Origin of the sequence: Halomicronema sp. CCY15110, from assembly GCF_016888165.1 — a bacterium.
Classification (GTDB): domain Bacteria; phylum Cyanobacteriota; class Cyanobacteriia; order Phormidesmidales; family Phormidesmidaceae; genus Halomicronema.
On record NZ_JACSWC010000194.1, the window covers coordinates 1 to 46847 of the forward strand.

General features: G+C 55.8%; 44 protein-coding genes, 1 tRNA gene, 2 pseudogenes and 1 riboswitch. Of the genes and pseudogenes, 27 read left to right on the top strand and 20 right to left on the bottom strand.

The features are described from left to right. The first annotated feature begins 181 nt into the window (after window positions 1–181). The 6 genes and pseudogenes from JUK32_RS05735 (at window position 182) to JUK32_RS05755 (ending at window position 4751) form a co-directional block, all read left to right on the top strand. A complete protein-coding gene (locus tag JUK32_RS05735; RefSeq protein ID WP_204137890.1) occupies window positions 182–688 on the top strand; it encodes an MltR family transcriptional regulator in 507 nt (168 codons plus the stop codon). A gap of 583 nt (window positions 689–1271) precedes the next feature. Continuing rightward, entirely contained in the window at window positions 1272–2669 is a 1398-nt protein-coding gene (locus JUK32_RS05740) for a tetratricopeptide repeat protein (protein WP_204137891.1), read from the top strand. Between the two features lie 191 nt (window positions 2670–2860). Next, window positions 2861–3655 carry a TauD/TfdA family dioxygenase gene (locus JUK32_RS05745; protein ID WP_204137892.1) on the top strand — a complete coding sequence of 265 codons (795 nt, stop codon included), beginning with the start codon at window positions 2861–2863 and terminating at the stop codon, window positions 3653–3655. 180 nt (window positions 3656–3835) lie between these two features. Then, a complete protein-coding gene (locus JUK32_RS27945) occupies window positions 3836–3970 on the top strand; it encodes a hypothetical protein (RefSeq protein WP_255538113.1) in 135 nt (44 codons plus the stop codon). Window positions 3971–4080: 110 nt separating this feature from the next. Further along, window positions 4081–4341: a hypothetical protein gene (locus tag JUK32_RS05750; RefSeq protein WP_204137893.1), complete on the top strand. Its 261-nt coding sequence runs from the start codon at window positions 4081–4083 to the stop codon at window positions 4339–4341. Continuing rightward, a pseudogene (locus tag JUK32_RS05755) lies at window positions 4338–4751 on the top strand (type II toxin-antitoxin system VapC family toxin). The gene JUK32_RS05750 and the pseudogene JUK32_RS05755 overlap by 4 nt, the downstream one beginning before the upstream one ends. Window positions 4752–4968: 217 nt before the next feature. Here JUK32_RS05755 and JUK32_RS05760 read toward each other — a convergent pair. After that, window positions 4969–5226: a type II toxin-antitoxin system PemK/MazF family toxin gene (locus JUK32_RS05760; protein WP_204137895.1), complete on the bottom strand. Its 258-nt coding sequence runs from the start codon at window positions 5224–5226 to the stop codon at window positions 4969–4971. Beyond that, window positions 5217–5453 (bottom strand): hypothetical protein, encoded by a 237-nt coding sequence (locus JUK32_RS05765; RefSeq protein ID WP_204137896.1) that lies wholly within the window; start codon window positions 5451–5453, stop codon window positions 5217–5219. Before JUK32_RS05765 ends, JUK32_RS05760 begins: the two co-directional genes overlap by 10 nt. A gap of 146 nt (window positions 5454–5599) precedes the next feature. On the opposite strand from JUK32_RS05765, the gene JUK32_RS05770 reads away from it, so the two are divergent. The 3 genes from JUK32_RS05770 to JUK32_RS27420 all read left to right on the top strand — a co-directional run bounded on the left by JUK32_RS05770 (window position 5600) and on the right by JUK32_RS27420 (window position 8949). Next, window positions 5600–6406 carry a polysaccharide deacetylase family protein gene (locus JUK32_RS05770; RefSeq protein WP_204137897.1) on the top strand — a complete coding sequence of 269 codons (807 nt, stop codon included), beginning with the start codon at window positions 5600–5602 and terminating at the stop codon, window positions 6404–6406. 179 nt (window positions 6407–6585) lie between these two features. Then, window positions 6586–8487, top strand: a complete 1902-nt coding sequence (locus JUK32_RS05775; RefSeq protein WP_204137898.1) for a transketolase C-terminal domain-containing protein — start codon at window positions 6586–6588, stop codon at window positions 8485–8487. A gap of 171 nt (window positions 8488–8658) precedes the next feature. Beyond that, on the top strand, window positions 8659–8949 hold the full coding sequence (locus JUK32_RS27420) for a Nif11-like leader peptide family natural product precursor (protein ID WP_239112367.1): 291 nt from the start codon (window positions 8659–8661) through the stop codon (window positions 8947–8949). 292 nt (window positions 8950–9241) lie between these two features. On the opposite strand, the gene JUK32_RS05785 is transcribed toward JUK32_RS27420, so the two are convergent. The 3 genes and pseudogenes from JUK32_RS05785 to JUK32_RS05795 form a co-directional block, all read right to left on the bottom strand. Then, complete coding sequence (locus JUK32_RS05785; RefSeq protein WP_204137899.1) at window positions 9242–12133, bottom strand: zinc-dependent metalloprotease; 2892 nt, start codon at window positions 12131–12133, stop codon at window positions 9242–9244. Between the two features lie 430 nt (window positions 12134–12563). Then, window positions 12564–13009: pseudogene (locus JUK32_RS28665) on the bottom strand (FHA domain-containing protein). Between the two features lie 318 nt (window positions 13010–13327). Beyond that, window positions 13328–14614, bottom strand: a complete 1287-nt coding sequence (locus tag JUK32_RS05795) for an ATP-binding protein (RefSeq protein ID WP_204137900.1) — start codon at window positions 14612–14614, stop codon at window positions 13328–13330. A 210-nt stretch (window positions 14615–14824) separates the two neighbouring features. On the opposite strand from JUK32_RS05795, the gene hslO reads away from it, so the two are divergent. The 3 genes from hslO to JUK32_RS05810 all read left to right on the top strand — a co-directional run bounded on the left by hslO (window position 14825) and on the right by JUK32_RS05810 (window position 18019). Then, window positions 14825–15742 carry an Hsp33 family molecular chaperone HslO gene (hslO, locus tag JUK32_RS05800; RefSeq protein ID WP_204137901.1) on the top strand — a complete coding sequence of 306 codons (918 nt, stop codon included), beginning with the start codon at window positions 14825–14827 and terminating at the stop codon, window positions 15740–15742. Between the two features lie 227 nt (window positions 15743–15969). Further along, window positions 15970–17286: a four-carbon acid sugar kinase family protein gene (locus tag JUK32_RS05805; protein WP_204137902.1), complete on the top strand. Its 1317-nt coding sequence runs from the start codon at window positions 15970–15972 to the stop codon at window positions 17284–17286. 97 nt (window positions 17287–17383) lie between these two features. Then, window positions 17384–18019 carry an LOG family protein gene (locus tag JUK32_RS05810; protein WP_204137903.1) on the top strand — a complete coding sequence of 212 codons (636 nt, stop codon included), beginning with the start codon at window positions 17384–17386 and terminating at the stop codon, window positions 18017–18019. Window positions 18020–18129: 110 nt separating this feature from the next. Here JUK32_RS05810 and JUK32_RS05815 read toward each other — a convergent pair whose 3' ends face one another. Both JUK32_RS05815 and rarD read right to left on the bottom strand, forming a co-directional pair. Further along, window positions 18130–19668 carry a phosphomannomutase/phosphoglucomutase gene (locus JUK32_RS05815; RefSeq protein WP_204137904.1) on the bottom strand — a complete coding sequence of 513 codons (1539 nt, stop codon included), beginning with the start codon at window positions 19666–19668 and terminating at the stop codon, window positions 18130–18132. Window positions 19669–19804: 136 nt separating this feature from the next. After that, entirely contained in the window at window positions 19805–20707 is a 903-nt protein-coding gene (gene rarD, locus JUK32_RS05820) for an EamA family transporter RarD (RefSeq protein WP_204137905.1), read from the bottom strand. A 224-nt stretch (window positions 20708–20931) separates the two neighbouring features. After that, window positions 20932–21100: riboswitch (cobalamin riboswitch) on the top strand. Between the two features lie 35 nt (window positions 21101–21135). Between rarD and JUK32_RS05825 the strand changes: the two genes are divergently transcribed. Then, entirely contained in the window at window positions 21136–22176 is a 1041-nt protein-coding gene (locus JUK32_RS05825) for a sirohydrochlorin chelatase (RefSeq protein ID WP_204137906.1), read from the top strand. A gap of 61 nt (window positions 22177–22237) precedes the next feature. Beyond that, complete coding sequence (locus tag JUK32_RS05830) at window positions 22238–22483, top strand: DUF3148 domain-containing protein (RefSeq protein ID WP_204137907.1); 246 nt, start codon at window positions 22238–22240, stop codon at window positions 22481–22483. A 121-nt stretch (window positions 22484–22604) separates the two neighbouring features. On the opposite strand, the gene malQ is transcribed toward JUK32_RS05830, so the two are convergent. Continuing rightward, window positions 22605–24116, bottom strand: a complete 1512-nt coding sequence (gene malQ / locus JUK32_RS05835; protein WP_204137908.1) for a 4-alpha-glucanotransferase — start codon at window positions 24114–24116, stop codon at window positions 22605–22607. A gap of 186 nt (window positions 24117–24302) precedes the next feature. On the opposite strand from malQ, the gene JUK32_RS05840 reads away from it, so the two are divergent. Both JUK32_RS05840 and JUK32_RS05845 read left to right on the top strand, forming a co-directional pair. Next, complete coding sequence (locus JUK32_RS05840; protein ID WP_204137909.1) at window positions 24303–24731, top strand: NUDIX hydrolase; 429 nt, start codon at window positions 24303–24305, stop codon at window positions 24729–24731. A 185-nt stretch (window positions 24732–24916) separates the two neighbouring features. Continuing rightward, window positions 24917–25306 carry a RidA family protein gene (locus JUK32_RS05845; protein ID WP_204137910.1) on the top strand — a complete coding sequence of 130 codons (390 nt, stop codon included), beginning with the start codon at window positions 24917–24919 and terminating at the stop codon, window positions 25304–25306. Window positions 25307–25345: 39 nt separating this feature from the next. Here JUK32_RS05845 and JUK32_RS05850 read toward each other — a convergent pair whose 3' ends face one another. Beyond that, complete coding sequence (locus JUK32_RS05850; RefSeq protein WP_204137911.1) at window positions 25346–25753, bottom strand: Fur family transcriptional regulator; 408 nt, start codon at window positions 25751–25753, stop codon at window positions 25346–25348. 83 nt (window positions 25754–25836) lie between these two features. On the opposite strand from JUK32_RS05850, the gene purS reads away from it, so the two are divergent. The 6 genes from purS (at window position 25837) to JUK32_RS05880 (ending at window position 31509) form a co-directional block, all read left to right on the top strand. Further along, the gene (gene purS, locus JUK32_RS05855; RefSeq protein WP_204137912.1) at window positions 25837–26112 is read left to right on the top strand and encodes a phosphoribosylformylglycinamidine synthase subunit PurS; all 276 of its coding nucleotides are present in this window, start codon (window positions 25837–25839) and stop codon (window positions 26110–26112) included. Window positions 26113–26146: 34 nt separating this feature from the next. Next, window positions 26147–26845: a phosphoribosylformylglycinamidine synthase subunit PurQ gene (purQ, locus tag JUK32_RS05860; RefSeq protein ID WP_204137913.1), complete on the top strand. Its 699-nt coding sequence runs from the start codon at window positions 26147–26149 to the stop codon at window positions 26843–26845. Between the two features lie 84 nt (window positions 26846–26929). After that, a complete protein-coding gene (locus JUK32_RS05865; protein ID WP_204137914.1) occupies window positions 26930–27865 on the top strand; it encodes a hypothetical protein in 936 nt (311 codons plus the stop codon). 733 nt (window positions 27866–28598) lie between these two features. Next, window positions 28599–29462 (top strand): ferredoxin:protochlorophyllide reductase (ATP-dependent) iron-sulfur ATP-binding protein, encoded by an 864-nt coding sequence (gene bchL / locus JUK32_RS05870; protein WP_204137930.1) that lies wholly within the window; start codon window positions 28599–28601, stop codon window positions 29460–29462. Window positions 29463–29654: 192 nt separating this feature from the next. Beyond that, the gene (locus tag JUK32_RS05875; protein ID WP_204137915.1) at window positions 29655–30014 is read left to right on the top strand and encodes a DUF5331 domain-containing protein; all 360 of its coding nucleotides are present in this window, start codon (window positions 29655–29657) and stop codon (window positions 30012–30014) included. Between the two features lie 82 nt (window positions 30015–30096). Continuing rightward, window positions 30097–31509 (top strand): ferredoxin:protochlorophyllide reductase (ATP-dependent) subunit N, encoded by a 1413-nt coding sequence (locus JUK32_RS05880; RefSeq protein WP_204137916.1) that lies wholly within the window; start codon window positions 30097–30099, stop codon window positions 31507–31509. A 216-nt stretch (window positions 31510–31725) separates the two neighbouring features. Here the strand turns inward: JUK32_RS05880 and JUK32_RS05885 are convergent, their stop codons facing one another. The 5 genes from JUK32_RS05885 to wecB form a co-directional block, all read right to left on the bottom strand. Beyond that, window positions 31726–32160, bottom strand: coding sequence for a hypothetical protein (locus JUK32_RS05885; protein ID WP_204137917.1), 435 nt, complete (start codon window positions 32158–32160; stop codon window positions 31726–31728). Window positions 32161–32731: 571 nt separating this feature from the next. Beyond that, window positions 32732–33010: a hypothetical protein gene (locus JUK32_RS05890; protein ID WP_204137918.1), complete on the bottom strand. Its 279-nt coding sequence runs from the start codon at window positions 33008–33010 to the stop codon at window positions 32732–32734. A 25-nt stretch (window positions 33011–33035) separates the two neighbouring features. Then, window positions 33036–33117, bottom strand: a tRNA-Leu gene (locus tag JUK32_RS05895). Beyond that, entirely contained in the window at window positions 33096–33974 is an 879-nt protein-coding gene (locus tag JUK32_RS05900) for a M48 family metallopeptidase (RefSeq protein WP_204137919.1), read from the bottom strand. Before JUK32_RS05900 ends, JUK32_RS05895 begins: the two co-directional genes overlap by 22 nt. A gap of 78 nt (window positions 33975–34052) precedes the next feature. Beyond that, on the bottom strand, window positions 34053–35168 hold the full coding sequence (gene wecB / locus JUK32_RS05905) for a non-hydrolyzing UDP-N-acetylglucosamine 2-epimerase (protein WP_204137920.1): 1116 nt from the start codon (window positions 35166–35168) through the stop codon (window positions 34053–34055). A 219-nt stretch (window positions 35169–35387) separates the two neighbouring features. On the opposite strand from wecB, the gene JUK32_RS05910 reads away from it, so the two are divergent. Both JUK32_RS05910 and JUK32_RS05915 read left to right on the top strand, forming a co-directional pair. Continuing rightward, complete coding sequence (locus JUK32_RS05910) at window positions 35388–35867, top strand: CRR6 family NdhI maturation factor (protein ID WP_204137921.1); 480 nt, start codon at window positions 35388–35390, stop codon at window positions 35865–35867. A 155-nt stretch (window positions 35868–36022) separates the two neighbouring features. Then, window positions 36023–36865, top strand: a complete 843-nt coding sequence (locus JUK32_RS05915) for a prohibitin family protein (protein WP_204137922.1) — start codon at window positions 36023–36025, stop codon at window positions 36863–36865. On the opposite strand, the gene JUK32_RS05920 is transcribed toward JUK32_RS05915, so the two are convergent. From JUK32_RS05920 to JUK32_RS05935, 4 genes are all read right to left on the bottom strand, one after another. Further along, a complete protein-coding gene (locus JUK32_RS05920) occupies window positions 36852–38948 on the bottom strand; it encodes a hypothetical protein (protein WP_204137923.1) in 2097 nt (698 codons plus the stop codon). The genes JUK32_RS05915 and JUK32_RS05920 overlap by 14 nt on opposite strands. 121 nt (window positions 38949–39069) lie before the next feature. Continuing rightward, window positions 39070–39621, bottom strand: a complete 552-nt coding sequence (locus JUK32_RS05925) for a hypothetical protein (protein ID WP_239112368.1) — start codon at window positions 39619–39621, stop codon at window positions 39070–39072. Further along, window positions 39587–39997 carry a hypothetical protein gene (locus tag JUK32_RS05930; protein ID WP_204137924.1) on the bottom strand — a complete coding sequence of 137 codons (411 nt, stop codon included), beginning with the start codon at window positions 39995–39997 and terminating at the stop codon, window positions 39587–39589. Before JUK32_RS05930 ends, JUK32_RS05925 begins: the two co-directional genes overlap by 35 nt. 145 nt (window positions 39998–40142) lie before the next feature. Beyond that, window positions 40143–41057 (bottom strand): hypothetical protein, encoded by a 915-nt coding sequence (locus JUK32_RS05935; RefSeq protein WP_204137925.1) that lies wholly within the window; start codon window positions 41055–41057, stop codon window positions 40143–40145. Between the two features lie 489 nt (window positions 41058–41546). Between JUK32_RS05935 and JUK32_RS05940 the strand changes: the two genes are divergently transcribed. Beyond that, window positions 41547–42398 (top strand): MlaE family lipid ABC transporter permease subunit, encoded by an 852-nt coding sequence (locus JUK32_RS05940; protein ID WP_239112369.1) that lies wholly within the window; start codon window positions 41547–41549, stop codon window positions 42396–42398. Between the two features lie 257 nt (window positions 42399–42655). Here JUK32_RS05940 and JUK32_RS05945 read toward each other — a convergent pair whose 3' ends face one another. Continuing rightward, the gene (locus tag JUK32_RS05945; protein WP_204137926.1) at window positions 42656–44068 is read right to left on the bottom strand and encodes a recombinase family protein; all 1413 of its coding nucleotides are present in this window, start codon (window positions 44066–44068) and stop codon (window positions 42656–42658) included. A 76-nt stretch (window positions 44069–44144) separates the two neighbouring features. Here JUK32_RS05945 and JUK32_RS05950 point away from each other — a divergent pair, with 76 nt between their 5' ends. Beyond that, window positions 44145–45338, top strand: coding sequence for an NAD(P)/FAD-dependent oxidoreductase (locus JUK32_RS05950; RefSeq protein ID WP_204137927.1), 1194 nt, complete (start codon window positions 44145–44147; stop codon window positions 45336–45338). Window positions 45339–45346: 8 nt separating this feature from the next. Then, complete coding sequence (locus JUK32_RS05955) at window positions 45347–46033, top strand: HAD-IA family hydrolase (protein WP_204137928.1); 687 nt, start codon at window positions 45347–45349, stop codon at window positions 46031–46033. Window positions 46034–46165: 132 nt separating this feature from the next. Here the strand turns inward: JUK32_RS05955 and JUK32_RS05960 are convergent, their stop codons facing one another. Next, window positions 46166–46819, bottom strand: coding sequence for a Uma2 family endonuclease (locus JUK32_RS05960; RefSeq protein ID WP_204137933.1), 654 nt, complete (start codon window positions 46817–46819; stop codon window positions 46166–46168). Window positions 46820–46847 lie beyond the last annotated feature (28 nt).

Below are 46847 nucleotides of genomic sequence, written 5' to 3' on the forward strand. Positions count from 1 at the left end.
TAAGCCCTTTAAATGGAACTATTCGGGCAAGCCTTTGACCTCATAATGGCTATGGTTATTTATGCCGTCGAGTACTACCTAATAACCCATATCGGGGTGTTAGGCTGCAAGATTTCCACCTAATCCCCCCAGTAGGGGAGTTATGCAGAATGCGTCAGACCAATAAATAGTTAGTTGTGATATGAGCATAAAAGAACAGCAAGAACTCATAAACTTACTTAACTTTAGTAAATCTTTTGACTATGAACATGATAACGACAGAGAGATTGTGATTATTGGTTGTGCTTATATTGAAAGTCTTATTAAAGCAATATTGCGAGAATCGTTAGTTCAAGATGAGAAGGAATTGAATTTATTGCTTGACGAGGCTCAAGGAGCGTTGCCAGGGTTAGTTCAGAGAGCTAGAATATTGTACCTCATGGGAATTTTCCCAAAAATTATATTCAACGATATCAAATTGGTGGCTAGAGTTAGAAATCACTTTGCACATAATGTTTCAGCGACATTTGATGATGAGTCTGTGGTGAAAAATGTCAAAAAAATGCAGTGGCATATTGAGTCTATGTTCATGGAGCCTCCAGAAGAAGCATCAATTAGAGATATTTATCAGGTCGCTGTAAACCAATTGGTGTGTCATCTAAATGCGTTACCGAGTTTGGCACGTTACAAGAGGGGAAAAAGCAACTAACAAGCGACTCCAGGCGACTCACCAAAGCGGCGCGAGTTCGGTATATTTTTCCGGTTCCAGTGGGCTGCTTTGCCGGGCACCTGAGCTGAGGCGTTAGAGATTTGGATAGGCAAGACTTCAGGCCATCGCTATTGTTAATGCGGATTAGTTGTTGGCGATTGGGTTATTGTGATTGCTGGAAACACTAAGTTATATGCCAAGAGCTTACCGAGATCGCCCCACTCGTTCACCTTTGAGTCGCATTCACTCCACGCAGACGGACAAGTTACCGGCGGCTAATCAACTTTGATGATTCAATACCAAGGTTATGGAATTTGCGGTGAGTCGATGCAGCCCACGATCAATCCTCCATAACTGAAACCGATAGTGAAGCCGCGATCGCGTCCTCTCCGCAAAGGGCTGCGGTTTTTAGCCATTGTGGGAGTGATCGCCGCTAGCATTTGATCACCTCTCAGAAATTGACAGCGATCGCCTTCAAGCACTGCGGAGAAAAATACCTACTTTGATCGTCGATATGAGCTGAGCCTATTTTTTAGAACGGACTCCGCGCACATTTTCGACTAACAGGAGGGCTAAAATCGCGATGCCTGAATCAACTGAGTTCAACGCTAATGGCGTGCCCGCGATCGCTGATGCCCAGTTGCAGCTCGCGATCGCCTATGCCGATCAAGGAGATTTGGAATCGGCCAAACGACACGCCCAGCTCGCCGCCGCACAGGCGACGCCAGACTGGCCCAACCTCGAATCGCTCGGCGTCCTGCTGTTTCAGTTGAGTCGGTTTTCAGCCGCACGTCGTCTGCTCACCCAGGCGGAGCAAAATGGGCCGTTGGGCAGCGAAACGCTCAAAATGCTGGCAGCGCTGTACCGCCGCGTGGGTGAGACCGTCAAAGCGCGACACTGCATTGCGGCTTGGGTGCAGCTCGACGCGATCGCCGCCCCCAGCCATCCCCATCCCGACCGACCCAATATTCTGCGTCTGCGCTCGGTGGAAAAAAGCTACTTCGGCATCAAAACCAATCGGAAAACGGGCTTGCGGTACTGCTGGCTCAAGGGTGGCCACTTTTCTAGCAAAAATCTGATTGACCGGAGCCGCTGCAACCTCTATGTGGGAACCGTATCCAGCCACACTCCCATTGGGCCGGAGGCACTGCCGGACGTTGACCTGATCGTCAATGGCGTCAGCTGCGCTGATTTAGATCCGGTGGGGCAGAACCACGTCGAAGCCTGCCTGGCTAACTTCCCAAACGTGCCCGTGATCAACCCACCCAGCCAGGTGCGCCGCACTACCCGCGCCGAAAACGCCCGCCGCCTGGGCGTCCTCCCTCACGTCATCCTGCCGCAGGCCGAACTGTTCCAGCTCGAAGGGTCAGCAGCGGCGATCACCAATCAGATGGAAGCGACTGGACTGAGCTACCCGATGATCGTGCGCCATCGCGGTACGCAGACGGGCAAGACCGTGGAAAAGGTTGATCACCGCTCGGCCCTGGTCGAATGGCTAGCGGCCCAACCCCCAGGCACCGAATTCTATGCCACTGCCTTTATCGATTGCCGCTGGCCGGACGGCCATTACCACAAGTCCCGAGTATTCTTCATTGACGGCGAGTTGTTTCCCGTTGCCAGCTTAGCCAGCGACACCTGGCAGATTCATTCCGGCGATCGCTATCGCATCATGTCCTCCACGCCCTCCACTCAGGCAGACGAGCAGCGGTTCCTGAACGATCCCGCTGCGTACTTAGGCCCCAAAGCCTTCGATGCCCTTTACGCCATTTATGAAACCATTGGGCTGAATTTTTTCGGCATTGACTTCACCCTTGACGCCGAGGGCAACGTCATCGTGTTCGAGGCCAACGCTGCCATGCGTCACAACTTCGACCACGCAGACAACTTCCCCTACACCCGCCCCTATTTAGAAAACGTCTCGGCAGCGTTTGCGGCCATGCTCGAACGGCGGGTCACCGCGACAACGTCGCCTATCGCGTAGCGTCCATGCGCCTTCCCCAGATACCATCGCCAGCAACATCATGGCCACTCTCCCGAGGTGTTGACGTCACTATGGTCAGGAATGGGAATTGATTGACGTGTGGACAGCCGCCTCGGCTACCCAAGCCCCCTGCCCCACAAAACTTGGGCTTTATCCAACCCTGTTTGCTGAATCCATGCCACCCTAAGCCGATGCCCCGATTACACCTTGCTCAATTCACCGGGCCAACGGGCCAACTCTCCACCGAGACGACCCGCAAACTTGCGGCTGAACTGGTCACCGCGCTCAGGACTCCGCCGCATTGGCTGGTGTTGGTTACAGATCAGCAGCCCATTGATCTCGACGGGGTCATCAACCTGTTGGCGGCAGTGGGGCAGCCGCAGGCGATCGCCGAGGGTGAACTGCCGCGCATTTCGACCACCCAGATCCGGGTGGATACGCAACAGGCAGCTCGTCACGGCAAGGTAACCCGCTACAGCCGTACCCCCGATGCTCTGCCGCTGCACACCGACTGCAGCAACAAAGCCCTCCCACCCAACCTAGTAGCATTTGCGATGGAACGCCCCGATCCCCAAGGCGGCGGTGAAAGCGTGATGTTGTCGGCGGCGGATTTGGTGCACGACCTGCCCGCAGACTTGCTCAGTCGTTTGCGTCAGCCGATCTTTCCATTTACCGCCAAAAAGCGGTACCCAATTCTCCAGGGTGAGGGCGACGAGGTGCAGATTCGCTATTACCGACAACAGATCAACTCGGCGCTGAGCCAGCAGTGTACGTTGTCGGACGAGGCACAGGCCGCGATCGATGAGTTGGAACGCTACTTGGCACGATCGCAGCGATCGGTGCGCTTCGCCATGCAGGCAGGCGAGGTTGTGATCATGGATAATCGGCGCGTCTTGCACGGTCGCAGTGCCATGGCCGCCAACAGCCCCCGTCTGATGCATCGGTTCCGGCTATCCGTCCCAGCATTGTCTACGGGTGAAGCATAAGTTACGAACCGATTAGCCGCTTCGATAACACAGTGCTAGAAAAGTGCCTATCCAGCCGAGAGCGATCGCCCCACTCATTAACCGTTTAAGCCACATTCACTCCACACAGGCTCACAAGTTATCGGCGGCTAATCAACTTTGATGATTCAATACAAAGGTTATGGAATCTGCGGTGAGTCGATGCAGCCCACGATCAATCCTCCACAACTTAAACCGATCGCACAACCGCGATCGCGCCCCCTCCGCAAAGGGCTGCGGTTTTTGGCCATTGTGGGAGCGATCCTCATAATTCCTAATCATCTGCCGGGCGTATAGGCTAGCCTTACCATAGGCACTATGGCGTCAGCACAATTGTCATCCGCTAAGCTAAAAGCACCAGTCTGTTTGCATCTATCGAACTCGCGAGTTTATTAGAGGAGATGATCATGACGCTTCAAGAAACCGCGATCGCGAAGATTCAGCAACTTCCAGACGCGCTTGTTCAAGAAATCATCCACTTTATCGACTCCATCACTCACAACCATCAAGCAAAAGTAACGAGTGACTCACTAGAAAGCGATCGCTCCGAAGCTTGGACACGGTGGTTTCAGGTTACTGACAGCTTAGAAACCACACCAACAGCGTCAATCAGCGAATATCAGCAACACTTGTTGATCAAATATCGACAGCAAGGACTCGACCTGTGATTCTCTGCGACGCTGGGGTTTTGCTTTGTCTGGTTGACCGCACTCAACCTCAGCACAACGCTTATCGAACCACCGTTACCGGTTTGGCAAAACCTCTGACTACAACCTAGCCATGTCTGACAGAAGCCATGTACCTCGCTCTCCATCGCGGCGGCTGGGTAATGCAAAAACAATTGGGTCAACTGCTTCTAGATCAGCTACTTGTCACTTATGAAATTTCGCCAGATGAATATGCCCGCTTGTTGTCTCTGATGGAGAAGTACCGCGATCGGCCAATGGACTTGGCAGATGCAACCCTGGTTGTGGCGGCTGAAAAAACTGGATATCGACGAATTCTCACCCTCGATTCAGATTTTCTGTTTTATCGAATTAGCGATCGAGATAGTTTCGATGTCATTCAAGTTCAATAACAAGATGTATGAGCAAAAACGTTTGTAAGAACTCTGTTAATGCGGACTGAAGGGAGATCTTGGTGGAGTTGTGAAGAAGGGCTACAGTTTTTAGCGATTGTGGGAACGATCGCGGCGAAAGGCGACACCTTCAGTTAAGTTGAAAAGCTTGCTTTAAGCGAGCATCTAACTGCACTGACTGTAGACGACTCAGATCCCTTAACTTTCTGATCACGAGCTAACGATCAAGCGTCGCCAAGCGAGTTGATTTGACTTTTGAGGTCACCCGCAGTCCGGTCTGTACGAAGTCAGAGTCATCCGCACTCAACAAAAGCTCACTTGCTTCTAGTTGGCGAGTCTTTTGCGAGGTCACGGCACACACCACAACGTCCGTACCCACAGGATCAATCCATAAGATGATGGCCGGTCTGAGTTTCGTCTGGCTGAGGTCAGTAAAAGGAAAATTTATTAGAACGACGCTACCCTTTACGACCATGCCACCGGCTCTCCGTCATTGGTTGTATAGAGCTCCGGCTCATGCTGCCAAAAATTGAAGCTGCCGCCCTGTTCAGCCAGGTGCATCATTTCCACCGTCGACGGATACGGCACATCCCCTAGCAACTTATCCAACAATAAAGCTTGTTCACTGGCGGAAAGTGAGTGGATGACCTGAAGCAGGGATTCCACCAGTTGGATATTGACATCTGATGAAATGGCTTCCATACGTTGACCTCCCACTATCGTCATGAACCTACTGGTTTCATTCTATTGAGTTGCATCCCGTTAGCGATCTAAACGTCTAAGGCGACCGCTCACAATCAACAGCTTTGATGATTCAATACAAAAGTTATGGAATCAGCGGTGAGCCGATGCAGCCCACAATCAACCGTCCAAAACCGATCTCGCCCCCGCGATCGCGTCCCCTCCGCAAAGGGCTGCGGTTTTTAGCCATTGTGGGGGCGATCGCGCTCTCGATTCTCTTGTTTGATCGCGCATTGTGGCCCAATCGCTACCAGCTCGCGCCCTGGGTCTTTGGTGACGCCTTTTATCGAGTGCAAACCAGTGAAAAAGTCGTGGCGCTCACCTTTGACGATGGCCCCGACCCGCGTTACACCGCGCAAATTGGGCAAATCCTGGCGGATGCGGGGGCTCCGAGCACCTTTTTTGTCATGGGGCGGCACGTCCAGCAGCATCCCGACGTGGTGCAGACCCTCATGGCGCAAGGGCATGAACTCGGCAACCACACCTGGAGTCACCCCAGCCTGAAGGCGAAGTCGCCCGCCACGATTCGTCAAGAGTTGGAATCGACGGATCAACTGCTCCGCGACCTGGGCTACACCGCCCCGATTCCCTTTCGATCGCCCTACGGCCACAGTTGGTTTACCCTGCCCCATGTGCTCAAGCAGCGTGATCAAGCCAACATTTTGTGGACGGTGCAGATGAACGACTGGCAGCCCGAAGAGCCGGACGTGATGATGGAGTTGCTGGCCCCCAAGTTTGGCAACGGCGCGATCGTGCTGATGCATGACGGTGACGGCGAGTCGGAAGGGGCCGATCGCAGCAACACCGTCACCCTCGTGCAAATGATTTTGGACAAGTATCTTGCCGAGGGGTATCGCTTCGTCACCCTTTCTGAGCTATTGGCTCAGGGCAAACCGATTCGCCACTGGTCCTAATTCCCCGCATTCAGCGTCAAATTTTAACCGCCTCTTGATAGACGACGGCGGGGCGCGATCGCTCTAGATTGATACGGATGAGTAATGTTTTCTTAAACATTGCCCGCAAATATGAAAGGATAAGGATCGCCTCACGCACATATCCACGTATCCACAGTTGTTCACACAGGTTCGCCACTATGACGAAATTTCCCATTGACCTCAGCGCTTACAAGCGAATCACCCTCGATCCGGCGGTCACCACGTTAACCGACGAGCAACGCGCCGCCCTCAAGTTCAACATTGAGCTATGTCGCGATGCGATCGTCTTCTTTACCGCCACCGGTGCAGCGCGCGGCGTCGGTGGACACACGGGCGGTCCCTACGACACCGTTCCCGAGGTGATGATCTTGGATGCGATTTTCCGAGGCAATGAGGATAAGTACGTTCCCACCTTCTTTGACGAAGCGGGGCACCGCGTAGCCACCCAGTATTTGATGGCGACCCTCAATGGTGACCTACCTGCCGAGCAACTGATGCAGTACCGCGCGGCGGGTTCCACCCTGCCCGGTCACCCCGAACTGGGTCTGACCCCCGGCGTCAAGTTCAGCTCCGGTCGTCTCGGTCACATGTGGCCCTATGTGAACGGGGTCGCCCTAGCCAACCCTGGCAAAGCCGTTTTCTGCCTCGGTTCTGACGGTTCCCAACAAGAAGGGAACGACGCGGAAGCCGCCCGTCTCTCAGTCGCCAACCACATCAATGTGAAACTGCTGATTGACGATAACGACGTCACCATTGCGGGCCATCCCTCCAGCTATATGGGTGGCTATAGCGTCAAACAGACTCTCGCGGGCCACGGCCTCACCGTGCTCGAAGGCGATGGCGAAGATCTCGATGCGCTCTACGCCAACATCTGCAAAGCGATCGCCACCCCCGGCCCTGTCGCCATCATCATCAAGCGACCCATGTCCGTCGGCATCGAAGGGATTGAAGGCAGCACCCACGGCCACGACGTGATTCCCGTTGACGCCGCCATCAAGTATTTGGAAGCCAAGGGCCACCCGGAAGCCGCCACCATTCTGAAAAACACCGAGAAGCCGAAGAATACCTATGAGTTCCTCGGTTCCTCTGACAAGGTTGGTGCTAACCGCAACGTCTTTGGCGATGCCGTCGTCGAAATTCTCGGTAGCATGGACGAAACTACCCGCAAAGATAGCGTCCTGGTGGTGGATAGCGACCTGGAAGGCTCCTGCGGTCTGGCGCAAATCCGCAAGGCGCACCCTGAAGTATTCATTAGCGGCGGCATCCAAGAGCGGGGCAACCTGTCGGCAGCGGCGGGGTTTGGCATGGAAAAAGGCAAACAAGGCATTTTCGCCACCTTTGCCGCCTTCTTAGAAATGTGTATTTCTGAGATCACCATGGCCCGGTTGAACTACTCCAACCTGCTGTGTCACTTCTCCCACTCGGGAATTGACGACATGGCGGACAACACCTGCCACTTCGGCATCAACAACATGTTTGCCGACAACGGGCTAGATGACGGCTACGATACCAAGCTCTACTTCCCCGCCGATGCGAACCAAATGAAGGCAGTGGTCAAAGCTGTCTTCAACGATCCGGGGTTGCGGTTCATCTTTTCGACCCGCTCCAAAGTGCCCTATCTGCTGGATACCAACGGCAAGGAAATCTTTGGCGGCGACTACACCTTCACCCCTGGTAAAGATGAAGTAATTCGCGAAGGTTCGGCAGGCTACATCGTTACTTTTGGCGATTCCATTTATCGCGCTCTGGACGCTGTCGAGCGATTGAAGCAAGAAGGTATCGAAGTGGGTCTGATCAACAAAGCGACCTTGAACGTCGTCGATGAAGACATGATGGCGAAGATCGGCCAAGCGCCCTTTGTGTTGGTGACTGAGGCCTTCAACCGCCGGACTGGTTTGGGTAGCCGCTTTGGTTCCTGGCTGTTGGAGCGGGGCTACGCACCGAAGTTTGCTTACATCGGCACCCATGAAGAAGGTGGGGGTGGCCTGTGGGAGCAGTTCCCCCATCAGGGCATTGATCCAAGCGGCATCATGAAGAAGGTGAAAGAGCTGGTGGGCTAAGCCGTCGAGGTTTTGCCACTGCAAGTATGCATCAGCGGGAGTCGTCAAATGGGCGGCTCCCGCTTTGTCATGTTTCGGCGTTTCAAGATTTGCAAGGGTCTATTGCGGTTTTAGTCTGTTCGGCATGAACCCGCGCAGACTAAAGGTATATTCACCATTCAAAAGCTATCTATGTCTAAAGAAAACGCCCTCGACTTCCTCAAGCAGGCCACCGATAACTCCACGTTGTCTGAGCAAGTGAAAGAAGCCGATGAGACCACAAAGATCGTTGATTTAGCGAAGCAACACGGTTTTGAATTTTCGGAGGACGACATGAAAAACGCGATTCCGGCCATCAAAGAACAAGCGGGCTTCTTTGGGGAGTTGGCCAAAGCAGTTCTAGAACTTTTTGCCCCTGCTCGTGATGATTATCCAGCGACTGGGGTACAACCTTTCACCGGTGAGCTGGGCCGCAAGCATTAGTCTGGCGGTGGCTCAGTCCAATCGTTACTCGCAGATTTTATTAAAGCGCACCCCGCTGGCCCAGGCTGGCGGGGTGCGCTTTATCGATGCTTAGGGGACGGTTCCCTGTCGGATCAGCCCATCCGTTAGGGCTCAGCTCGAGGGAACCGTCCCCTGACAGGTTCGGTTGCAGAGGGATTTTGCAGAGTCACGCTGCGGATCCTGGATCCGCAGCGTGACTCTGCCCTCTCGGCCAAGGGGCTCGATAGCAACTGGATGTGCTGTTGAGTAACGGCGCAGTGGTACTGCCCACCTATAGTCCCAAGAGGGGGGCGTCGAGGACACGGGCGATGCGATCGCGCACGTCCTCTAAATGAGCTTGGGTGGTAATGGGCATCCTGTCCCCGGTGCGGGAAAGCGCATCACTAATGTCATCCCGCATCTGGCGTAGCTGATAGCGGGCCAAGACGCGGGCATCCTCCGGTGCGCCGAGCGTCCCCAAGGTCGCCATGAACTCGTTAAAGCTCTGGGCGTTGAGGGCATCCCAAAAGGTGCGCCGCAGCACGAGGTTGGACAAAATATTGAGATGGTGGCGCTGCAACCCGCGCCGCAGACTTGATATCTCTGACGCAGCTGCATCGGGATTAGTAATCTCGGACCAAATGCTCTGGTATAGGGAACCATACAGTTCCGACAGGGTGAGCACATCCTCGGCGTCGGTGCGAAATTCCAAATCGCGGACGCGAGCCAAGCGATCGGCGAGGAATAGCTGGCTGAGCGTTACGCTTTGCACTTCCAGCACCTGCTCATAAATCGGGTAATCCAGCGGAAAACTGGTGAGCCGCACGCCCCAGTGCCGCCAGCGATCGGGTGCCAGCTGGTTGATCAGTTGCGAGGAAAAGTCAAAGGCATCGGCGGCAAACACCTCTTCACTCAGGGCGGTCAGGGCGGCCCGCTGTTTGTCTGCCGCGATCGGTTCAAAGGGCGTGTACTCGCGATTTTCCCAAGGGTTCAAACGCCGAAAGCGTTGGCCCCCAACATAATCCGTCAGGGTCAGCGCATTGCTGAAAAAGTAATTGAAGACGAGATCGACCCGGCGGCGGAGGCTACCGTAACCTTCGCCCGGATTTACTGACAGGCGGTTAAGGCGATCCCAGACGGCCTGAGCATTGTCGAGTTGCCACAGGGAATATTGCATGGGGTCGCTGCTGAGATCCCAGGCGCGGGATTCCGGGTCAATAAAGTCAAAAATGTCTTCATCAGTGGCGTAGGCCAAGGCGGGTTCAGTGCTGCGGCGCAGGATACCGCTCAACATCTGCTGCTCCGCCCGGGCCAGGGGAGAAGGCGGTGCTTCGCGGTAGCCGTATTCGATCGCCCAACTATCGTATGGTCCTAAGCGACTGGGAAAGTACTCTCCCTGCTCGGTGCCAGGCGGGGCCACATTGGGGGGGAAATAATCCATCACGGAACTCACCAGACCTTGAGTAGAGGTGAGTTCGGTATTGTTCAAGTCTTCCGGCGCGACGAGTAAGCTGCCCGCAAAGTTGTGGCGCAACCCCAAAGTATGGCCAATTTCATGGGCGGTGAGCGACACTAAATACTGCTGAATAAACGCGTCGAGTTGAGCGCTAGTAAAGTCAGCGCCCGATAGCGTCGACAAGGCTAACGCCCCAAAGGCATTGTGTTGAGCGCTAAGATACCCGGCACAGTGATCATCCGTGAGTTGGTGATTACTGCCTTCGGTGGGCCAGCCTTCCAGATTTCGAGTCATTTCGAGTCCGGCTTCCCCTGCTTGCTGCATGGCGAGCCACTGCAAATACCAGGTTTGCGATCGCTGCCCACACAGCTGCAAATAAAACTCCGAACCATTCGGCGCATCCAGTCCTCGGGATTGGTACTGCTGCCGCAAATAGCGAATCACATTGGCATCGAGAATGATATCCGCATCGAGGATCTGGCCGGTGAGCGGATTCACCCGCGAGGGGCCAAAACCAATCGCCCAATTGCTCAACGAATCTGACCAGCGCACCACGTTGTAGCGCACATCAGAGGGATCCCAGGTCGCGTTATTCGGCATCTGCCGCGCTTCAATGGCGTTCTCAAAGCCGGCCGCTTCAAAGGCTTCATTCCAGGCCAAAATGCCCTGACGAATGGCCTCGCGATATTCTGGAGGCGTCGTATTCTCGATCCAAAAAACAATGGGCTCTTGGGGCGGTGACAGCTCAGCCTGGGGATTTTGTTTTTCGAGATGCCAGCGATTGATGTAGCGCACAAACGGGTCGGTGCGCTGGGTCTGTAGGGGGGCTCGGAAGGCCGTCGTGAAATAGCCGACCCGTTCATCGGCTGGGCGCGGTTGATAGCTGTTATTCACCGGCAACTCCGACAAGCTATAGCGCACCTGCAAAGCAAACCCCCGGCTATCGGGAATGCTATCTAGGGAAAAGCTGAACAACGCCGCCAACGGATCCGTCGCGCCCCCACCAGAAAAGCCAACCACAGTGCCCACTTCCAGGTTTTCGGGAAACATCTGAAGTGACTCGAGCTGGGACAGCTCCGGATTGCGACTGTAATTACTCAAGGCCCAGCCCAAGCCCTCAGTCAGGTTGGCTAAGTCCTGATCCATTAACAGCGTCGATAAATCGATCAGCTTGGCCTGGGTGCTGGGGTCAATGCTGACCACATCCACCACAAAGATGATGGAATCACTGAACGAGGTGTCTTGGAGCCGCTGTTGCCAACTTGCACCACCAGCATTGCGCAAATAAGTGTTGGGCACGGCGACCTGCACGCGATCGCCCGGCATTTCGCGAAACTGTATCACGAAATCGTTGATTGGCCAGCCGCGAAACAGCCCCGCTTCTCCCAGGCCGGATTCCAGAGTCGCCGATAGTAAGAAATTACGGTTGAACTGTCGCGGCGTCAGGGCCAAGTAGGCTTCACCGCGATCGACATTTCCATAAATCGTCAGTAAGCCATCTTGTTTTTCCAGACTTTGGGTTAGCTCCCCAAAATCCAATAGTGGGCCGGTCGCTTCATCCGTTTCCGCCGCCCCGTCATCGGCCTGCGCATAAGCAGTCTGGGCGGCCCAAGTGCCCCCCAGCGCCAGCAACACCGCTAAACACACCCCAGCAATACCTAGGAGCAGGAACTTAATGGAACGGGTCAGACGATTCATGGAATTTTGACTGCGCAGAATGGCTTTCATACAGTTTGAACGGCTCGGCACAATTTCGGAACAACCTTAAGAAGAAGTTTCGGAAAAATCTCACATCTTCCTCGTTCACTAGCAGTTTTGCGGCTCCAATAGTTCTCCAGAGGGCCGCATGGCTGCGAGCCGAGCCCAACTGTTCAGGCTAAGCCAGGCGTTCGCGCCGCGTCTCCCGAAAGTTGTACCGCAATAACCCAAAGAATTTCTGGGAATTCGTCCATTGTCATCATTGGGGGAGGCGTTTTAAGTGCTGCCACATTGCCAAGCTAGGGCACGGTGGGGCTGGATCAGCAGGCATGAGCACCACTGATGATATGAAACACTCGCACAGGCAGCCCCTTTGGGTGAGTGAGGTCGCCGTTGAAGATCTCGACAAGTCATGCTAAAAGCTGTCAAGTTGGCCTAGAGGGACAGATCATTCGTCATATCACACCGTATCTTCGTCGTCCTCTTCATCCTCCAACTCGTCCACCATGTTGGGACTAATCAGGGTGATGTCAAATTCATCCGGCGGCATCGGATTCGTTGAATCGCGTCGCAACTGATAGAAGATGGCTCTGGCTTGCGGCCCAAAGACAATTTCATCTTCATTTTTTAAATCATGGGCGGGGACTTTGCGGCCATTAATCAGCATGCCGTTGGCACTGGGCTTGCCCTTCAGATTGCCTCCACAATGCGGTAGTAAAAGGTGTTGTCGTCCTTGGGCAGCTGCACCAGAGTGGCGTGGTGACGGGATACAAACTGCGATGAGAGGCGGATATCGCATTTCGGGTCGCGGCCGATGGAATAGACGGAGCCGTCTAGGATGATCTCGCGACGGCCTTTACTATCTTCAACGATAAAGATGTTGCTGAGCTGAGATTCTGAAGCCATCCCGACAATTTTTCCTTACCGCGCTGGATTAACAGTAGTACCACAGACCTGCATGGTTTTTCCACTTGGATTCTGTAACAGTAACATTACACTTGGTCATCAGCTTAATTACTGAACACAAAGTTGTCTTGTACAAATCCAAAATGTAGGAGCGACTGCATTTTTCAAGCATGCCCGAAAAGCCTCGAATAGGCTACGTGGTATTAAAACAGATTCGGTCAGACTCAATCTGTCTTTTTGGTGCCACGATGCGGTTCGGCCAAGTTCGGATGACTGCTGGGAAGCGTCTCCAGCAGCGGCAACTGCGGCAACGAATGGTTAATTCGAGGCGAGTTCAGCCTGCAAGAAATCGATAAACTGGCGGGCCGTGCGACCGGAACGGCCATTATGTCGTGTGGCCCACTGGAGGGCTCGCTGTTGTAGGGGGGCGTCGGCGATCGCAAGTTGAGCCTGGGTTGCCAGGTGCCGCACGATCGCGAGATAGGTTTTTTGATCAGCCGCTCCAAAGGTGAGGGTGAGGCCAAAGCGATCGCTAAATGACAGCTTTTCTTGCAGCGTATCCCACGATTGAATTTCGTCTTGGTCGCTGGGACGGGGGCGATCGCTAAAGTATTCCCGCACTAAGTGACGACGGTTTGAGGTGGCATACACTACAACGTTTTGGGCGCGGGCCGTGACGTTGCCTTCCAGCACCACCTTGAGTGCCTTAAAGGCGTCGTCATCTTCTTCAAAGGACAGATCATCGACAAAGATGATGAACTTTTGCGGCAAGTCTCGCACCTGCTCCACAATCGCGGGCAATTCCGTCATGCCCGCTTTATCCACTTGAATCAGCCGCAGACCGCGATCGCCATATTCATTCACCAGGGCTTTGACGAGCGACGATTTGCCCGACCCGCGACTGCCATACAGCAACACATGCAGCGCCGCGTATCCCGCCAGCAAGAACTCCGTATTTTGAATCAACTGTTGGCGCGGCTCATCGTAGGCAGCGAGGTCGCGCAACTGCACCGGATCAGGATGCGGCACCCCAACCAGCGTCCCAGCCTGCCAGCGAAACACGCGATATTGACCCATGGGGCCAATGCCCTGCTGGTGGTAATAGGTCGCGAGCTCAATCAGGCCGGTCTGCCAGTCTGGCAGACCGGGAAACGAAACCTCAGGCCACGATTCTGCCTCTAAATGCCAAACGACCGGCGTTTCCGGCACTTGGCATACCGTTTGTACCCACTGACTGAGCTGATGGCTTTGACAGCCATACAGACTCTGGAGCCGCCGCAGGTCACTCTGGGCCGCCGTCAACAGCGCCGGGGGCAATTCTTGTACTGGGAGTCGCTGGGCCAGGTGCGAGAAGGGATTCTCGGATCGCAAAATTTGCTGAATCAAATGTCCCTGCCAGCTTTGTTGCGCGGTTGCCAAGGCCCGAAACCAGTGACCATAAGCCATCAAACACTCGGCAGAATCTTCCCGACAGAGGGCGTCCAGCAAATTGAGCCACGCCTGACTAATCGGCGTCTCTAACACCGACTGATACAGCAACAACCCCGCCGCCTGCTGCTGAAATCGCTGTACTGACGCGATCGCCTTGGCTGCTAATCCACCCATCACTCACTCTCCGACGCCTGCTCCACTTAGCAAGATACCGCCCAGATGCCCGCTACTATCAATTCTGCGACAAAATCTATCCACACCCACACCCTCACACCCTCACACCCTCACACCCTGCCCCCTCACATCCTGTCAGTCGCTTCGAGCGGTTCCAAAAGTCCTTACAATGGCACTAGCGAAATAGTGAATTCAGTTCAGGACGTTTGCATGGCAGACCAACTCCTTCGGGCCACCGCCGCCGATGGTGGCATTCGGATTGTCGGTACCATCACCACCGACGTGGTAGAAGAAACTCGACAGCGTCACCAACTGACTTACGTGGGTACAGCCGCTTTGGGCCGCGCCATCTCGGCGGGGCTGCTGTTGGTTTCCAGTATGAAGCGGGCGGAGTCGCGCATCAATTTACGGGTCAAAGGTGATGGCCCCATGGGGGGCGTCATGGTTGATGCCGGACTCGACGGTCGGGTGCGGGGCTATGTCGATCACCCTGAAATCGAGCTGCCGCCGACGGCGACTGGCAAGCTGAATGTGGGCGGGGCGATCGGCCATAATGGCTACCTCTACGTAGTGCGTGACGTGGGCTATGGACAGCCGTATTCCAGCACAGTGGAGCTCATTTCGGGCGAAATTGGTGAAGATCTCACCTATTACTTGGCAACTTCTGAGCAAACCCCCTCGGCACTGGCACTCGGCGTGCATGTCGATGAGCGAGGTGTGGAGGCCGCTGGCGGTTTGTTGCTGCAAGTGATGCCCAAAGCCGAGCGGGATGAGTCATTGATTTCACTGTTGGAATCGCGCATGGGTTCGCTGGCCGACTTTACGCCCAAACTGCTGGACAGCCAGACCTTGCCCGAGATTTTTGAAGATTTAGTCGGCGATCTGAATCTGACCATCTTGGATGACGCCGCGCCGATGGACATTCGCTTTTATTGTCCTTGCACCTACGATCGCATGTTGGGTGCCCTCAAAATGCTGGGCGTGGATGAACTGCAAGACATGATCGAAAAAGACGACGGTGCCGAAGCCACCTGCCACTTCTGCGGCGAGGTTTACACTGCTGACAGCAACAAACTCGCCGACCTGATTGACGACCTCAAAAAGCAGCGATCGGAAGCCTTAAACTAAAGCCGGTCATTCGCTATAGCTATGGTGCATGACGCTGCGCTAACGGCCCCCGACGGATGGCAAGGCTGTTCCAGCGATCGCGTTAACCGACTCCTTCACCCACTGCACCTCCTCCACCCACTGCACCTACCCCACTAATCTCACATCCATCCACCCTCACACCCTGCTCAACGATTCCCGCCATATGGCACTCTGGACAGTAGACAGACCAAACTGCTGGAGGAGCTATGGGCACGACGCCGAAGATTATTGTGCTGGATGATGATCCCACCGGATCCCAGACGGTTCATAGCTGCTTGCTGCTGTTGCAGTGGGATGTTGACACCCTCGTGCTGGGACTGCAAGACGACTCGCCGCTGATGTTTGTACTGACGAATACGCGGGCGCTGTCGCCAGCGCAGGCCGAGGCCGTGACTCGCGAAGTTTGCCAGAATCTGAAAGTGGCCATTCCCCAAGCGGGGATCGAAGAGTTTTTGGTCGTGAGCCGCTCTGACTCGACCCTGCGGGGGCACTACCCGATTGAAACAGATGCGATCGCCGCCGAACTTGGCCCCTTTGACGCACATTTCATGGTGCCCGCCTTTTTTGAAGGGGGGCGCATCACCCGCGACAGCACCCACTACGTCGTGCAAAACGGCACCCCTGTCCCGGCCCACGAAACGGAATTCGCGAAAGATTCCGTGTTTGGCTATAGCACCGCCTACTTGCCGGATTACGTGGCGGAAAAAACGAGTGGCGCGATCGCCCCTGACCAAGTCGAGCGCTTCACGCTGGATCGGGTGCGATCGGGGATTGCAGAGGCATTGAAGGGTTTAGAAGGAAACACTTGCGTGGCGGTAGATGGGGAAACCCAAGCCGACCTCAACGCCTTTGCCCAAGAAGTTTTGGCCGCTGCCGCTGACGGGAAACGCTTCTTATTTCGCAGTGCAGCGAGCCTGTTAACCGCGTTGGCGGCGCTGCCCCCTCAGCCGATCGCTGCCACCGACATGGCGCAGTATGTGAAAGACCATCATCCCGGCGCGATTCTCATTGGCTCCCACGTGAAAAAGACCACGCAGCAATTAGCCGAGTTGCTCAAAGCACCGGGCATTGTCGGTGTGGAAGTCGATGTAACGCAGATGCTGGACGATTGGGCAGCAGGGCGATCGCGCCTCTTAACCTCCACCCTGGCCCAGGTCAGCCAAATTCACGCCCGCGGCGACACCCCCGCCATCTACACCAGTCGCGAAGAACTCACCTTTCCCGATGTGCAGACTCGTCTCGCCTTTGGCGAACAGGTATCGGGTCTCTTGATGGACATTGTACGCGGGCTCCCCAGCGACCTGGGCTTTTTGATCAGCAAAGGGGGCATCACCTCCAACGACACCTTGAGCAAGGGACTCGCCCTCCGCACCACCCGGCTGCTAGGGCAAATTTTGCCCGGCGTATCGGTCGTCCGTACCGAAGCGGATCATCCGCAGTTCTCGGCCATGCCAGTGGTCTTATTTCCCGGCAATGTGGGTGATGAAAATGCCCTTGCCTTGGCGTATCAGAGGCTAAGCTAGGAAAGCCGCTAAAAGCTACCCACGGGCGATGATCCCCGTGCTCCCGCTGTGGGTTGTCTGGTACGGCGTCATCAACATTGCAATTGTGGAAAGTGTCATGTCTGAGGCAGATAGATTCCGGGTCGTCATCTTTGGTTCTGCGCGTTTGAAGCCTGAGGATACGGTGTATGAGCAGGTGCGACGATTAGCCCGGTTGCTGGGTCGAGACGGTATGGATGTGGTCACCGGGGGCGGCCCTGGATTGATGGAAGCGGCCAACTGGGGCCATCGCGAAGGCCGTGCAGATCCCAACAGTGTTGATGCGTCTAGCAAATCCTATGGCCTCAATATCAAGTTGCCCTTTGAAGAAGCCGCGAATCCCCATGTGGATATTAAGCACGACTTCGATCGCTTCTCTGAACGCCTCGATCATTTCATGCACTTGGCGAATGCGGTCGTGGTCGCTCCCGGTGGCGTCGGTACCCTGCTAGAGCTGGCCTACACCTGGCAACTGATGCAGGTCGAGCACATCTGCAATATTCCCATTGTGCTGCTGGGCGATATGTGGGAAGACTTTCTGCGCTGGGTCAAGGCTTGGCCCCTAGAAAAGCGGCTGATCAATCCCGAAGACTACGAGATGCTGTATCTCGTGCGCAACTGCGACGAAGCGTTTGAAGTCGTGCGCGCCGCCCAACGCAAGTTTGTTGAAAGCAATGGCGACTTTTGTCTCAACTATCAGCAGTACAAGCTGTGAGCGACAGATCGGGTAACGACACAACAGAACCCCGTTCTTTTGCCCACAAGCCTGGTATTAGTGAACTTCTGGCAAGGGAAAAATCGGGGTTCTGTTGTTGAGAACACTTATCAAGACTTGAAAGCGGACAAATCCAGGCCAGTTTGAGTCTTGAAGAAGGCTTGGAGACGCGCCGCCATCTGGGCCACACCGCCCTCCACATTAGATTCGATATTGAGGGGTAACACCGGGTCGTGCAGCGACAATCGCAGCAAAAACCAGCCGTTTTGCTCTGGACTGGTGCAAGCAACGCGCAACCCTTCGTAGTTGTGGGGCACGATTGCCCAGCCCGGTTGCTCAGCGACAAAGTCTTGGAGTTGCTGAATAACGCTGCTGCCGTGGACTTGGAAGTCCGGCTCCAGAATCTTGAGCCGAAACTCCTGGCTTTCTGCCGGTTCTTGCAAATTGGTGATCAGGTCAGTCAAGCGTTTGCCGCTGAGTCGCGCCTTGGCGAGTTCGCCCAAGAGCTTGCTGACGAGGTAAGCCCCATCGTCCAAGAAATAGTTTTCGCGCATGGCTCCGTGACCGGAGGTTTCGATCGCCAGCCAAGATTCCTGCCCCGCTTCATTCAACCGCATCGCCTCGTTGATCACATTTTTGTAGCCGCGCTTAAAGCGATGGTGAACACCGCCCAAATCTTGCTCGATAAAGCGGGTCAGGCCATCGGAGGTAATGGAGTCGGTCACGATAGTCGAACCGGGATGCGCTTGCAGGACAACGGCTGAAATCAATGCAATGAGACGATTGCGGTTGAGTTCCTGCCCCTCGTGATCGACTGCCGCCCCGCGATCGACATCCGTGTCAAAAATAATGCCAAAGTCGGCCTGGTTAGCGGTGACAGCTTCACAAATCGCCGCCATCGCTGCCTCATTTTCCGGGTTGGGGACGTGATTGGGAAAGGTGCCATCGGGGTCGAGAAACTGACTCCCGGTGGTATCGGCTCCCAACGGCTGTAATACCTGGTCAGCGTAGAAACCGCCTGCCCCATTGCCCGCATCCACCACAATGTTGAGCCCTTGTAAAGGCTCATCAAAATGGTCGGGATGATTCACTGCGGCGCGAATCTGCCGCACTAGCTCGGCGGCATAGGCGGAGATGAGGTCGCGCGGGGCGATCGCGCCTGGTTCTCTAGCAGTCTGGAAGTCGGCAGTCGCCGCCAAGTCCAAAATGCTCTTGATGTCAGGTTTGCTGAGCCCCCCTTGGCGGGTAAAAAACTTCAACCCGTTGCGATTAAACGGTAAATGGCTGGCCGTGAGCATGATCGCGCCATCGCATTGAAACTCGGGCAGCACCGTGCTCATAAACATAGCCGGAGTCGAGGCCATGCTCACGTCGTAAACCTGGCTACCCATCGCCGTCATGCCTTCTGTGACAGCAGTCATTAGGGTCGGGCCAGAGAGGCGACTGTCGCGACCGATCGCTAGCGTCAACTCAGTGGCGGGCTTGTCCAGCTGGGCCGCGAGCCAACTCACAAAGGCTTGGCCCAATGTGTGAGCCACCGCAGGCGTCAGGTTCACAGGCTCACCCGGCACCCCGGCGATCGCCACGCCGCGAATGTCAGACCCATTTTGTAGGGCAGCCCAATTCACCGATGTTGTGGAAAGAACCATGGGCGATCGCTCCGTTGCAGTTTCCTTCTCACCTTAAAAGTGACCAGCGCGATTCCGCGATTTCTTCAGCTTTTTTGCACGTCAGGCGGAACTTGCTGGCGATCGCACCGATTGGGCTCCCGCATACTTTCCAAAATCAGCCTGGGCGCGATCGCTGCATCAGTGATGTGGTGGAATAAATGACCAATGCTGTCCAAATGCAGCCAAAGGTGACCAGGTGCGTCGGGGTAAACGGCTCCCGATACAGAAATACGCCCAGCACCAACTGTATCGAAGGCGCGACATATTGAAAAAAGCCCAAGGTCGAGAGCCGCAACCGCTTGGCCGCATTGTTGAACCACAGCAGCGGCATGGAGGTCATCACCCCCGCCCCGATAAATAAGAGGCTTAAAGGCACCGTTGAACCGAAATTGCCCACGCCCGTGACCTGCCAGTAGCTCACTACCAGCAACGCTAACGGGGTAATCATTAACGTTTCCACTGCCAGGCCGACCATGGGGGCGACAGCCACCACCTTGCGCAACAGGCCATAAAACGCAAAGGTAAACGCCAGCCCCAACGCAATCCACGGCACCGCCCCAAACTGCCAAATAAAGTAGCCGACGCCGATCGCCGCCAACCCCACCGCCATCTGCTGGCCCCGCAGTAGCCGCTCCCGCAAAAACACGAAACCTAGCAAGACCGTCACCAGGGGATTGATGAAGTAGCCGAGGCTGGTTTCCACCACGCGATCGCTGTTCACCCCGTAGATGTAGAGACCCCAATTACAGGTCAGTAAGGTCGCCGTTGCGAGTAAAATCCGTAAGGTTTTGGGCGATCGCAGCAAGGCTCCCACCTCCGCCTGGCGCTGCTGCACCAGCAAAATGCCGCTCAAAAACACCAGCGACCAGATCATGCGATGGCACAGCACTTCTACTGGCGAACTTTGCTGAAAAAACTTCCAGTAAATGGGGAGTAACCCCCAAGCGCCGTAGGCCAGCACCGCGTAGAAGCCGCCAGCCCTGCTAGCCGACTGCGATGATTGAGACGATTCGTTCAAGCCGACTTCCTCGCGAGGCAAAGCCCATATCCTAACAGGGGAACCGGGGGCATCTGTGGGTGTGATCGAGGCTCCTAAATATTTGCAACCCACATTAGAGACCTGACCAATCACCTTCGCTGCCCCCACTCCCCTGCGCCCCCACTCCCCTGCGCCCCCACTCCCTCACTCCCCCACCCATATCCCCCGCCCATATCCCCCTCCCCAGCATTCATTCCCGCAGAGCAGTGAGATAAGATGACAGAGCAAAATTGATGCCGCCACCTGAGGGGAAAGTTCGGTGCGTGAACTCGTTCACCAATCCGACACTGTGCCGCAACTGTGATCAATCTCTACCACGCACGAGGTAAGAGGTTTTCAGTCAGAACACCCTCTGTGGCTTTGTATCTTGATCGCCTGCGTTGCACAGGCTCGGAGATAAATCACGAATGACCACCGCGCAAATTTTGACTCATCCCGGTGTTTTTGACGCCGATCATTCCTTAAAACTGACGCCTTTACCGGAACAGCGCCCCCTGTTACTCATTGGTCACGGCAGCCGCGATGCCCAGGGCCGGCAAAACGTGCTGGATTTTGCCGCTGCTTATCAAGCTTTAGATGCGTCCCGTCCGGTCATTCCCTGTTTTCTGGAACTGACCGAACCGTCTATTCAAGCTGGGGTCGATCGCTGTGTTGAGGCCGGCTACACCGATATCTCAGCGCTACCTGTGTTGCTGTTTGCCGCGCGACACAACAAGTTCGATGTCACCAATGAACTGGATCGCGCTCGGCAACGGCATCCCCAAGTCACGTTTCACTATGGGCGACACTTTGGCATTACCCCGGAGATCTTGGATTTGTGGCGCGATCGCCTCACTCAACTCGACAGTCCGGCGTACAATCCCCGGCAGATCCAACGGCAAGACACCGTGCTGCTGTTTGTCGGGCGTGGGGCCAGCGACCCCGATGCCAATGGCGATGTTTACAAACTGGCGCGCATGGTGTGGGAAGGCAGCGGCTACGATACCGTGGAAACTTGCTTCGTCGGCATCACCCATCCCCGGCTGGAAGAAGGTTTTCGGCGGGCACGGCTGTATCAGCCCAAGCGCATCATCGTGTTGCCTTACTTCTTGTTCACGGGCGTACTGATGAAAAAGATTCAAGATATCGCCGCTCAACAGCAGGTTGCCCATCCCGAAACTGAAGTCGTATGTTTGCCGGAAATGGGCCTTCACCAGCAGTTGCTCGGGGTGATGCGCCGCCGCGAAATTGAGACCCAAACCGGGTCGGTCGCGATGAACTGTGAAATGTGCAAGTTCCGATTAGCCGCCTTTGATGCTCATGGTTCCAGTCACGGGCATGATCACAGCGATGACCCGGCTCACGGGCACCCTCACGGTCACGGCCACCCTCACGACCATGGCAGTGAAATGCCCGATCCTTATGCGGAACCGGCGCAATATCACGATCGCATTTGGCAAGTGCCCTAACAGCGATATGTTGAGGGTGGAGCCACCGGACTCCACCCCAGTTCTTCACGGTGATTTGACGATGAGTGAGTCCTTTATCATTGGCGATCGCGTTTATCTCGCCACCACCCCGCCTTATATCAAGACCGCCGACACCATGCCCATGCTGCGCCCCAGCGACACGGTGCCCGTCGGGACACCGGGCATCATTGTGCAGCAAAAGCCGGGGGATTCCTGGGTGGTCAAATTTGAGCAGGGATCCTTTCTGGTCGACACCCCCTATTTAGCCAAAGTCGTTTACGAAAACAACTCGGCCACAGAAGAGTAAAGCTGACGGGTGCGACAGGATATCGCACATCTGGCCAATGCCAACGAAGCCGCGTCATCGCGTAACGCCGATTAAGGATGCTGCTGTTCGTCAGCGATCGCTGCTCTCCCCAGAAAACTGGCTATTGCCAATGGGGTGGCGTGCGTCCATAGAGACGAATCATTTCCCGCAGGCGTTCTCGCAGTTCACCCGTGAGCATTTCGGAACGATAGCGCCAGGCCCAGTTGCCGTCAGGCTTGCCGGGTGAGTTCATGCGGGCAAAGCTGCCGAGTCCCAACACGTCTTGCAGGGGAATGATCGCCTGGTTAGCAATGGAACTCAGCGCTAAGCGAATCAAGCTCCAGTGAATGCCATCGGCATGGAGACCGCCGAGATAGCGGAGGACGCGATCGCGCTCGTATTCTCCAGCTTGATCAAACCAGCCCACCGTCGTGTCGTTGTCGTGGGTGCCGGTATACACCAAGCAGTTGTTCACATAGTTGAACGGCAGATACGGATTCGTGTCGTCACCACCGAAGGCAAACTGCAAAATCTTCATGCCGGGAAAATCAAATTGATCCCGCAGGGCTTCGACCTCGGGCGTGATGACGCCCAAGTCTTCGGCCAAAATCGGCAGACTGCCAAACTCTTCCTTCACCGCGTTGAAAAAGGCTTCCCCTGGCGCTTTCACCCATTCACCATTGAGGGCAGTGGTTTCGCCTTCGGGCACGGCCCAATAAGCTTCAAACCCGCGGAAATGGTCAATCCGCGTCAGGTCAACGTAATCGAGCAATGATTTGACCCGCTGGAGCCACCAACGAAATCCTCGCTTTTGAATTTCTTCCCAGTTATAGGTCGGGTTGCCCCAGAGCTGCCCCGTTTCGCTGAAATAGTCAGGCGGCACTCCCGCCATCTCAGAGGGCTCTAGCGTTTCCTCATCAATCATGAAATTGTGGGGAAAAGCCCAAACGTCCACGCTGTCGTGGGCGACATAAATCGGCATGTCGCCCACAATTTGAATGTGCCGATCATTGGCGTATTGCTTGAGCTCATGCCACTGGCGTGTAAATTCAAATTGGAAGTACTTGTGATAGCTAATTACGGTCGCCAGCTTATCGTGCCATTCTGACATTGCCTGCGGGTTACGCCGGGCCAGGGCGGCATCCCATTGATGCCAGCCAGCGCCATGATGGGCACGTTTCAACGCCATAAAAAAGGCATAGTCGTCCAGCCAAAAGGCCCGCTCCTGACAAAAGGTGTCGTACTCACTGCGAGAGTCTTCGTCAGCGGTGGCATTGAACGTTTCGGCCGCTTTTTCCAACAGTTTGAGCTTAGTCGGCAAGACTTGACCAAAGTCCACTTCATCTTCAGGACAGTGGGGGAAGTCGTCTAAATCGGATTGCTCTAACAAGCCGCGATCGCGCAGCTTTTCCAAGCTAATGAGCAGGTGATTCCCCGCCATCGACGAGTAAGACATATACGGCGAGTTGCCATGGCCGGTCGGCCCCAGGGGCAAGACTTGCCAGAGTTGTTGTCCCGTTTCGTCGAGAAAATCGACGAACTCATAGGCAGTGGGGCCCAGATCGCCCATACCAAACCGCCCAGGAAATGAGGTGGGGTGTAACAGAATGCCGCTCGCTCGTTGAAAAGGCATCGGTTCTTCGATAACGTCCCACTGACTTTAGCATGGCAATAATCAGGAATAACTGAGCGCTGGATAGAGTTTTGCCGATCGCTCCGTGTGCGTAACTGCCGCAGCTTGGCTTCAGCGATCGCGAGGATTCCGGCCAAAATCTCCTATGGTAGTAAAACTGTTTATTTGGCAAATGGCTGGCTGGCTGTGACGTACCGTAACCCCGCCCCCACCGTAGACATCGTGATCGAAATGCGCGATCGCCCCCACCGCCCCATTGTGCTGATTGAGCGGCGCAACGAGCCTTATGGCTGGGCGATCCCCGGTGGCTTTGTGGATTATGGGGAACGGGTCGAAACGGCAGCGATTCGTGAAGCCCAGGAAGAAACCCAGCTGGCCATTACCCTCATCGAACAGTTTTACGTCTATTCTGATCCCAGCCGCGACCCGCGCAAACATACCCTCAGCATCGTGTTTCTGGCCTACGCCACCGGCACCCCCGTCGCCGATGATGACGCCCAAGACATCGCCCTCTTTGCCCCGTGGGAGGTGCCGACCAACCTGTGTTTTGACCACGATCGCATCCTGCAAGACTATTGGCAGTATCGCCACTATGGCGTCCGTCCGCGCCCGTGATCGCTCAGGCTCACAGGCCGAATTGTCGGTATTCCCGACGCGATCGTGGGGGCGAAAGGGCATGACCTTGACTGTTGCCAAAAGCCATAATTGAGGTGACGAGAATGCCTCACCCCTGCGGAATTTTGCATTGGCATTTCTCCCTGCAATAATGATGGCCGTTACACCATTGCAAAGGAACATTCATGGAACGCAAAATCGTGCAAACCGCTCAGGCACCGGCACCCGTCGGCCCTTACAACCAAGCGATCGCCGCGACGGGCTCAATGCTGTTTGTGTCAGGGCAGATTCCCCTTGATCCGCAAACGGGGACATTAGTCGGCGGCGACGATATTGTGGCCCAGACCGAGCAAGCGATCGCCAACCTCAAAGCCATCCTCGCCGCCGGGGGAGCCACCTTGGACAACGTGGTCAAAACCTCCGTCTTTCTCAAAGATATGAACGACTTTGCCACCATGAACGCCACCTACGCGAAGCATTTTGGCGAAGAGAGCGCCCCCGCCCGCGCTTGTGTCGAAGTGGCCCGACTGCCCAAAGATGTGCGCGTCGAAATTGAATGTATTGCCGTCATCTAAGAAATCGAGGGGGGAATGGCGATCGCTCGACTCACGGGGTTACTCAACCGCACCCGCAGCGACCTCTTCGCGGGCCTGACAATTGGGACAAAGCCCGAAGAATTCCAGTGTGTGATAGTAAATGCGGAACTCGTGGTGAGCCTGGAGTTCGTGCTCCAAATCGTGTACCGGGCATTCATCAATGGAAATGCTGCTGCCACACCGCAAACAGGTGAGATGGTGGCGGTCTTCTTGGGGCAAGCTGTAGAGTGATTCGCCGCTGGGCAATGTCCGCACTTGTACCAGCCCAGACAGTTTCAGCGCATCCAGAGAGCGGTACACCGTCGCCAAGCCAATACTGAATTGGTGGTTACGCAGTTCCATATATAGATCTTGAGCCGACGTCGGTTTAGTGAGCTCTTGCATCACTTGGAGAATGCGTTCTTGACTGCGAGTGCGTCCGTTCATGCCTGCTTATCAACAGCGTCTCTACCAGCTTAGTGCAGAGCGGAATACGGTAGGATGATGAAGCCTTTGAAGACGCGATCGCCATGCCGACCTACCAAGCCCAGATCTACGTTACGCTGCGACCTTCGGTCCTTGATCCGGCGGGCACTGCGGTGCAGTCGGGCCTCCACCATATGGGCTTTACCGGGGTCGAGCAAGTGCGCATTGGCAAATACATTCAAGTCACCCTGACGGCTGAGGATGAAGCCACGGCTCGCCAGCAGTTGGATCACATGTGTGATCAGCTTTTGACCAATCCAGTCATCGAAAACTACCGCGTTGAGTTAGCGATTAAAGCCCCTGCGGGCACCGTCGCTTAACCTTTTGCTCCCCGAATTTTGGAAGTCGACTGCTATGAACGTCAGCGTTATTGTCTTTCCCGGTGCGAACTGCGATCGCGATGCGGCCTACGTCACCCGCGATCTACTCGGCCAACCCACCCAGATGATCTGGCATGAAGACCGTGACTTAAAAAATGCCGATTTGGTGATTGTGCCCGGCGGCTTTAGCTACGGCGACTATCTCAGATGTGGCGCGATCGCCCGCTTTTCTCCCGCCTTGCAAGCCACGGTCGAACACGCTCAACGCGGCGGTTTGGTCATCGGCATCTGCAACGGCTTTCAAATCTTGACCGAAGCGGGATTGCTACCCGGTGCCCTGATGCGCAATCGCGACCTGCACTTTATTTGCGATCGCGTGCCCCTGCGAGTCGAGCGCACCGATCTGGTGTGGACGCAACACTATCCTGACCAAGCCGTGATTACCGTGCCCATTGCCCACGGAGAAGGCTGCTACTACGCCGACGCCGACACCCTGCAAGCGATCGAAGACCACGGCCAAGTCGTCTTCCGCTACTGCGACGCCACGGGTGCCCCCACCCCAGAGAGCAACCCCAACGGCTCGCTGAACAACATTGCGGGCATTTGCAACCGCCAGGGCAACGTGCTGGGCATGATGCCTCACCCGGAGCGAGTCTCCGATCCCCTCTTGGGCGGCACGGATGGGTTGGCGCTGTTCCAGAGTGTGATGAGTAAGCAACTGCAAACAATTTAGACGAGATGATGCGGTCAACGTCCCGTCTAATTTCCGCTTGATACCCTTGAGTTATCAACCTTTTTTAACTCTGGGGGCGTCACCATGACCACCTTGGATGCAGACACCCAGCAGTCGTTAACAGCCGCTCTTTACGCGTATCTGCATGAGTACGGCGGTGACTCTCTGCCGGAGGTGCGCGCGATCGCGGGGGCGCTCTTGGCCGTCAAAGCGCAAACCGGAGACTTGAAACTGCCCGGTTGGGAGATTGAACAGTGGGTCGATACTTTGGTCGCTGACGTTGACCTAAGTCGGCCTTGGCCCCCAGTCGGGCAAGAAGTAGACCGACACCTTGCCACCCAAGCCCAACACTGGCGCGAGCAGTTGGCAGTCCAAACTCGGGCCATCGTCGACGCTTACTTACAGAAATACACCCCCACCGATATTCCAGCTTTAGAGCCATTAGTCGCGACGGTGCTGCCCCTCGTCACCGATGTCACCCTCCCCCGCGATACCGCCCGTCACCTCATCGACACGGTCAGTCGCCAGATCGATGTATCGACCGCGAGCGATCGCGTAATCGATCCCACATGGCTCGCCCTCGCGGATCAAGTGCACCAAGTCTGGCAACAACGCGACCTGACCAACTCGGTGACGGATGTCATGCAGGCTTATATCCACAAATTTCAGCCCACCGCCGTTGACATTGGCGAGAGTTTGGTCCAGCGTGCCGTCGCAGCCGTATCGAACAGCAAACTGAAGCTAGGGCTGGATGCCGAGCTCACGCCCGACACCCACAAACTCCTGATTAAGCAAGTCATGCTGCAAGTGAAATTGCGGGATATGTCGTCGCCCCCCGTCAAGACCGCCCTGGAAATCGCGCAGGATTTGCACGATGAAGTCGGCCGCTATCGCCGCGATCGCGGCCTCGCCCAAGACCACCCGAACTACTGGCCCACCACCACGAGCACCACCGATGATGGCAGTTCAGCCCTCGGCGGCGAGATGAGTATCGGGATCAATGTGCAGCCTCGACGCTGAGCGTCAGAGCCCGCTAGCAACATTTCGTCAACAGACGGTTGAGCCGCTAAAAATTGACTGAACTTAATAAAACAGTTTTTGCACAGAATGATTAAACATTTGCCTGGGCGGCAAGACCTGGGCCTTGATGTCGAGCCACTTGGCATTGAGAACCTCAGTGCCCCAAACTCTGGGCAAAATCTGACTGTCAAGCCAAGCTCAGCGATCGCCGACTCCCTTTAGCTCCACCTACCCTGCCCCTGAAACGCACTCTCTGACTTGCCCTCCAGCCTTAGCGATGGCACAAGGCAGGTGCCACAGTGGGGCAATTCGCATCGAGCCGACCAGTGACACCCCTCCCCTCAGAGCCGACATCGAGCCGGGCTCAATGCCCTGAAATTCTCTCTGGGGACAATAATTTTGCCATTACTAATTTTTTGTCTTTTGTCTTCACTTATATTTATTGCAGACACAAATAATCTAAAAATCTGTTTTTTAGCTTTAATCAGGGATCTAAGGTGATGAAAGGATTCTCAAGAGTTTTAAGACAGACTAGATACTGATTAAAGGGTGGTTGGAATTTATGGCCGCTTCCCGAATCGAATGCCCGCCCCCATAATGCTAATCAAGCCGAAAACCCTCGCTGCTTTCACGCGGCGAGTTTACCTATTTACAACCGTTGCGGGTGACGGCGCTGACTCATCATCCCCAGCCGCAATGCATTATTGAACCGAACGCTTGGGAGCGATCGCCTGTGAAACTCTCCGTCTATGGCAAAGGTGGTATTGGCAAATCCACCACCAGTTGCAACATTTCCGTCGCCCTCGCCAAACGGGGCAAAAAAGTCCTCCAAATTGGCTGCGACCCCAAACACGACAGCACCTTCACCCTGACTGGGTTCCTCATCCCCACCATCATCGACACGCTGAAGGACAAAGGCTTTCACTATGAAAATGTGTGGCCTGAAGATGTCATCTTCAAAGGCTACGGTGGGGTGGACTGTGTCGAAGCGGGCGGCCCCCCGGCGGGCGCTGGCTGTGGCGGCTACGTCGTGGGCGAAACCGTCAAACTCCTCAAAGAACTCAACGCCTTCGATGAATACGACGTGATTCTCTTTGATGTGTTGGGCGACGTGGTTTGCGGCGGCTTTGCGGCCCCGCTCAACTATTCTGACTACTGCATGATCGTCACCGACAACGGTTTCGATGCCTTGTTCGCAGCTAATCGGATCGCGGCCTCGGTACGCGAAAAAGCTCGCACCCATCCCCTGCGCCTAGCCGGACTCATCGGCAATCGCACCTCTAAGCGTGACCTGATCGATAAATACATCGAGTCAGTAAATATGCCAGTGCTCGAAATTCTGCCACTGATCGAAGACATCCGCATCTCGCGGGTCAAGGGCAAGACCCTCTTCGAAATGGCCGAAACCGATCCTTCGCTGACGCCAGTAACGCAGTATTACCTCAACATTGCCGACCAAATTCTCGCGCAGCCTGAGGGCGTCATCCCCAGTGAAACGAAAGATCGCGAACTGTTTGCGTTGCTGTCTGACTTTTATCTCAATCCCCCCGCAGACGCGCCGAAGCAAGAATCTGAACTAGATCTGATGATGGTTTAACTCGATTTTGTGCCGAATTTTCGAGGCGGCACTGAGCTTCACGCGGACACTCACCGTCTAAGTTCAGTCGCCTCCACCGATTTTTTACCCCGAATCCCCGAGTCCCTGTAACGTTGCTGCTCAATTGACTCTCTGCTTTGATGAATTTCATCTATCATGAGGCGTCTAAACGCAACGGATTGAGGCAAAGTGATGGCCTTCTTCGAAAATTTCGTATCAGTAATTCGCCAAAAGTGGCTAGATTACGTGGAATCTAACCGGGAGTGGTTGCACTTGCAAATGCGAATGACCTCGGTCAGAACTCCCGACGGGGGACGACGCCCATCGTCATTCCTCATCTTGGGTGTGGTGAACGCCTTAGAACCCAAGTTAGGCAATCTGATGGTGCCGTTTTACCAGCTCAATTCTGATGAAGATGCGCTGGTCGAAGTGCTCGGCCTCAACTTTGACCCAGAAATGGCGTTAGCTGGCGGTAGTCTACCCACCACCGTCGATGCGGAAAACGAAGAGGCGACAATGCTACTCGATTCAGCTGAAGCTGATGAGAGCTAAAGCGTTGTGAATCACTTGCGCGATCGCCGTTACAGTTTGGCCTTGAGGGGACTTTCCATTGACTGCACTTAAGGAGTAACGCATGACCCTGGCAACCCCCCAACCTGAAAAATTAGAATTCGACTGTGATACAGGCAATTACCACACGTTTTGCCCCATTAGCTGTGTCGCTTGGCTCTATCAAAAAATCGAAGACAGCTTTTTCCTCGTCATTGGCACCAAAACCTGTGGCTACTTTTTGCAAAACGCCATGGGGGTGATGATTTTTGCCGAGCCCCGTTACGCCATGGCGGAGCTAGAGGAGAGCGACATTTCCGCTCAGCTGAATGACTATGAGGAGTTGAAGCGGCTGTGCGAGCAGATTAAGCGCGATCGCAATCCTTCGGTCATCGTCTTTATCGGTACCTGCACCACCGAGATCATCAAAATGGATCTCGAAGGTCTAGCCCCCAAGCTCGAAGGCGAAATTGGCATTCCCATCGTCGTCGCGCGGGCTAACGGCCTCGACTATGCCTTCACCCAAGGGGAAGACACGGTACTTGCAGCCATGGTGGAGCGGTGCCCCACTAGCGACGACCTCGAATCGCCAACGGACAAAGCCGAGCGCAACAACTTTCAAAAACTGCTTAACTTTGGCCGCAAAACCGATACCCCAGAACCGACTGAGAGCCCGGAATATCACGACCATCCCAACCTGGTCATCTTTGGCTCGGTGCCAGACCCCATCGTCACCCAGATGACCTTGGAACTCAAAAAACAGGGGATTAAAGTTGGCGGTTGGTTGCCCGCTAAACGCTATACCGAACTCCCTGTGTTGGATGAGGGCGATTACGTCATCGGGATTAATCCGTTTCTGTCACGGACGGCCACGGGACTCATGCGCCGCCGCAAGTGCAAGCTGATTGGTGCCCCCTTCCCCATTGGCCCCGATGGCACCCGCGCCTGGGTCGAAAAAGTTTGCTCGGTGTTTGGCATTGAACCCCAAGGCTTAGCAGAGCGCGAAGCCAAAATTTGGGAATCCCTCGAAGACTATTTGGCGATCGTGCGTGGCAAATCCGTCTACTTCATGGGCGATAACCTGCTGGAAATCTCCCTGGCTCGATTCCTCGTACGCTGCGGTATGACCGTACCCGAAATTGGCATCCCCTACATGGACAAGCGCTACCAGGCAGCGGAACTCGCCCTGTTAGAAAAGACCTGCCATGAGATGGGCGCGCCCCTGCCGAAAATCACCGAAAAACCCGACAACTATAAGCAGATCCAGAGAATTCAAGAGATTCAACCGGATCTGGTGATTACGGGCATGGCCCATGCGAATCCGCTAGAGGCGCGGGGCATCAATACTAAGTGGTCAGTGGAATTCACCTTTGCTCAAATTCACGGCTTTGCCAATGCCCGTGACATTCTAGAGTTGGTCACCCGGCCGCTCCGCCGCAACAGCAGTCTCAGCGACCTCGGTTGGGACAAACTCGTGAAAGAGGAAGCCAAAGTTTAGCGCCGAGACTCTCCGGCATCTTAAGACGTTAGCTGCGATCGCGGTTAAGGAGCTTGCTCTCCCTAACCGCGATCGTGGCGCGAATTATTGATCAATCTAGTACTCGACGGCACAAGTCTCGACACTGATCGGAAGTCCCTCTCCCAAAGTTGGTAGAGGGATTTAGGGTGAGGGCTAAGGGTTTGCAAGTTTACGCCGCACTGTACTAGTGGCTGTTTACAACTGCTTTAACGCTTGCTGTACTCGCTGCAGGATGAGGTTGTCAGCAATTAAGCGTTCTTGATAACCGCGTTGCCACAGGGGATTGCCAGGCGTATTTCTCAGCAAGTTAATCCGCTTCGCCGCAGCGGCCTTATAACTCGCCACGAACGAATTCAACAGGCGGGGCTTATCACCGGGATTGCTATAGCTGCTGGCATTTCCTGCTTCGCGTAGAGTGACAATGCCTTCGACTCGATTCGGCCAAATGGCCCATTTATCCAGCGTGAGGTGAGTATAAGCCCGGGCTGAGCGTTGCCATTCATCTGCAGCGATCTGGCCGACCCCGTTCAACTCAAATTGCCGATCTTCAGTCACATCACCGAAGAGATCTTCGTGGTTGTGAGTGTAGAGCTTAACCAGGTAGTAGGTCGTCCCAATAGTAGTCGGCATGGAAGACGGCGCTTGCTCAATAACGTTAGGTGAATGTGGTTTCAATGGCCTGCCCAAAAGAGGTTGATGTGATCTTCCGCTAGGCTTATGTTTCCCGTATTACAAGGGGAGTAACCCAGGGACATATGAAAACTCTTGGCAAAGGGTTTCAGTAAATAAACAAAGTCTGACACTAGCCTTAACGCCTGCCAATCGAGCACAGGTAATCGGAACTTTATATGGTTAGCATTCTCTCCTGAAGGGCCGCATTCGTGCTTGCGTAAAATCTTGGAAAAATCATCCATATCCACAAGAACTTTATCGTTTTCTGGCGATCATCAGTTGCGATAGGAACGCCCCCTGTGAACCCAGCGGCCCTTACAACGGCTCGCGGTTAGGACTGTGAGCCCCCCGGCAGCATGACTTTGCAAGTACTGAGACGCTGGCGATCGCTATGTCCTGTGATATCCGAAAAGGTAGTCATCAGCACAGATCAGACTTTTGCGAGAAAACTCTAGATTTTGAGAGTTATAACTCAGTAAAAACCCTGAGCCTCAAATATCTGTAAAAATACGGAGTGTTCAATCATTCTTTAAAGCGCTTCAGGGAATATACGCGACTCCCGAAAACATTTCACTTTGCAGTAGAAAGCGTCGCTAGATTTATTGATTTTGGGCAGAAAATATTTTGGCATTAAAAAAGAGAGGTCGATGACCTCTCTTTCTGGATGAGATTGGGTGTCGGATGATTTCAGCCGTTGCCGCAGTTGTTGGTGACGTTTACGGAGCTGGCGTTGTCGAGCAGTACCCGCCCGCCCTTTATCGTTGCGCCCCCGGCGACGGGGAGATTCCCACCGTTTGAGCGTCGTCATGATGTTGACCTGTCGGTAATATACATGGGCGGAGAGAGACTCGAACTCTCACAACCGAAGTCGCCACATTTTGAGTGTGGTGCGTCTACCAATTCCGCCATCCGCCCTTGGATGACACTCGAGGATTATACTGCGAAACGTCACGGTTTAGCAAAGTTTGGTATTCCGGGCTGTTGAACCAGCGGTCAATTTCGCGAGCCCGCAAGACCGGCAACGGATGGGTCAAATCTTGGGTGCGAATCTGCTTGATAATCTCGCCTGTTTCCGAGGCCACTGCAGCATCATAGGCCCGAGCCTGATCGAGAAAAGCGTCAACATTGAGTTGTGCGGAGAGACTGGGCGAGCCTCCGGACAGTTTCATCAACAAAGAGGCGATGGTCTGGGCATCTTGAACCACGAGTAAGGCGGCGCGATCGCAGGTAAACTCGGCGCAGCGCACCCATTCCATAATTTGCGTTTGAAACGTGGGCACCAGCAACTCGGCAAAGGGCAACTGGCTCGCCGCCAAAGTCAATAGATTAGCCAGGGTGAGATACACGCTGTGGTCACATTTGAGATGTCCCAGTTCATGACCAATGACCGCCTGAATTTCAGCGGGATTGAGTAGCTCAATCAAAGCGGTGTGAATCACAATAAATGGCTGCTTCCCCCGCATGGCAAAGGTGTAGGCATTCGGGACGGGGTGCTGGCGAATGTAGAGTTGGGGGGCGTCCAGATCGAGGATTTTGCAGGCCTCTAACAATAGCTCATGTAAGTGGGGCAGCTGGCGATCGCTCACTAACACGCTGGAAGAAATGTTGTCGAGGTAAAACACCTGCTCGGCGACTGGTCCTAGCGCCGTCCGCACCGCCATATCGAGCCCGGGCAACTGGCGCAGGGTCGTCGTCGCATTTAGATCCAACGGGTGGCGAAAGTGATCAGCTTTCAAGCCAGTTAAGACGGTCTTTTGAGCGGTGGTGTCCATTGCGGGGGGATGACTTACAGAGTATTGCCTATCACTGTAACGAAATTCGTTAATCGCTAGTGGTGCTAGCGGCTGCCATCAAGCGGGTTGGCAGTAACGCCGCACGATATCCACAATGCGCTGAGAAGCCTGACCATCGCCAAAGGGATTCACCGCCTGGGCCATGGCATCGTAGGCGGTGGGCGAATTTAACAACTCCAGCGCGGCGTCAGCGATCGCGGCGGCCTGGGTGCCAACGAGTTTGGCCGTGCCCGCCGCGATCGCTTCGGGTCGTTCTGTGGTCTCTCGCAGCACCAGTACCGGTTTGCCTAGCCCCGGCGCTTCTTCTTGCAAACCGCCCGAGTCCGTCAGCAACAGCGTGCAGCGCTGCATTGCCCCGACCAGTTGGGCGTAGTCCAGCGGTTCCGTCAAAAAGACGCGGGGATGCTCTCCCAGGGCGATCGTCAGTGGTTCCCGCACGGTGGGGTTGCGGTGCAACGGCAGCAGCAGCGCCGTATCGGGACACTGATCAAGAATTTTCAAAAAGCCCTGGGCGATATCCTGTAAGGGCTTGCCCCAGTTTTCGCGGCGATGCACCGTCGATAGCAGAACGCGGTGTTGTGACCAATCTAGCCCGGGAATCGAGCAGGGGGGATTTTGGGCGGCGACTGCCAACAAAGCGTCAATCACGGTATTGCCCGTGTGATGAATGTCGCCCACCACGCCTGACTTTTTCAGGTGGCCGACGGCGGTATCGGTGGGGGCAAAGTGCAGTCGCGTAATTTGGGAGATCAGCCGACGGTTGGCCTCTTCCGGAAAGGGATTCAACAAATCATCCGTCCGCAGTCCCGCTTCCACATGGCCGACGGGAATCTTCTGATAAAACGCGGCAAGGGCGGCGGAAAAAGCAGTGGTGGTATCGCCCTGGACGATGACAAGGTCAGGTTGCGATCGCTGAAAACACGCTTCTAACCCTTGCAAACTGCGGCAGGTAATATCCGTCAGGCTTTGCTGAGGCTGCATGATTGCCAAATCTTCGTCGGCCCCCAGGTGAAACAACTGCATTACCTGCGCCACCATTTCTCGATGCTGCCCCGTGAGAATGACCTGAGTCGCAAACTCCGCTGATTGCCGAAAAGCGCGAATGACCGGCGCGAGTTTAATCGCTTCGGGGCGGGTGCCTAAGGTGATGCAAACACGAATGGGAGCAGACATGGATCAAGCAACTCTCAAAAAATAACGGCGTCAACGACGGCGGCAGTCGCCATAAGCTTCCCTATGATGGCATGTCATGAATGGCGGTATCGAGAAGCTGGCAGAATAGCAGATGGACGCCATCTGCCAGCAGCCTGTCCACACAATGGCTCACCCAGCCAGCGCAGGTTGAGGGGGAGCGGTGTTCATAACCCCGTTGAACTATAGACGCGATCGCCCATGGCCCACACGCTAAAACTTGATGCCAACACGCTGTATACCCTGGACCTTTCAGGTGCACAAGCTTACATCGAACCGCTGATGGATAAGGGAAACTTGCTGGATCCCGAGGTGCGGCTCCAATTTGAAATTGATTTTCCCCGCGAGCCCACCGATCCGCGAGAACTCTCGGAAATTCCCGAAGTGCGGCTGTGGTTCATTCGCTTAGACGCGCTCTATCCCTGGTTGCCTTATCTCTTGGATTGGGAAGCGGGGGAGCTCGGACGCTACGCCGCCATGCTGGTGCCCCATCAGTTCAGCCCGAAGGATGGCATTCGCTACAATCCCGAAGCGCTGGAAATTTTTGTCATGCAGAAGATTTTTGTGGTGGCGCGTTGGCTGCGATCGCAAAATAATGCTCAAACCACGCGCCTGAAGTTTATGACTCAGATGCTCGGGTACGAAATCGAGGATGGGCTATTTGACCTGCTGATGTCTTAATGATGGCTGCCCTGGCGCTGTAATCGAGCCAATGGGCGCAGCAACAGCCCCTGTGGATGATGTGACCTGCGACGGTGAGGGGTGGCATTGCCCCGGCACGGCCAGAGCTCCGTACAATGGATGAGACCTGACTCAAAACGGACAAGGAGACACTTTTGAAATCTCAATCTCTCGGGTGGCAGCCCATCGCCCTAGGATTTGTCGCGTTGGTGTTGTTCACCATCGCGTCTAGCAGCTTTGTCATCATCAATCCGGGCCAAGCGGGCGTCCTCAGTATCTTAGGCAAAGCCCAAGACGGCGCATTGTTAGAAGGTGTCCACTTTAAGCCGCCGGTGATTTCGGCGGTGGACGTGTATGACGTGACCGTCCAGAAATTTGAAGTACCCGCGCAAAGTTCCACCAAAGACTTACAGGATTTGTCGGCCCGGTTTGCCATCAACTTTCGGCTTGATCCGAGTGAAGTGGTGACTATCCGGCGGACGCAAGGCACCCTGGCTAACATCGTGGCGAAAATTATTGCCCCCCAAACCCAGGAGTCCTTCAAAATTGCGGCAGCGCTGCGCACGGTCGAAGAGGCCATTACCAAGCGGCAAGAATTAAAAAATGACTTCGACGAAGCCCTGGATACGCGGTTAGATAAGTACGGCATCATCGTCCTGGATACCAGCGTGGTGGATTTGGAATTCTCGCCGGAGTTTGCCAAGGCGGTCGAAGAAAAGCAAATTGCTGAGCAGCGGGCTCGCCGAGCCGTGTATGTCGCGCAAGAAGCTGAGCAAACCGCTCAGGCCGAAGTTAACCGGGCGAAAGGTCGGGCCGAGGCGCAGCGACTGCTAGCAGAAACGCTCAAGGCCCAAGGGGGCGAGCTTGTGCTACAGAAAGAGGCGATCGAAGCTTGGCGAGAAGGCGGGGCGCAAATGCCTCGGGTCTTGGTGACTGGCGGTGGCAATAGTGCCAGTGTGCCCTTCATCTTTAATACCGCTGACCTTACGGCTGATTAGCCGCCGCCTCGGCCTCAGCCTCGGCCCGCAAAATTGACTGCAACTGGTCGAGCGATGCCAAGGTGCGTTGTTTAATCGTTTCAGCGTCTGTCTCATCGGCAGGCGCTGTTGCTGTTTTGGGGGCTGCCAGCGGGGTGACGCGGGTGGCGGAGGGTGGCTCTGATGTGTTGAAGGTGGCCTCTGAGACTGGCATGGGCAGGGATGTCGGTGGGTCAAACCGAATGGGGGCGGGTTCCGGGACTGCCGTTGCAGAGTCTGGAGTTGGGTCGGCGGGGGCCGGCGCGGCTGAGGCGGGGATGCGGTCGGCGGCAGGGGGCAGAGCGATCGCCGCTGGCGTTGGCGAGTCAGTCACTGCGGTGCGCCCACCCGCTGAGGCTGGAGCAGACGACTCGGCCACAGGGGCCGGATTCTCCTCAGTCGGGGGAGCCGCGATCGCGCCTGTAATCTTTGCCGCCTCAGGCTCCGGTATCGGTTCGCTCACTGGAGCAGCGGACGGTTCGGTCATCTCTGAAAGGGATACTGATTCAGTTGCTGGGGGTGGGGTAACAGTCGTCTCCACTCCCTCAGTCGCTGCTGGTGGATTCTCGGGAGCAGGGGCTGGCTCGGGAGCATTGCCCGTCAGGAAATTCGTCACCGCTTGGCCTAAGCGTCCGAGACGGCGCGACTGAGGCTGCGGCTCGATGCCTTGATCAGCTCGGGTCGGACTCTTGCTAGGCGTCACACTCACTTTGTCGCCGTTGGGGGCCGCCATCGCGATCACTGCTGACTCGGCGTCATCAGAGAGAGCTGAGACAGGGGGCGAGACATCATCCTCTGGTGCAGGAGTCTGAGCCACGGTGTCAGACGCTGAGTCGCGACCAGGGAAAGCGTCGAATGCGAACGGTACCGGATCAATGAGTCGTTCAGGTGGGGCGACTTCTGGCTCTAAATTGAGCGTGATGTCATCGTTGTTGGGTACGGGGGCAGGGGCGATCGCGACCTGGGTTTGAGCGTTGAAGGCTGAGATTGCCCGCGCGATCGCAGTGGCTCGTCGTTCTTGGTCATGACTGATGGAATAGATATTGTTTCCCAACCCCGGGGCATTCCACCGCTGGGTGTCGGGGTCAATGAACGACCGGGTGCGCGCCCAGATAATCGCCTCTGAGCCCTGCATGCCGAGGCTATGGGCTTCCTTCAGCCAGTCAATATAGCCGCCTCGATCTAACGCTGCAAGGGGTGCCTGGTTCGCCAAATCAATCCCGTTCAACAGCTCTTCCTTAGTGAGCTGTAGCCCTTGGGCGAGGGCTTTTTCGCGCAGGGTTTCCGTCTGCGTTTGCAGTCGCCGCAACTGCTTATCATCGGCTTCTTCTGGAGATGCAGCCCCATGCTGGTAAGAGAACGTGCCCAAATTCCAGACGCCATTGCCCGGGTCAACATGTCCGTAGTAGGCGGGATTTTTGTGACCCTCGGGAGTGCGGGTGCCCTCGGCGCTGCCCACCGCCCGAGCCACCAGAGATTCCGTGCCGCCAGTAAATAAGGTGTGGAAGTTGTCAAAGGAATATTGAAAGACGGTGGGCTGTGCCGCCGGGGGCTGATCTGGCTCTGGGGCCACGGCCACGGTCTCTTGCGGGGCCTCAAAGGTCTTTTCTTGAATGCCGATGAACAGCGCAATTTGCGCTTGAATCTCAGTTTCGGTGAGCTGTTGAGCTTTTGCCTCCGGTTCAGGCACGGGCTCGGGCGGTGGAGCGATCGCCGTCTGTAGGGCCTGGACGTAAGCGGGAATGGGCGGCGGCGCAGGCAACAAGGCCTGGACTGACGCCGTCGAGCCCAGTGCCACAGCTTCTAAGCCCCCGTAAACGCCTGAGGGACGGCTATTGTCGCTCGCCATCGGGGGATTTTCGGCCCCAGCGGGAATCGGCAAGGGTGCTTCGGCATTCACGAGGGTTTTCGCTGCCGTCGCGGCGGCAGCGGCCTCGGCGGCCTCGGCTTCGACAGCAGCGGCTTCGGCTTTGGCCGCAGCGACGGCCTGAGGTGAAGGCGACAACTCAAAAGACAAGGCCACGTCGTTGCTGGCTTTGGCCGCACTGCCAACCCCAAAGGACATGGCCAAAGTACCTAGCGTTAATAAGGCTCGATAATGCGGCATCTCAGTAGGCTCTCACGCAAACTTAGGAACAGTGGAAACGTAACGGGTACATAGCGGGCAGCCAATCGACAGCCAGCCATCAAAAACGTTGGAGCGATCGCTCCAACACGCCCGTAGAGGGTTCGACAATGGCCCAGGTGCCATCGGGCTGACGGCGCATAGTGGTGAAGTGCAAGTATTGCGATCGCCCCATGGAGTCACCCGCCTCGACCTCGCCAAACTGCGGATTCATCAGGCCACAAAAGCGAAACAAATAGGCGGGTACCTCGGGCGACGCAAAGAAGAGGCAGTCCGGGCCATCGGCGGAAGGCTGCGCTTCGCCGTCAAAGGGAGCCCGCACGCGAGCCCCCCGCAGCTGCATAGTGACATCCCCCAACCCCGCCACCACCCGAAAGCCTTCCACGACGTTGCCCAAGGTCAGCTCCCAAGTTTGGTCGATCGCGACGCTACGGGGGGCGGCGATCGCCTCTTCCCGACAGCTGCTCAAACTTGGCCCCAGGGCTAAGCCCAGTAGCAGCAGGCCCCACAGTCGCCATCGCTGGAAGGGCCGCGATCGCCCTAGTCGCCCTTGCCAACCGCGCTGCCAAGCGGTCAACCTATTCAAAATTAAAGCGATACCCAGCATATTCATCGTTCTCGTACAGAATGACTAACTGTGTTTTGGGATCAAATTCCAGCGGATAGGCTTCGCGCTCGGCTTGCACATCGGCCCGCACATTCAGGCTGGCCAAGCGACAATAGGGCTCGGCCACCACTTCCCGCACCCGCGCCTTCGAATCCCGTTCCGGAATCGTCAACAACTCGGCTAATTGCTCGCGGGAGAGCTTCGCTTCGGTTTGCACAAACTCGTGACAAGACTTTTCGTTCACCTGCGGTTGCGATCTCGCCAGCCACCCCCCCACATCGCGCACATCAAACAGCACCACTGCTGCGGCAATCACCACGCCACCCGCCACCAATGACTTGACCGGAGACGTGGTCGGTAACTGCGATCGTTGACTCACCATATGTCTACTCCTTCAGCTCAACAAAACTGGTATGACGGGCTCCTACGGGGAACCTGGCCGACCCAACTCGGGCCGGGCTGGTTGCGATTGCCGCCTAGCGGGGCCGATTGGAGCGGGGCCGCGCCAGTTATTTACAACCAGCCAATTACAATTGCCCGCCAATTCCTAAGCCCAGCAGCGCCAAAAATAGGCGGGCAATAAACGCGGCATCGGTACGCGGGGCAAAGAGCAAACGGTACAACCCTAAAGCCACCGCGCCAATGGTGATGCCGATGACCCAGGGCCACAAGCCCGGAACGGCAGCCAAGGCCAACTGCAAGGCCAAGCGCCCGATGATGCCGCCCCCGCACCACATCAAGATATCGATCGGGGTAATTTGCGTCTGGTTTTCTATGGTGGTCGTCAAAATCTGCCACAGCTCCGAGACCTGATGCCAGGACTCAAACCAGCCAGCACGCCTCGACCTATTGGACTGACGCTGGGGTGCCTGGGCCCGGGCGCGCAAATTTGCAGCAGTTTCCGAAGCTTGCTGCTGGTCTAAATTCAAATCGAGATCGATCGCCGTCAAGACATAGCGATTATGTTCATCTTGAATCACGGTCGTGAGGGCCGCATCTCGAATTTCGCAAAACTGATCGACCTGCATGGCCGCCTGGGGGTGCTTCATCAGGATGAGCGAGAGGCCATTGACGGAATTGTGGAATTTGCGAATCGCCGCTTCTTGTTGGTAGTACAGCTCGTTAATGCGTTCGGCTTCACCGTGCAAGCGTTGTAAGTAGCGATGGATATTGATTGGTTCCACCGGCTGAGTCTCAGGGACAGCCCCTTGCGCCGCTCGCTCTTCGGGGGTCGGCCATTGACTCGACTGCATGGCCGATCGCTGTCTTAACGCCTGGGCCACATCCGCTCGTTGGGGCGGTTGCCAGGTTACACCGTCAGCATCCAGGGCCGGCAGACTCGGCGACGCAGAACCGGACGGCAAGGGCGACTCAGACGCCGCTTGGGATTGCTGACGGACGGCTAGCAGCTGTTCACGAATGGCACTGATATCTGAACTCATGGGGGCAAACCAATGCTTTAGGATGGAAGCTCTTTGATAGTTTGTATGTACTATCTATCTCTTTAGATACAAATGTACTATATATTTTCGGCTTTGCAACCCCTGATTGAAAATTTTGATCTGAGGCGCTGTGGAGAATGGCGATCGCGAGCCAGGTGACTCGCTGCGCTGCGCTGGTTGAATTGGGTATGAGGCGTGCTGAACCTCGGCGCTCACAAAGTATCTGACGCCCTCAAGCAAGGTTCATGACACCCGCGATCGCTTCCCTCAGCAGCGTCGAATCCGCAGTTTCGCATTGAGGTCTCGGAGGCTGGCGGGTAAAGCTGACTGCCCGGACAGGGGCTCTGCACCAAGAAGCGTCGAGATTATGGACTCATCGGGCTTGCTCTGGCTGGGAGACTCAGACGACAACGCGAAAACTTTACAGAGGCAATTGTTGACTGTGATGGTTGTGATAGGCAGTCTAAGCTTAAAATCAGGGCATTTATCATGCTCAATCTCCTTCGCCGGAGTTCCCGTACCCTCGATAGGGGGCGCGATCACCGTTCGGTTTACGCCTCCCTCCCGCCCTACGAACAGCCCTTAGCGCGATCATGTCCGTATCACATTCTGATGGGCACCCTCCTAGGCGGTCAGGTGATTATGCGAATTTTGCGCGGGCGAGTGCAGCGCCACCGTGTGATGGAGCACATGGTGGCGGCGGGGCCAGGAGCCCTGACCCCGGTGCTCATGACCAACCTGTTCGCGGGGATGATTTTCGCCATTCAAACCGCGCGCGAAATGGCCCGCTTTGGCACGCTCCACGCTTTGGGCGGGGCCTTTGCCTTGGGCTTTTGCCGCGAACTCGCCCCCATTCTGACCGCCGCCATTTTAGCTGGGCAAGTGGGTTCCGCCTTTGCCGCCGAAATTGGCAGCATGAAGATCACCGAACAAATTGACGCCCTCAAGGTTTTACGCACCGACCCCATTGAATATCTTGTGGTGCCCAGGGTCGTCGCCTGCTGCGTCATGCTGCCCATCTTGACCATGCTGGGGTTAGTGGTCGGGGTCGGGGGAGGATTGCTGGCCGCGCATCTGCTGTATGACGTGCAAGCGCCGATTTTTCTGGACTCGGTACAGGGACTCTTGGAACCCGTTGATCTCTTTGCCGTGCTGCTCAAAGCAGTCATCTTTGGGGCGATGACGGCCCTAGCGGGCTGTACCTGGGGCCTGACCACTACTTGCAGTAAAGGGTTGGGGCGAGCGACCACGTCCGCAGTCGTCACGACTTGGGTCGGTTTATTTGTCGTTGATTTCTTCATCACGCTGATCCTCTTCCACGGGGTCGCGGTGATGTACTAGAGCACACACTTCTGTCGTCATGCCCAGTCCGGCTCCTATCCCCCTGATTCGAAAAAATACCTGCCGTTTGCCCTGAGCCCGTCGAAGAGCTGCGGCCAGCTCAGCCTGATCGGCACCATGCTCTGAGTCGGGGTAAGCGATTCGGATTCAGGATTCAGGATTCAGGATCAGACCGCATGATTGCCCCTGAATGGGCCGATGATACGGAGCCACGATTGCGGGTTGGCCCGGTGGTCGTGCATCGCTGCTGAGGTGGGCTAAAACACAAACTGAATGCGGACTTGCCAGGGGGCATCGGTACGCTCAATCCAAATTGTTTGGATAAACTCGCGCAGATACACCCGGCGTTCGGATTCTGAGAGCCCTTGCCAAAATTCGGGTGACCCGAGGGTCTGAGCAATCTCAGCCAGGTTTTCGGGGGGCAGTTGCGATCGCTGCTGTGCCAAATCGGCCAATTCGCCCCGCAAGGTATAGCGGCGCAAATCAGCGCTGGTTTGGTCTAATACGCCTTGTGATTGTAACTGGTCAACCTGAGTCAGCAAGGCGGTCTTGGTGTCAATTTGGGCGAGAATTCCGGCTTTAATAGCGCCCACTGGCGGGGCCTGGAAGTTCGCGACGGCGCGGGGAAATTCCTGACCGATGGCGGCAATCGTCTGCGCGAGTACAGTGTCGTAAGCGATCGCCCGACAAGATTTCTCTCGACCACATTCCAGGGGACGCAGGTACAAATATTCTTGTTTTTGGCGGGGACGAGTGACTCGCGATACCCGCAGTTTGCTCTGGCACTCAGCACATTGCACCAGTCCCGCTAGCGATCGCTCCGCACTCACGGTTTTGGGGGGCAGTTGGCGATTACGCCGCAGCAAGCGATCGACCTGGGCCGCCTCATCGCGGGCAATGATCGGCGTGTGCGTATCCCGAATCACCTGCCCGTCTTTGTATTCGGAATCGCCGCGATAGATCGGATGTTGCAGCCACCGTTGCGCCGTCGATGGCGCAATTTTTTTGCCATATTTTTTGTCCAAAAATCGGGCCGCCCCGCGAATCGAACCATACAAAATGAACTGCTCAAAAAAGGCTTTGACGGCGGGGGCGGCAGCTTTATCAAGTGCATAGCGATAGCGGCCCCGCCGATAGCCATAGGGGGCGCGGCCCGGCGGCGGCAATAGATTGATGCGGTTGCGGGCGTGTCCGGCCTCTAACTGCTGACGACGATGCTGCGCTTCGACCGTGGCCGCCAGCTGGAACAACATTTCGGGCGACCGTTCCGAGCTGGTTGCGGCCAGGGTGCGATAACTGCCATCCGCCGTCGTCACCAAAATTCCTCGGTCTTCCAGGGCTTGCAACACGGCAAATACCGCCGCTGGGGAACTGCCCAAATCGCCTACTTGCTGGATCAGCACCTGCTCTGGCAACTCCTGGCGACAATCGTGCAAAAGGCGTTGCAGCTCTGGGCGCGGATCTTGTACATCACAATGATCCACATACAGGCGATCGACCGTAGCCGCCAGTGCTTCATGGTTGGAAGCAACCGGGTTATAAGGCGACAGACGGGTATAAGCAAATGTGGTCATGCGGTTGGGGGGCGGCAGCGATCGCACCCTTTCAGCTTGCCAGGCCACCGCCACCGGGAGACCAACCCTTAAGGTCAGATTTAGGATAGTGAGCATTCCTCCCCCAATCAGCCATCCCGTTCTGCCGTCCGCCGATTATCTTAAAGAAAGGACACACTTTCACCGGATAGTTATGACTGAGGCAGCACAGCGAATTTGTATTTTAGGGGGCGGGTTTGGGGGCCTGTATACCGCTCTGCGCTTGAATTCTTTGCCCTGGAGCACCCAGGAGCCGGTGGAAATTGTGCTGATTGACCAGCGCGATCGCTTCCTGTTTGCGCCACTGCTCTACGAATTAGTGACGGGGGAACTGGCAACCTGGGAAATCGCCCCGGCCTATACGGAACTGCTGGCCGATACGCGCATTCGCTTCATCCAAACCACGGTGGAATCGGTGAACCAAAGCGAGCAGCAGGTACAGCTCGGCACTGGCGAAACTTTGGACTACGATCGCCTCGTGCTGGCCGTCGGGGGGGAAACGCCGATGGATATGGTGCCTGGGGCTGCGGAGCACGCGCTGCCCTTCCGGGCGATCGAAGATGCCCAACGGCTGCAAGAGCGGTTGCGAGCGCTGGAAACATCCGATGCTGAAAAGATCCGCGTGGCCGTGGTCGGCGGCGGCTACAGCGGCGTCGAGCTCGCGTGTAAAGTGGCGGATCGCTTGGGCGATCGCGGGCGGGTGCGATTGGTCGAGCGAGCGGACGACATCCTGCAAACTTCTACCGAATTCAACCGCCAGGCAGCCCGCGAAGCGCTCTCTGAGCGCGGCATCTGGCTCGATTTAGACACCAACGTGGAAAATATCACTGCGGATTCCCTCACCCTGACCTTTCGTGACCAGTCCGATGAACTGCCGGTCGATATCGTGCTGTGGACGGTAGGCACCCGCGTCGTGCCGCTACTGGACACGATGGATTTGCCCCGTAGCGATCGCCAGCAAATCCAGGTGGAACCCACATTACAAGTGGTCGGTCATCCCGAAATTTACGCCCTGGGCGACCTGGCTGATTGTAAAGACGCGACGGGACAGCAAGTGCCCAATACCGCCCAATCGGCGCTGCAACAAGCCGACTATGCGGGCTGGAATCTCTGGGCCTCCCTGCGCGATCGCCCCCAGCTGCCCTTCCGGTATCAGCATCTGGGTGAAATGATGGCCCTCGGCGTCGACAATGCCACCCTCACCGGCCTGGGCCTCAAGCTAGATGGGCCGATGGCGCACGTGGCGCGGCGTCTCACCTATCTCTATCGGATGCCCACCCTGGATCATCAAATTCGCGTCGGGTTGAACTGGATTCAGCAACCCCTGCGTGACCTGTTGTCGGTATAGCGATCGCTATGGAACAGCCTAAAGTTATTTTTCTGGATGCCGTTGGTACGCTCTTTGGGGTCGATGGCAGCGTGGGGCAAGCCTATGCCACCATTGCCGACCGCTTTAATGTGGCGGCCGATCCCGTCGCGCTGAATGAGGCGTTTTTTAAGCAGTTCGGTGATGCCGAGGCCATGGCGTTTCCGGGGGCAGAGACCACTCAAATCCCGGCGTTGGAGTATGGCTGGTGGCAGGCGATCGCGGAAAAAACCTTCGCCGACGTTGGGGCGTTTGACGCCTTTGACGATTTCGAGGCTTTTTTTGCGGATCTCTACGCCTACTTCGCCGGGGCTGAACCTTGGGTAGTTTACCCCGATGCCTACCATTCTCTGGAACGCTGGAAGGCCAAAGGCATTGAGCTCGGGGTGATCTCCAACTTTGACTCCCGCCTCTTCACTGTGTTGGACTCCCTGGCCCTAGCGGACTTTTTCGCCACAGTCACAATTTCCAGTGAAGTGGGGGCGGCCAAACCGGATCCCAAGATTTTCGCGGCGGCCCTGGCAAAACATGACTGTGATCCGGCTGATGCCTGGCATGTGGGCGATAGCTACGGCGATGACTTTGAAGGGGGAAAAGGGGCGGGTCTGCGGGCGATCTGGCTGCAACGGCCCGCAGAAACCATCACTAAATATAGTGACCAACCGCCGCAGCTGTAATGTCGTGTTGCAGGCTGGGTCAGCCCATCCAGGTTATAGAACTGGCTATGGGCGATCGCGACCATCACACAACATCTCTGCAGCCAGGATGTTCAGGGGATAACATAACCCGTTCGTAGTCTTCACCAATATCTAAATTGTGTCCGGATCAACGCCTAACTCACGGAGTTTGGCCGCCAGTTGTTCATTGCGTTGACGTTCAGACTCAGCGCGCTGTCCCTCGGCCTCAGCGTGTTCTTCAGGGGTAGGCACGAGGCGGCCCTCAGGGGTAAAGAAGCGCAGTTGCTGATCGTGAATCCCTAAGTACAGACCCAACTGCTCGCTCCACCGCCACCCTAACTCCGTAGTAGGAATCGGTTCATAGGTGCCATTCATCAACTGGAATCCCTCAAACTCCAGCGTATCGGGGTCGAACCAAAAATAATTGGGGGTGCGGAAGATATCTTGGTAAATCTGCTTTTTCAACCCGCGATCGGTGTTGGCTGTACTCTCTGACAGCAGCTCTACAATCACGTGGGGATATTGCCCCCCTTCTTCCCATAGCACCCAGCTCTTGCGCGGGCGCTGTTCGGCCCCCAACACCACAAAAAAATCGGGTCCCCTGAAATCCTCTGACTTGCGCTGTTCCGGGCTGTAATAAATGGTCAAGTTGCCAGCAGCAAAGTAGTCTGTGCGGTCTTTCCAGAGCCAATTCAGACATGACAGCAGCAGGAACATTTGCTGTAAATGCAGAGAACTTTCCAAGGGCGGTTCGTCACTGTAGAGGTCACCGGGTGGAAAGATTATATCGGCTGACTGAGCCTGCTCTGGTGAC

Bases quoted from the DNA above. Each gene is read 5' to 3' on its own strand.
- JUK32_RS05805 (WP_204137902.1), top strand. From the start codon at position 15,970: ATGGGCACGACGCCGAAGATTATTGTGCTGGATGATGATCCCACCGGA.
- JUK32_RS05770 (WP_204137897.1), top strand. From the start codon at position 5,600: ATGCAGCCCACAATCAACCGTCCAAAACCGATCTCGCCCCCGCGATCG.
- JUK32_RS05740 (WP_204137891.1), top strand. From the start codon at position 1,272: ATGCCTGAATCAACTGAGTTCAACGCTAATGGCGTGCCCGCGATCGCT.
- JUK32_RS05865 (WP_204137914.1), top strand. From the start codon at position 26,930: ATGACCACCTTGGATGCAGACACCCAGCAGTCGTTAACAGCCGCTCTT.
- JUK32_RS05775 (WP_204137898.1), top strand. From the start codon at position 6,586: ATGACGAAATTTCCCATTGACCTCAGCGCTTACAAGCGAATCACCCTC.
- JUK32_RS05850 (WP_204137911.1), bottom strand. From the start codon at position 25,753: ATGAACGGACGCACTCGCAGTCAAGAACGCATTCTCCAAGTGATGCAA.
- wecB (WP_204137920.1), bottom strand. From the start codon at position 35,168: ATGTCTGCTCCCATTCGTGTTTGCATCACCTTAGGCACCCGCCCCGAA.
- JUK32_RS05935 (WP_204137925.1), bottom strand. From the start codon at position 41,057: ATGAGTTCAGATATCAGTGCCATTCGTGAACAGCTGCTAGCCGTCCGT.
- JUK32_RS05745 (WP_204137892.1), top strand. From the start codon at position 2,861: ATGCCCCGATTACACCTTGCTCAATTCACCGGGCCAACGGGCCAACTC.
- JUK32_RS05875 (WP_204137915.1), top strand. From the start codon at position 29,655: ATGGCCTTCTTCGAAAATTTCGTATCAGTAATTCGCCAAAAGTGGCTA.
- JUK32_RS05815 (WP_204137904.1), bottom strand. From the start codon at position 19,668: ATGGTTCTTTCCACAACATCGGTGAATTGGGCTGCCCTACAAAATGGG.
- JUK32_RS05925 (WP_239112368.1), bottom strand. From the start codon at position 39,621: ATGAATATGCTGGGTATCGCTTTAATTTTGAATAGGTTGACCGCTTGG.
- JUK32_RS05785 (WP_204137899.1), bottom strand. From the start codon at position 12,133: ATGAAAGCCATTCTGCGCAGTCAAAATTCCATGAATCGTCTGACCCGT.
- JUK32_RS05830 (WP_204137907.1), top strand. From the start codon at position 22,238: ATGAGTGAGTCCTTTATCATTGGCGATCGCGTTTATCTCGCCACCACC.
- JUK32_RS05810 (WP_204137903.1), top strand. From the start codon at position 17,384: ATGTCTGAGGCAGATAGATTCCGGGTCGTCATCTTTGGTTCTGCGCGT.
- purQ (WP_204137913.1), top strand. From the start codon at position 26,147: ATGAACGTCAGCGTTATTGTCTTTCCCGGTGCGAACTGCGATCGCGAT.
- JUK32_RS27945 (WP_255538113.1), top strand. From the start codon at position 3,836: ATGCAGCCCACGATCAATCCTCCACAACTTAAACCGATCGCACAACCG.
- purS (WP_204137912.1), top strand. From the start codon at position 25,837: ATGCCGACCTACCAAGCCCAGATCTACGTTACGCTGCGACCTTCGGTC.
- JUK32_RS05940 (WP_239112369.1), top strand. From the start codon at position 41,547: ATGCTCAATCTCCTTCGCCGGAGTTCCCGTACCCTCGATAGGGGGCGC.
- JUK32_RS05920 (WP_204137923.1), bottom strand. From the start codon at position 38,948: ATGTCCTTTGGGGTTGGCAGTGCGGCCAAAGCCAGCAACGACGTGGCC.
- JUK32_RS05885 (WP_204137917.1), bottom strand. From the start codon at position 32,160: ATGCCGACTACTATTGGGACGACCTACTACCTGGTTAAGCTCTACACT.
- JUK32_RS05760 (WP_204137895.1), bottom strand. From the start codon at position 5,226: ATGGTCGTAAAGGGTAGCGTCGTTCTAATAAATTTTCCTTTTACTGAC.
- JUK32_RS05955 (WP_204137928.1), top strand. From the start codon at position 45,347: ATGGAACAGCCTAAAGTTATTTTTCTGGATGCCGTTGGTACGCTCTTT.
- hslO (WP_204137901.1), top strand. From the start codon at position 14,825: ATGGCAGACCAACTCCTTCGGGCCACCGCCGCCGATGGTGGCATTCGG.
- JUK32_RS05750 (WP_204137893.1), top strand. From the start codon at position 4,081: ATGACGCTTCAAGAAACCGCGATCGCGAAGATTCAGCAACTTCCAGAC.
- JUK32_RS05735 (WP_204137890.1), top strand. From the start codon at position 182: ATGAGCATAAAAGAACAGCAAGAACTCATAAACTTACTTAACTTTAGT.
- JUK32_RS05930 (WP_204137924.1), bottom strand. From the start codon at position 39,997: ATGGTGAGTCAACGATCGCAGTTACCGACCACGTCTCCGGTCAAGTCA.
- JUK32_RS05825 (WP_204137906.1), top strand. From the start codon at position 21,136: ATGACCACCGCGCAAATTTTGACTCATCCCGGTGTTTTTGACGCCGAT.
- JUK32_RS05765 (WP_204137896.1), bottom strand. From the start codon at position 5,453: ATGGAAGCCATTTCATCAGATGTCAATATCCAACTGGTGGAATCCCTG.
- JUK32_RS27420 (WP_239112367.1), top strand. From the start codon at position 8,659: ATGTCTAAAGAAAACGCCCTCGACTTCCTCAAGCAGGCCACCGATAAC.
- JUK32_RS05880 (WP_204137916.1), top strand. From the start codon at position 30,097: ATGACCCTGGCAACCCCCCAACCTGAAAAATTAGAATTCGACTGTGAT.
- JUK32_RS05910 (WP_204137921.1), top strand. From the start codon at position 35,388: ATGGCCCACACGCTAAAACTTGATGCCAACACGCTGTATACCCTGGAC.
- JUK32_RS05950 (WP_204137927.1), top strand. From the start codon at position 44,145: ATGACTGAGGCAGCACAGCGAATTTGTATTTTAGGGGGCGGGTTTGGG.
- malQ (WP_204137908.1), bottom strand. From the start codon at position 24,116: ATGCCTTTTCAACGAGCGAGCGGCATTCTGTTACACCCCACCTCATTT.
- JUK32_RS05795 (WP_204137900.1), bottom strand. From the start codon at position 14,614: ATGGGTGGATTAGCAGCCAAGGCGATCGCGTCAGTACAGCGATTTCAG.
- JUK32_RS05945 (WP_204137926.1), bottom strand. From the start codon at position 44,068: ATGCTCACTATCCTAAATCTGACCTTAAGGGTTGGTCTCCCGGTGGCG.
- JUK32_RS05900 (WP_204137919.1), bottom strand. From the start codon at position 33,974: ATGGACACCACCGCTCAAAAGACCGTCTTAACTGGCTTGAAAGCTGAT.
- JUK32_RS05890 (WP_204137918.1), bottom strand. From the start codon at position 33,010: ATGACGACGCTCAAACGGTGGGAATCTCCCCGTCGCCGGGGGCGCAAC.
- JUK32_RS05845 (WP_204137910.1), top strand. From the start codon at position 24,917: ATGGAACGCAAAATCGTGCAAACCGCTCAGGCACCGGCACCCGTCGGC.